This is a genomic window from Paludibacterium yongneupense DSM 18731 (assembly GCF_000422925.1).
GTDB classification, from domain to species: Bacteria; Pseudomonadota; Gammaproteobacteria; order Burkholderiales; family Chromobacteriaceae; genus Paludibacterium; species Paludibacterium yongneupense.
Window position 1 is genome coordinate 1 of sequence record NZ_KE383960.1, and the last position, 56,800, is coordinate 56,800.

Sequence of the window (56,800 nt, forward strand, 5' to 3'; positions counted from 1 at the left end):
GCTCCGGGTGCACCAGCAAGTCCCTATAGTTTAGCGGTTAGAACACTGCCCTTTCACGGCGGCGGCCGGGGTTCGATTCCCCGTGGGGACGCCAGAATACGAAAAAGCCCAAAGCTTGCTTTGGGCTTTTTTTCCTTCCGACGCGGTCATGTCAATGGCATTGCCGCGTGCGGCCCAGGCATGGCGCACTAGACCGCATTGAGCATCCTGACGTCGATCTTGATGACGATCTTGCGCAGGGCCTGCGGTGTGTCGACGGCGAGACAGGGGCGATGTAGTTCGCCCGGGAAGAATACCGCCGCCATTCCCGGCGTCAGCAGCAATGAGGTTTCTGCGGCATCGCTGTCATAGAAGGCGATGTCGTTCGCTTCCAGTTTGTCCTGCAGCAGGCGGGCGGGCGTGCCGCGCGGGAGAAAGCCGATTTTTTCGCTGCCGCTGACCAGGTACTGGACGTCGATATAGCGGCGGTGGGCTTCTGGATGGCCTTCGCTGTCGGGGCGGGTGTCCATCTCCTGCACCATGGCGTAGATGTTGTCGCCATCGATGGCGTGGCGGCCTACGGCGAGCTGACCGGCATCGATGCTGTGCAGCCAATCGAATGCGCGTTGCAAGGCGAGGGGCATGGGCGAGGCGCCCCTGCCGAAATGGGCGATATGGTCGAAAATCATGGGTCGGTTCCATCCGGGGATCGTTGGCGGCCCGAAACAGGTCGCCCGGGCCATAGTATACGCCTTGGCCTGACCAGCAGACCAGCCGCACTCCCGATGCGCCGCTACTGCATCAGCGGCGAAATCGGGATGTCCTCGGTAAAGAAGCAGATGACGTCCTCGCCGTAGAATTTGGCCCGGTACATGGCCTGGTCGGCATTTTGCATCAGCGTCTGCGCATCATCCCCGTGCTGCGGACTGATCGCGACGCCGATGCTGGCGGTGACGCGCAGCGAGCCGCCCGGGTAGGTCCATTCCTGGCGGACATGCTCGCGCAGGCGCGAGACGCGCTTGCGCGCATTGTCGGTCCCGCTGCAGTCGGGCAACAGCACGGCGAATTCGTCCCCTCCCCAGCGCGCAACCACGTCACTGTCGCGCAAGGCCGTTTTCAGCGATTGCCCGATTTTCTTGAGCAGACGGTCGCCTTCGGCATGGCCGAGTATATCGTTGACTTGCTTGAAGCCATTCAGGTCGATAAATGCGACCGCAAGCCCCGTGCGCTCGCCCCCGGCCCGTCCCAGCAGGCGGTTGAGCTGCTCGCCGAAGAAGGTCCGGTTGGCGAGCCCGGTCAGCGGGTCGTGGTAGGCCATATCGTGCAACTGCGCCTGATAGCGCAGCAGCAGGGTAATATCCGACAACACCCAGACATGTTGGCCGGTATCGTCGACCTGCACCAGCGATGCCAGCACCGGCAACATCCCGCCATCGCAGCGTGGCAGATTCAGTTCGCCCTGCCAGTGGCGGTCGTCGTCCAGCGTGCGCTGGAGCTGCTCCAGGTCCAGTGGCTGCTGATTGGCAGTATGAAATACCGGCGGCGACGCCAGCAGGGTCGCTGCGCTGCAGCCGGTCATGCGGCATAGCGCGGGGTTGACGAAGGTCCATTTGCCGTCCTTGTCGGCGATGATGATGCCTTCCGAGCAGTGTTCGACCACGATCTGCGACTGTCTGAGCTTCTGCTGCAACTGCTTGAGGCCGGTGATGTCGAGTATGGTGCCCCATACATGGTCGACCTTGCCGGCGAGTGTGAAGTGGGTATGGCAGCGTGCAAGGACGTGCCTTTGCTCGCCGCAGCTGCGCAGGATGCGGAAATCGAGATCGAAAGGCTGGCTGCTGCCCATGCCCAGCTCAAGTTGCGACAGCAGCATCTCGCGATCTTCGGAGTGGATGTGAGCCAGCAGCCTCTCATGCGTGGGGTGAAAGCTGCGCGGGTCTGTGGCAAAAATGGCGTGGACTTCGTCGCTCCACGACAAGCGGCGGCTGTTGCGATGCAGTATCCAGGTGCCGACACCGGTTTCGGTCGTCTCCGGCTCCAGCAGTTCCGCCGCCAGGTGCAGGGTAGGGTGGGCCGAATCCCAGGTGTTCGCGCGGCGCGGCAGCAGCATGACCAGTTGGTCGTCGGGGAAGGCGCAAGCGTTGACGATCAGGGAAAGGATGCTGCCATCGCGGTGCCTGCCCTTGCACAGTCCGAGGTTGCCCACGGTCCGGTTCACATCGCGATGAAAGAACAGGCGGGCCCAGACCCGGCCCTTGGTGTTGGCATTGTCGGGGAACAACTGCCACACGCCCTGACCGGCCAACTCGCCGCGGCCGTAGCCGAACAGCGCCTCGGCCTGCGGGTTGGCGTAGTGGAGATAACCCTTTTTGTCGGTCATCAGTACGGCATCGGGAAACCCCTCCAGCCATTTGGCGCGCTGCCGGGTGCTGCCGCTGTGTCTCCAGCGTTTCCAGAGCAGGGCCAAAGCGCTGCCCAGACCGATGATCGGTACTGCAAGTGTCTGCTGAATAACCATTGACGAATTATCCGGCTATGGCTGGCGGCATTCCCGTTTCCGCGGATTCGCTTCGCAGGCGTAAAGGAGTCAACCGGTTTCGATAGTATCTATATTGGTAATAGTATGTTATTCAAAATGCAAAAAGTATAGAACTATAGTGCAGTTTAAAGATATTGACAGAAAACGGAGGGTGCGCCCGGCCGGGAAGCCGCCGGGCGCGCAGGGATCAGCGGTGGATGGGTTTGTAGCGGATGCGCTTGGGCTTGGCTCCTTCTTCGCCCAGACGCTTCTTTTTGTCGGCCTCGTATTCCTGGTAGTTGCCGTCGAAGAACACCCACTTCGATTCGCCTTCGCATGCAAGAATATGCGTGGCGATGCGATCGAGGAACCAGCGGTCATGGCTGATGACCAGCACGCAGCCCGCGAATTCGAGCAGGGCGTCTTCCAGTGCGCGCAAGGTTTCCACGTCGAGGTCGTTTGACGGTTCGTCCAGCAGAAGGACGTTGCCGCCCGAAATCAGGGTCTTGGCCAGGTGCAGGCGGCCGCGTTCGCCGCCGGAGAGCTGGCCCACGATCTTCTGCTGGTCGGCGCCCTTGAAGTTGAAGCGTCCGATATAGGCGCGCGACGGCGTTTCGAAGCGGCCGACGGTCAGGATGTCATGGCCGCCCGAAATTTCCTGGAACACGGTCTTGCCGGAGTCGAGCGCGCCGCGATGCTGGTCGACGTAGGCGATATTGACGGTCTGGCCGATCTTGACTGTGCCCTGGTCCGGTTGTTCCTGTCCCGCGATCATCTTGAACAAGGTCGATTTGCCGGCCCCGTTCGGGCCGATGATGCCGACGATGGCACCCGGCGGAACCTTGAAGCTGAGGTCGTCGATCAGTAGACGGTCGCCAAAGGCCTTGGAGACATGGTCGAACTCGATCACTTCGTTGCCCAGGCGCTCGCCGGCGGGGATGAAGATTTCCTGCGTCTCGTTGCGCTTCTGGTATTCCTGGCTGGACAGCTCGTCGAAACGCGCGATACGGGCCTTGGACTTGGCCTGGCGCCCCTTCGGGTTCTGGCGCACCCATTCCAGTTCTTTGTGGATGGCTTTCTGCCGCGCCGACTCGCTGGATTCTTCCTGCTTGAGGCGGGCCTCCTTCTGGTCGAGCCAGCTGGAGTAGTTGCCTTTCCATGGGATGCCGTGACCACGGTCGAGCTCGAGAATCCACTCCGCGGCGTTGTCGAGGAAATAGCGATCGTGGGTGACGGCGACCACGGTCCCGGGGAAACGCAACAGGAACTGTTCCAGCCATTCCACCGACTCGGCGTCGAGGTGGTTGGTCGGTTCGTCCAGCAGCAGCATGTCGGGGCGGGACAGCAGCAATTTGCAGAGCGCGACGCGGCGTTTCTCGCCGCCGGACAGATTGCCTACGATGGCATCCCACGGCGGCAGGCGCAGGGCATCGGCCGCGATTTCCAGCTGCTGGTCGCTATTGCCGTCGCCCGTGGAGAGGATCGCTTCGTACTTCGCCTGTTCAGCGGCCAGCGCGTCGAAGTCGGCATCCGGCTCGGCATAGGCTGCGTAGATTTCATCCAGTTTCTTTTGTGCCTGCGCTATTTCGCCCAGACCTTCTTCCACTGCCTGGCGCACGCTGTGCTCGGGGTTCAGTTCGGGTTCCTGCGGCAGGTAACCGATGCTGATGCCGGGCATGGGGATGGCTTCGCCCTCGATATCCCGATCGAGGCCGGCCATGATGCGCAGCACGGTCGACTTGCCGGAGCCATTCTGGCCTAGCAGGCCGATCTTGGCGCCGGGAAAGAAGCTCAGCGAAATATCCTTGATGATCTGGCGCTTGGGCGGGACGACTTTGCTGACGCGTAGCATCGAAAACACAAATTGCGACATAGTTTTTACTCGAGGTAAGGCGGGATTGGATGAAGCTAGTGTAGCAAATCTCCCGCCGTCGCTCATCCGGAGGGAGGCGCGACGGCGGGAGAGGGCTGGGAGGTCAGCGTGCGTATTCGGCCAGCAACTGCTCTTGCGCGCAATGCGCACGGCCGCGTGCAACGCGGCGGCGGTAGCTGCCGTCCGGCTGCATTTCCCAACTGTTGACGTTGTCTTCCAGGTAGGCGCGCAGACCTTCCTTGATCAGGCGGCGCTTGATCTTGGCATCGAGAATGGGGACGCAGGTTTCGATGCGGCGGAAGAAGTTGCGTCCCATCCAGTCGGCGCTGGCGATGTACAGGTTTTCCTGGCGGTCGTTGTAGAAATAGAAAATGCGCGGGTGTTCGAGAAAACGGCCGACGACGGAGCGCACGGTGATGTTCTCCGACATGCCGGGCACCCCCGGCCGCAGCGCGCATACGCCGCGCACGATCAGTTGCACCTTGACCCCCGCCGAGCTCGCGCGGTAGAGCGCGTTGATGACCTGGGGTTCGAGCAGCGCGTTCATTTTCGCGATGATCTGCGCCGGACGGCCTGCACTCGCGTGCTCGATCTCGCGTTCTATCGACCGTATGATCATCGTGTGCAGCGAGAACGGGCTTTGATAGAGCAGATTCAGCTCGCTGGCGCGACCCAGTCCGGTCAGTTGCACAAAGATGTCGTTGACGTCGCTGGCGATTTCTTCCTTGCAAGTCAGCAGGCCGAAGTCGGTGTACAGGCGCGCGGTCCGCGGGTGGTAGTTGCCGGTGCCCAGGTGGACGTAACGCTTGAGGAGGCCATCCTCGCGTCGCACCACCATCAGCATCTTGGCGTGCACCTTGTAGCCGAACACGCCATAGACCACGTGCGCACCGGCGTCTTCCAGTCGCGAAGCCCAGCTGATATTGGCTTCTTCGTCGAAGCGTGCCATCAGCTCAAGCACGACGGTCACTTGCTTGCCCGCACGTGCGGCGGCGATCAGCGAATCCATCAGCACCGAGTCGGTGCCGGTGCGGTAGACGGTCATCTTGATCGCCACCACCTGCGGGTCGGAGCCGGCCAGGCCGAGCAGATCGATCACCGGCTGGAAACTCTGGTAGGGGTGGTGCAGCAGGATGTCGCCCTGACGGATCGCTTCGAACAGGCCGGACTTGTTTTCCAGTTCGGCCGGCAGCGAGGGAACGAAGGGGGCGAACTTGAGGTCCGGACGGTCGACCAGATCGGGCACCTGCATCAGTCGCACCAGATTGACCGGCCCGTCCACGCGGTACAGATCGCGTTTTTCCAGCCCGAACTGGGTCAGCAGGAACTCTTCCATGTGCGCGGGGCAGTTGTCGGCGACTTCGAGCCGGACCGCATCGCCGAACTGGCGCTGGCGCAACTCCCCTTGCAGGGCCGTGCGCAGGTTCTTCAGGTCTTCGTCTTCGACATTGAGTTCGCTGTCGCGCGTGACGCGGAACTGGTAGCAGCCCTTGATCGTCATGCCGGGGAACAGATTGTGCACATGCGCGTGCAGCATCGAGGACAGGAACACGAAAACATGGCGGTGGCCGTCGCAGATGGCCGCCGGCACGCGGATGACCCGCGGCAGTATGCGGGGCGCCTGCACGATGGCGATGCCGGACTGGCGGCCGAAGGCATCGCGCCCATCCAGTTCCACGGCGAAGTTGAGACTCTTGTTCAGGACTTTGGGAAAGGGGTGCGAAGGATCCAGGCCGATCGGAGTCAGGATGGGCATCAACTCGCGGAAAAAGAAATCATGAATCCACTGCTGCTGCTGCTCGGTCCACTCGCTGCGACGCAGAAAGAATATATTCGCTTTGTGCAGGGCCGGGAACAGGCTTTCGCGCATGATGCCATACTGTTCCAGCACCAGTTCGCGCGCGGCGTTCGCCACATGGTCGAGCGCTTCCAGAGGGGTCGTTCCATCCGGCAGGATCCGGTCCGGAGTATGGTCGACGACTTCTTTCAGCCAGGCGATCCGCACTTCGAAGAATTCGTCCAGATTGGATGAGACGATGCACAGGAATTTGAGCCGCTCCAGCAGGGGCAGGCGCTCATCCAGCGCTTGCGCCAGAACGCGGCGGTTAAACTCGATCAGTCCCAGCTCGCGATTGAGCATCAATTCTTGCGTGTTTGGCATGGCGGGTCGGGCTCGTAGGCTGTGGGTGGTCCGTAACGGGTTCTGTTTAGTAAAAAGCCCTCACACAGAGGGCTTGATCGGGGTCAGTGCGCGGCCGGGGGCGTGAAACCGGACGGCGAGTCGGCGCCCTGGCCCCAGAAGTAGGCTTCCAGTTGTTGCGTCAGGTACTGGCGCGCACGGGCATCGGCCAGGCTCAGGCGGTTTTCGTTGATCAGCATGGTCTGGTAGCGCAGCCAGCCTTGCCATGCTTCTTTCGATACATTCTCGAACACGCGCTTGCCGAGTTCGCCAGGCAGCGGCGGGAAATCGAGACCTTCGGCTTCGCGGCCGAGTTTGACGCAGTTGACGTTTCTTGCCATTGCCTATCCTTGTTCATTCATATGCGGAGACTATCTTGATATTGTGTCACAGAGATGTCATGGCTCCAACTCCATCGCAATTCATAGCGTTTTGATGAAAACCTTGCTGCCGCGTTCCGGGTTGACCTGACGGCGTCTGCCCTCGGGCAACGCTTCCGGCGATGCTTCCACGAAGCCGCGCTCGACGAACCAGTGCGCAGTGCGCGTGGTCAGCACGAACAAGGATTTCAGGCGTCGCGTTCGTGCCTGGTACTCGACGTGCTTGAGCAGCATCTCGCCGAAGCCGGCATCGCGTCGCTCGGGCGATACGGCCAGACAGGCGAGTTCGGCGCTGTCCGAATCCGGGTAGGCATGCATGGCAACGCAGCCGTAGATGCGCTTGTCGTGCTCGAGCACCGAGTAGTTGCCGACTTCCATCTCCAGCAGTTCGCGGCTGCGCTTGATCAGGATGCCCTGTTCTTCCAGTGGCCGGATCAGCCCGAGGATGGCGGCGATATCGTCGATGCTGGCCGTGCGCAGCTTGACCAGCGGATCGCGCGCCACCATGGTGCCGTTGCCGAAGTTGGTGAACAGTTCCATCAGCAGTGCGCCGTCTTCCTTGCTGCTGACCAGATGCGCGCGCGGCACGCCCTCGCGCGTCGCGCGGATCGCATACGGCAGGTAGGCGGCGACGTCCTGTTTCAGCGGGACGCTGGCCAGCAGCTCCTCCGCCTGTTGCGCGGTCAGGGTGCTGATCAGCTTGTCCTCGAGCGATATCACGCCGCGGCCATCGACCAGGAAAATCAGCTTCTCGGCTTTCAGAGCGATGGCGGTATGGGTCGCGACTTCCTCCATCGTCATGTTGAAGGCTTCGCCGGTCGGCGAGTAACCGATGGGCGACAGCAGTACCAGGTCGCCGGCTTCCAGCCGGGCGGTGATCGCCTGGACGTCTATGCGGCGGACGAGGCCGGTGAATTGCATATCGGTGCCGTCAAGGACGCCCAGCGGTTGTGCGGTCAGCATATTGCCGCCCGCGATGCGCAACTGGTTGCCGTGTATTACGGCATTGGGCGTGCCCATGGACAGCAAGGCTTCGATTTCGTAGCGCGCGAGCCCGACGGCCTGCTTGACGATATTCATCGTCGGCGGGTCGGTGACCCGGCGCTCGCGGTGAAAACGGCGCGTCAGACCATGTTGCTTGAGCAGACCTTCGATCTGTGGCCGGATGCCATGCACCACGACCAGGCGCAGGCCGAAACTGGCCAGCAGGTTGATGTCCTGTGCCAGGCTGGCGAAGTGGCCGTCGCGTACGGTTTCGCCGCTGACGGCGATGACAAAGGTCTTGCCGCGAAACGCATTGACATAGGGAGCGGCTTCGCGAAAGGAATTGACGAATTCGGGGGTCAGCATGTTCTGGCTACTCCACATGCGCGCATGCGAACCGGGTGCAGGCACCCGGTTCGCGGCGGAAGGTTCAATCAATCGGCCGACTTCAGCAGGATCTGCTGCACCTTGAGCGTGCTGAGGGCTTGCGACAACTGATAGTCCGTCTTCGGGTCGGCGATGACATTGCCTTCTGCATCACGCTGCGGCGCGCCGGTCTTGGGGGCCGGAGCCGCCTTCTTGACCGGAGCCGGGGCGGCGGTGTCGCCGTTCGGGTTGGCCAGGTGGTTTTCCAGATCCGACTCGCGGATGCGCAGCGCCTGCTCGGCGGCGGTGGTCAGCGTGCCGTCCTCCACCACGACGTCGGGGGTGATGCCCTTGGCCTGGATCGACCGCCCCTTGGGCGTGAAGTAACGCGCGGTGGTCAGCTTGATGCCGCCATCGTTGGACAGGCGCAGGATGGATTGCACCGAGCCCTTGCCAAAGGTCTGCGTGCCGAGCAGGACCGCGCGCTTGCTGTCCTGCAGTGCGCCGGCCACGATTTCCGACGCCGAAGCCGAACCGCCGTTGACCAGAACGACCAGCGGGACGGTATGCGCGGCCGCGGGCAGTGCCGACAGGGGATCGGTGACGCCGTCCATGGTGTAGTTGGCGCGGGTGGCGGTCAGGCGCATCTTGGAATCCGCGGTGCGGCCTTCGGTATAGACCACCAGCGCATCCTTCGGCAGGAAGGCCGCAGAGACCCCGACCGCGCCGGTCAGCAGTCCGCCCGGGTTATCGCGCAGATCGAGCACCACCCCCTTGAGCGGAGCCTTGTTCTGCTTGTAGAGCGCGGCCAGCGACTCGGCCAGATTCTGCGAAGTGTGTTCCTGGAACTGGGTGATGCGCACGTAGCCGTAGCCGGGCTCCAGCAGCCTGGACTTCACGCTTTGCGTCTTGATGATGGCACGGGTCAGCGTGATGATGATCGGCTTGCCCTCGTTCTTGCGTGCGATGGTCAGCGTGACGTGGGTGCCGGGTTTGCCGCGCATGCGTTTTACCGCATCGTTGAGGCTCAAGCCGCGCACCGGGGTGTCGTCGATCTTGACGATCAAGTCGCCGCTCTTGACGCCGCCTTTCTGGGCGGGCGTGTCTTCGATCGGGGCCACCACTTTCACCAGCCCGTCTTCGGCGCCGATCTCTATGCCGAGGCCGCCGAATTCGCCTTGCGTACCTTCGCGCAGTTCTTTGAATTCGTCGGGATTCAGGTAGTCCGAATGCGGATCGAGGCCGGTCAACATGCCCTTGATCGCATCGTTGATCAACTTCTTGTCTTCGACGGGTTCGACATAATCCTGCTTGATACGGCCGAACACTTCGGCGAAGGTTCGCAGTTCGTTCAGCGGCAGGGGCGCGTTTGCGTCCTTATCGGCCAGGGCCTGGATACTGACGGTCAGTACGCCGCCGGCCAGGGCTCCGGCGACAATCAGGGCCAGCTTCTTGAAGCGTTGACTGCTCATTCTTTCTAAATCTCCGTGTTCCGGCGCTTAATGTGTCCAGGTTTGTGGATTGATGGGTTTACCCAGATAACGGATTTCAAAGTACAGGCCAGCGTCGCCGCTGTCTAGCGCTCCGGTGTTGCCGAGTGTTTCTCCGGCGCGGACCTTGTCGCCGATTCCATGGCTCATGGTGCTCAGACCGGTATATACCGTCAGATAGTTCCCGCCATGATCAACTATGACAGCGTTGCCGAAACCGCGCAGCGCATCGGCATAGACAATATGGCCATCGGCCACGACATGCACGCCCTGACCGCGGGCCGTGCGGATGAACAAGCCTTTCCAGGTCGTTCCTTCGCTACGCATGGCGCCGAACTTGCCGGCGATCTCGCCTGCAACCGGCAGGCGCATATGCCCCTGCAGGCTGCGGAACGCGCGTCCGGCGGCGCTGGTGTCGGCGACGGTATCGACGGTCTCGGGGGCGGCGGCGGGCTCTGCCACCGGCTGCTGCGCTTCCGCCGGCACCGGCTTGCCCTGTTTCTTCGCCTCCGCGGCAATTTTTCTGCGTCTGGCATTCTCGGCTATGGCCGCCGCCCGTGCGGCTTTCGCGGCCTTGCTGGCGGCCAGCCGTGCCTGGGCCGCTTTGCGGGCCGCTATTTCCTGCTGTCGCGCGATCTCGCGGTTGATCTGGGCGATCACATCGGTCAGATGCTTTTCATCCTGTTTCAGCTGACTCAGCTTCTGCTGGCGGTCCTGAATCTGGGAAGCGATCTGCCCGAGTTTCTGTTCTGTGCTCGATTTGTCCTGCTGGAGCTGGGACTTTTCCTTCGACTTGCGGCTCGACAGGGTGTCCAGGCGTTCGATCTGCTGCTGCAGGGCATCGGACAGCTGGGCGAGCTGTTGCTGGCGCGTGTTCAGCTCGGTGATCAGCTGCTGCTGCGCGGCGACGATACGCTGGTAGTAGACCAGATCGCGCGACGTCTGGTTCGGGTCGGTCGCATTGAGCATCAGCCGCATGGCATCGTGATTGCCATTCTTGTACTGGCTGGCCAGCATGCGCGCCACTTGCTGGCGTGCGCTGGCAATTTTCTGCCGCATCGCCTCGAGTTCGGCGCGCAACTCGGACAACTGACGGGTCGACGCCGTCTGCTTTTGTCCGAGGGCGGCGATCATCTGGTCCGTTTTCGAGATGGCCTGCTGCGATTTGGCGATCGCCGTCTGGGCCTGCTTGCGCACGGCCTCCTTGGCGGCAATGTCCTTTTGCAGGGTGTCGATTTCCTGCCGCACCGACTGCAGGTTTTTCTGCTGCGGGGCCACGCTGAGCGAAGGCGCTGGCGCGGCCGAAGCCGCACCAGCCACCAGAGCTAACAAAAGTAGGAGTTTCACTTGAATTGGATCAGCGATTCACCAGTCATTTCAGCGGGTTGCCCCAGCCCCATCATGGCGAGCAAGGACGGCGCGATATCCTTCAGCGCTCCGCCTTCGCGGATCGTGGCCTTGCGGCCGATGTAGAGGAAGGGCACGAGGTTGGTCGTGTGCTGCGTGTGCGGCTGCCCGTTCTCTGCATCGTACATCTGCTCGCAGTTGCCGTGGTCGGCGGTGATCAGGACTTCGCCACCGGCGGCCAGCATGGCCGCAACGCACTTGCCGACGCATTCGTCCAGCGTTTCGACCGCCTTGATGGCGGCGTCGAGCATGCCGGTATGGCCGACCATGTCGCCGTTGGCGTAGTTGCAGATGATCGCGTTGTACTTGCGCGCGGCGATCGACTCGAGGATGTGCGCGGTCACGACCGGCGCATTCATCTCGGGTTGCAGATCGTAGGTCGCGACCTTGGGCGAGGGGACCAGGATGCGGTCTTCACCCGGGTAGACCTGTTCCTCGCCACCGTTGAAGAAATAGGTGACGTGCGGGTACTTCTCGGTTTCGGCGATGCGCAGTTGCGTGAGCTTGAGCGAGGCCAGGTATTCGCCAAAGCCATTGCTGATTTTTTGCGGTTCGTAGGCGACCGGCTGCGGGAAGGCTTCGCCATAGTTGGTCAGCGTGGCGAAGTAGCCGAGCTTGGGCTGGCGGGCCTTGAAGCCGTCAAAAGCCGGGTCGGCCAGCGCGCTGACGAACTGGCGGGCGCGATCGGCGCGGAAGTTCATGAACAGCACAACGTCGCCGTCGGCCATGGGGGCCGATTCGCCGATGATGGTGGCTTTGACGAATTCGTCGTTTTCATCGCGTGCGTAGCCGGCGGCCAGCGCGTCGAGCCCGGTCGCGGCATGGTGGTCGGCCGTACCGTCGACCACCGCGCGGTAGGCGGTTTCGACCCGTTCCCAGCGTTTGTCCCGATCCATCGCGTAGTAGCGACCGGTGACCGTGGCCAGGCGGGCGCCAGGGCAAGCGGCGAGGACGGCGTCAAGGTTCTTCAGGTAGCGCTCGGCGCTGCGCGGCGGCGTGTCGCGACCATCGAGAAACGCGTGCACCCGTATCTGGGACACGCCGCTGCGGTGGGCGGCGCGGACCAGGGCGAGAATGTGCGCTTCATGACTGTGCACCCCGCCGTCGGACAGCAGGCCCATGACGTGCAGCGTGTGGCCCTTGGCCTTGGCGAAGGCCGTGGCGAAGGTCGGGTTGCTGTCGAAGCGGTCTTCTTCGATATCGATATCGATGCGGCTGATGTCCTGCTGCACGATGCGGCCGGCACCGATGTTCAGGTGGCCGACCTCGGAATTGCCGAACTGGCCGGTCGGCAGACCGACCTGGCGCTCGGACGCGCTGATCTGGCCGAGGGCGTAATCGCGCGCGAGCCGGTCCCAGTTGGGGGTGCGGGCGTTACGCACCGCGTTGTTGTCGTCTTCGGAACGGCAACCGACACCGTCAAGAATCAGGAGCAGGACTGGAGTATTATTGGGCATATTATGTGCAATCAGAATATTAGAAATTCTTGATGGTTCGTAATCTTATGTATTAGTATTGTACCGTATTCCGAGCAATACAATGACTACCTTGGGAGCCCGCCTTGCTTTTCACCGACGATCAGATCGAGCAGACATCTAGGGCCATGAAAGCCATGTCGCACCCGCTTCGCCTCAAGATCATCTCCGTCTTGGCGGATCAGGAGGTCAGCGTGCAGGATATCGTTGAGCAGGTCGGCACTTCGCAAAGCAATATATCCCAGCATCTGGCCATCATGCGCGATAAAGGGGTGCTGCGCACCCGCAAGGATGCCAACCGGGTTTTCTACCGGGTCGGCGATATACGCACGCTGGCCGTTCTCAAGATGATGCGCGAAGTGTTCTGCGGTTTCGGCGAGTAGCCGCGCTGGTGCGCGCCGGTTAAGGCCGCGCTTCCTCTCAGAAGGGCAACTCGTCCTGCTTGCCAGGGCGGTGGTCGACGATGGCGTCGGTCTGTCCTTCCGCAAGATGCAATTGGACTCTTTCCCCCTGTCTCAGTTCTTGCGGCGATTTGGCCGCCTGTCCGTTCGCCTTGCGCACGATGGCGTAGCCGCGCGCGAGAACGGCGTTCGGGTTCATGGCTTCCAGCGAGGCGCCGAGGCGGTGAAGCTCATGCTGGCGCCGTTCTATCAGCCGCGCCATCGCCTGCTGCAGCCTGGCTTCGGCCTCTTCGATGCGGCGCTGGCCGGTCCCTGCGTGCGGGCGCTGTCCGCGCAGGCGGCTGGCGGCCAGCTGCAAGGCCCAGCGGCGCTGCGAAAACACGGCGCCGATACGCGCTTCGAGTTGCATGGCGGCCTGGCCGAGGCGTTGCGCCTGGAAGGTCAGCCTCTCTCCCGGATGTTTGAGCCGGCGCGATAGAAAATCCAGCCGCTGCGCCTTGTCGGTCAGCAAGCGCGACAGGGCTCGCTCCAGCCCGCGCCTGGCCTGATCGAGCTGACCTTGCAGGTGTTCGCGCTTGGGGGACACCATCTCGGCAGCCGCCGTGGGCGTCGGTGCGCGGCGGTCTGCGACGAAGTCGCAGATGGTGAAGTCGGTTTCATGCCCGACGCCGCTGACGACCGGGATGGGGCAGGCCACGATGGCCCGGGCGACGATTTCTTCGTTGAAGGACCACAGGTCTTCGATGCTGCCGCCGCCGCGGCAGACGATCAGGACGTCGGTCTCGCGGCGGCGCGCGGCCAGATCGATGGCTGCCGCGATTCGTTGCGCGGCGCCTTCGCCTTGAACCGGGGTGGGGTAGAGAATGACTTCGATACCGGGCATGCGCCTGCGCAAGGTCGTTGCCACATCGCGCAATGCGGCGGCGGCGGGCGAGGTGACGATGCCTACCCGTGCGGGATGGCCGGGGAGCTCCCGCTTGCGGGCTTCCTCGAAGAGTCCTTCGGACGCCAGCTTTGCCTTCAGCCGTTCGAACGCCTCGTACAAGCGGCCCAGCCCGGCGGAGCGCATCGATTCCACATTGATCTGATACTCGCCACGCGCCTCGTACAACGTGACGAGGCCCTTGAGTTCGACCTGCATTCCATCCTGCGGGCGGAAGGCCAGGTGAGAGACCCGTTGCCGGAACATGACGCAACGTATCTGGGCGCTGCCATCCTTGAGCGAGAAGTAGGCGTGGCCTGAAGCGGCAAGCGTCAGATTTGAAATCTCGCCTCCGATCCAGCGCGGCGGGAGGCCGTTTTCCAGCAGTTCGCGCGTCATTCTGTTCAGGGTGGAGACGCTGATTACGTCATCGGGCGAGGCATTAAAAAGCATGGCTGTCAAGTCATCCACAGCGCCGGACGGGCACGGCGCCGAATGTAAATTGTTGGACAATTTCCGTTTATGTTAGGACTTAAAACGAATATAAGCCTTACATATCAGCAAGTTAAAATAAATACCTAAAGCGGGGTCTTGTGATCAGACGCTCAAAATGCCGTTCGTTGTCAATGGTTTTTTAAATCTTATCAACAGTGTTATCCACAGCCCATGTCGATGGGGGGCAGCCGCACCGCCATTGTAACAGCGTGCCGCGCACGGGTTGCGGCCGGAGTGGGGGAGGATGGCATGGCAGGCGCAAAAAAACCGGAGGGACGTGTCCCTCCGGTTGTTGCAGCGTAACCGCGTGGCGGTCGAGGCTTAGTGCTTTTTACCCTTGGTTTCGGCCTTGGCGACAGCCTTGGCTTCGTCCTTGCGCAGGTGGGCCTCGATGTACGGACGGCCGTAGTAGCTGTCGAGCAGCAGCTGCTTCAGTTCCGAGATCAGCGGGTAGCGCGGGTTGGCGCCGGTGCACTGGTCATCGAACGCTTCCACGGCCAGTGCATCGACCTTGGCCAGGAAGTCGGCTTCGGATACGCCGGCATCGCGGATCGATGCCGGGATGTCCAGCTCCTTCTTCACCGCGTCGACCCAGGCGATCAGGTTTTCCAGCTTGTCGTTATCCGACTTGCCGCCGAGTTTCAGGTAATCGGCGACTTCGGCGTAACGGCACAGCGCTTGCGGACGCGAGTACTGACTGAACGCGGCCTGCTTGGTCGGGGTGTCAGTGCCGTTGAAGCGCATCACGTTGCTGATCAGCAGCGCATTGGCCAGACCGTGCGGAATGTGGAATTCCGCGCCCAGCTTGTGCGCCATCGAGTGGCAGATGCCGAGGAAGGCGTTGGCAAAGGCGATACCGGCGATGGTGGCGCCGTTGTGCACCTTCTCGCGTGCGACCGGGTCCTTGGCGCCGTTCTTGTACGACGACGGCAGGTAGTCCTTGAGCAGCTCCAGAGCCTTCAGTGCCTGGCCGTCGCTGTACTCGTTGGCGAGTACCGAAACGTAGGCTTCCAGCGCGTGGGTCACGGCGTCGACGCCGCCAAAGGCGGTCAGCGACTTCGGCATGTTCATCACCAGGTTGGCATCGATGATGGCCATGTTCGGCGTCAGCTCGTAGTCGGCGATCGGATACTTGGCGCCGGTCACCTCGTCGGTCACGACGGCGAACGGAGTCACTTCCGAGCCGGTGCCCGAGGTGGTCGGGATCGCGATCAGTTCGGCCTTGATACCCATCTTCGGGAACTTGTAGATACGCTTGCGGATGTCCATGAAACGCAGCGCCAAGTCTTCGAACGCGACTTCCGGGTGTTCGTACATGACCCAGATGATCTTGGCTGCATCCATCGGCGAACCGCCGCCAAGGGCAACGATGACGTCCGGTTTGAAGCGGTTGGCGACTTCCACGCCGCGGCGAACGATCGCCAGCGTCGGATCGGCTTCGACTTCGTAGAACACTTCGACTTCAATGTTCAGTTTTTTCAGCGTCGATACGACTTCATCGACGTAACCGTTCTTGAACAGGAAACCGTCGGTAACGACCAGAGCGCGCTTCTTGCCTTCGAGTTCTTCCAGGGCGATCGGCAGGCAGCCGCGACGGAAATAGATCGACTTCGGAAGTTTATGCCACAGCATGTTTTCAGCCCGCTTTGCTACCGTTTTCTTGTTGATCAGATGCTTCGGACCTACGTTCTCGGAGATCGAGTTGCCGCCCCAGGAACCGCAGCCCAGCGTCAGCGACGGTGCCAGCTTGAAGTTGTACAGGTCGCCGATGGCGCCTTGCGAAGCCGGCATATTGATCAGGATACGCGCGGTCTTCATCTTGTCGCCGAAGACGGCGATACGTTCTTTTTGCTGGTCCTGATCGGTGTAGAGCACCGAGGTATGGCCGATGCCGCCCAGCGCAACCAGTTTTTCGGCAGTCACCACGGCCGCCTCGAAGTTCGCCGCGCGGTACATGGCGAGCGTCGGGGACAGTTTTTCGTGTGCGAACGCTTCGGACTCGTCGGCATCCTTGACTTCGCCGATCAGAACGCGCGTGGTCGGCGGAACCGTAATCCCTGCCATTTCGGCGATGCGTACTGCGGATTGGCCGACGATGTCGGCGTTCAGGTTGCCATTGATCAGCAGCACCTTGCGTACGGCTTCGGCTTGCTTGGCATCGAGCACATAACCACCGTGCGAGTGGAAACGTTCCTTCACTTCATCGAAGATCGAATCGACGATGATGACGGATTGTTCCGAGGCGCAGACCACGCCGTTGTCGAAGGTCTTCGACATCAGGATGGAGGCGACTGCGCGCTTGATGTCGGCGGTTTCGTCGATAACGACCGGGGTGTTGCCGGCGCCAACGCCGATAGCCGGTTTACCGGAGGAGTAGGCGGCCTTGACCATGCCCGGACCGCCGGTAGCCAGAATCAGATTGATGTCGGGGTGACGCATCAGCGCGTTCGACAGTTCGACCGTCGGCTCGTCGATCCAGCCGACGATGTCTTTCGGCGCACCGGCGGCAACGGCCGCGTTCAGTACGACGCGTGCCGCCTGGCAGGTGGCGTTCTTTGCGCGCGGGTGCGGGCTGAAGATGATCGCGTTGCGGGTCTTCAGTGCGATCAGCGCCTTGAAGATCGCGGTCGAGGTCGGGTTGGTGGTCGGTACGATGCCGCACAGAATCCCGATCGGCTCGGCAACGGTCAGGGTGCCGAAGGTGACATCCTCTTCGATGATGCCGCAGGTCTTCTCATCTTTGTACTTGTTGTAGATGTACTCGGATGCGAAGTGGTTCTTGGTCACTTTGTCTTCGACGATACCCATGCGGGTTTCTTCGGCAGCCAATTGTGCCAGCGGAATACGTGCGTCGGCTGCGGCAAGGGCGGCGGCGCGGAAGATTGCGTCCACTTTTTCCTGGCTGAAACCGGCGTACACCTTCTGGGCCGCTTTGACGCGGGCGACCAGTTCGTTAAGTTGCTGACTATCCATTACTGCAATTCTCCAAGATGGGGGAAATTCTTTCTTCAACCGCGGCTCGGTCGGCCAACTTCGTTATCGCTCTTGCGCGGGGGTTTTACCAGCCAGTCGCGCCTGAGGTAAGCAAGTCCGAGTCTTCGCGGAATCGGTGATCCGTCCGGATGTCGCCCGTGTCATCGTGGCGGCATCTGCCTATTCGTGTTGCCAGCCATGCTGGCTTGGGGTGTCGCAAATTAACAGTGTGATACGGCTTGGACAGTGCTTTGTCCGGGATCCGGCGGGCTACGCGCAACCTGATGTCTTGTCCAGGTCGGGAACCTCGGCCGATCAGCCGCTTCGAGTCGTGCGCCGATTCGCTCACGATCATCGGGGGAAGCCATTTTTCGGTTTCGATACGTATCCTATATCGAATTCGAAAATTTTACTTTGCTAATTGTCAGAGATTTTTGTGCGACGATTTGCCGAAAAAGCCTGGCAGCGTCTGTTCCGGCCCGGCAGCCGTGCGTGCCGCGCACGACCCGGCCTGCCGAAACAAGGTCGGCAAGCCCGAAGGCTTGCCGACCCGTGCATCAGTTGATCAAGGTTGCCGGACTCAGCGACCCAGATACTTCTGCATATCCGTCTTCAGGTTTTCGGAACGCGGTCCGAAAATGGCTTGGACGTTATTGCCAACCACGACCACACCTGCAGCACCCAGGGCCTTCAGGCGATGCTGGTCAACCTTGGCTACATCGCCAACCGTGATGCGCAGACGGGTGATGCAAGCGTCGAGCGCGGTCAGGTTTTCGCGGCCACCAAAAGCGGCAACCAGGCTTTCGGACATGGAGTTGTTTGCAGCAGCCTTGGCGGCAGCCTTTTCGGCGGACGTCGGGGCAGCGGCAGCTGCGGCAGCCGGAGCGGCGGTCGCAACAGCCAGGCCTTCTTCTTCGTCGTCTTCACGACCCGGAGTTTTCAGGTTCAGGGCGGAAATCAGCACGCGGAACAGGCCGTAGTACACGATCGCATAGATCGGGCCGAGGATGAACACCAGCCAGGGCTTGACGTCCTTCACGTAGAAGACCGAGAAGTCAATGAAGCCTTGGGAGAAGGTGAAGCCCATGTGAGCGCCGAGGGTGTTCATCAGGTAGAACGCCAGACCAACCAGTACAGCGTGAACGCCGTACAGGATCGGAGCTACGAACAGGAAGGCAAATTCGATAGGCTCGGTAATACCGGTCAGGAAAGAGGTCAAGGCAGCCGAAGCCATCAGGGCCATGATGCGAGTGCGGTTTTCCGGCTTGGCCGAATGCGCGATGGCAATGGCGGCGGCAGGCAGACCCCACATTTTCGGCAGGAAGCCACCAGCCAGGATCCCGGCGGTCGGGTCACCCGCAAAGAAGCGGTTGATGTCGCCGTGGATAACCTTGCCGGCTGCGTCGGTGAAGTCGCCCATCACGAAGAAGAACGGAGCGTTCCAGATGTGATGCAGACCGAACGGCAGCAGCAGACGTTCTACGAAGCCGTACAGAGTAACGGCAACGGCCGGATTGCTAACAGCTGCCCAGTGCGAGAAGCTGTTGATGCCGGCTTGGATCGGGGTCCAGATGAAAGCCAGGATCACGCCCAGAACGATCGAGGCAATCGCGGTCACGATCGGCACGAAGCGCTTGCCCGCAAAGAAGCCGAGGTAGGACGGCAGCTCGATGCGATAGTAGCGGTTGAACATGAAGGCAGCGACCATACCGGACAGGATGCCGCCGAACACGCCAGTGTCCATCGTTTGCATGCCCATCACGGTAGCCGGGGTGTTGCCCAGGATCGGAGCCATGACGCCCATGGCGCCCAGCAGTACGACATAGCCTACGATGGCGGCGACCGAAGCCACGCCGTCGTTATCGGTCAAGCCAAGAGCCACACCGACGGCGAAGAGCAGGGGCAGGTTGCCGAATACGGCACCACCGCCCTGTTCCATCAGGTGACTGACGATTTCCGGAATCCAGCTGAAGTGAGCGGCACCCACCCCCAGCAAGATACCGGCTACCGGCAGGACTGCTACCGGCGTCATCAGAGATTTGCCGATTTTTTGTAGTAAACCAAAAGCATTTAGCGACATGTTCGCACCCCTTCGTTTCGTTAATCCTTGATTGCGTGTGTCAAACGTGCTCGTACTTCCGTGGTTGTGGAGAGCCGCAGCACATCGGCAGCTAACTCTTCACATTCCACTTTGGTGAATTTGCGGATCAGCGCCTTGATCTCGGGGATCGAAGGGACGCTGACCGACAGTTCGTCCACCCCCATGCCGACCAGAGCCGGTACGGCGAGGGGGTCGGACGCCAGTCCACCACATACACCTACCCACTTGCCATGCTCGTGGGCCGCACGCACAGTACTTGCGATCATTTGCAACACAGCCGGGTTGAGCGCGTCGGCTTGGGAGCCGAGACCCGGATGGTTGCGATCCATCGCAAGAATGTACTGTGTCAGGTCGTTGGTGCCGATGGAGAAAAAATCCACCTCGGCCGCAAAATGGGAAGCCATGATGGCTGCCGACGGCACCTCGACCATGATGCCCACCTGTACCGGAGGTACATTGAGCGCGTGTCTTTCTTCCTCGACCATCGCCTTGCACTGACGCATTTCGTCGAGTGTGGCAATCATCGGGAACATAATTGCGAGTTTTGCATAGGGTGCCGCGCGCAGGATCGCCCGCAGCTGGCTACGCATGATATCAGGTTGGGCCAGGCATAGCCTGACGCCGCGGACGCCCAGGAAGGGGTTTTCTTCATGCGGCATCGGCAGGTACTGCAAAGGCTTGTCGCCGCCGACATCAAGCGTGCGTATGACCAGAGTGCGGTGATGGCCGAGTGCGCGTGCGATGCTTACGTAGGCATTGGCCTGCTCGGCTTCGCCCGGAGCATCGGCACGCTGCAGGAACAGGAATTCCGAACGGAGCAGGCCCACGCCTTCGGCGCCGAGTTCCAGCCCTTTTTCCGCATCCTGCAGGCCGCCGATATTGGCGACGACTTCGACGTGATGTCCGTCCGACGTGGTGGCAGGCTGCGTGGCGACCAAACGGTCGCTGTTGCGTTGTTCGATCTGCTTCTGCTGCATCGCGCGGAAACTGGCCAGTTCGGCTTCGGACGGGCTGACGCGCAAAGTGCCCCGGCTGCCGTCGAGGACGACCGAGGTGCCGTCAGGCACTTTCAGCGCCTGGGCGTTGATGCCGACGACGGCCGGGATGTCGAGCGAGCGGGCCAGGATGGCGACGTGGCTGGTCGGGCTGCCTCCGGTGGTGCACATGCCCACCAGCTTGCTGCGATCCAGGCTCACTGTCAGCGACGGCGTCAGTTCTTCCGCGATCACGATGGCATTGCTAGGCAATTGCGGCGCAGTCATGCGGCCGCCGGTCAGCAATTCGAGCACGCGCATGCCGACGTCGCGCAAATCGTTGGCGCGAGCCGCCAGCAGGGCGTTCGGCAATTTGGACAGCAGGTCGGCGTGCGCGGTGTACGCCTGTTTCCAGGCGAAGGCTGCGCTCTTGCCTTCCTTTATCGTGTCGATGGCCAGCTCCATCAGGTCCGGGTCTTCGAGCAGTTCCTGATGGGCCGAGAAAATTTCCGCGCGGCCGCCATCGGCCTGGCTGCGGATCTGGTATTTCAATTGCTCGAGCTGGGCGTTGGCTTCGCCGATGGCAGTGTCCAGCTCGCTGCGTTCTATCGTTTCTCCGCGACCTTCTTCGGTCAGCGCGATGTTTTGCGGACCGAGGCGGTAGACCTGGCCGATCGCGATCCCGGCCGAAGCGGCGACGCCGCGCAGCAGGTCGGGGTCATCGCCGCCGTCGCCGCTGACGGCGACGGGCTCGGTCGCCGCGGCGACCGGGGCTTCTTCATGGGCATCGCCGGCGGCCAGCGCCGACAGCTGCAGAATCGCGGCTTCCGCATCCACGCCTTCGGCATGCAGGCGGACGATGTCGCCAAACTGGACGTTCAGGCCGAGCAGGGCCACGACGCTTTTGGCGTTGGCTTTACCGTTGGCCGTCACGAGGTAGATGCTGGCCTGGAACTGTTTGGCGGCATGGGCGATGACGGCGGACGGTCGTGCATGCAGACCGGCTTTGCCGACTACGGTGATGTCGTCGGACTCGGCGCGCGCATTGGCCGCTGCCGCAGCGGCAACCGATTCGGCGTCGCCCAGCGTCAGGGTCAATACCCGGTCGCGGCCAGCGACGACGTGGCCGGTGGCATTTTCCATGAAGGCAACTTTGTCGCCGCTCAGAATGACGATCGGCGTGACCAGGCTGCGGGCATGCGCGGCCAGGAAGGCCTCATCGAATTCTATCAAGGCATCGCCGCGGGCGACGCGGTCGCCCTGAGCGACCAGAGGCGTGAAGCCTTGCCCTTTCAGTTCAACCGTATCCAGCCCGATGTGCATCAGAATCTCGATGCCCTCATCGCTGGTCAGCGTCAGTGCATGATGCGCAGGATGCAGATGGGTCACGATGCCATTGCACGGTGCACGCAGGGTGTCACTGGCCGGGGAGATCGCCACGCCGTCGCCAATCATCTTTTCTGCGAATACCGGATCCGGAACGTCGGTCAACGGCAGCAGCATCCCCGACAAAGGGGCGTTAAGAATGAGTTCCTGACATTGAACTGACGTATTCATGAAAAACCTCTAGCCCTGTCCTGCGCTGCGCAAGCGTTTCTGCGCGGATACCTGCTGGACATGCAAAAAACTGAATTTATCGACGAATGGAGCCACTGCGACAGCGAGTTTATGCTTTCACGGTTTCAGAGCCATGAGAATATTCGTATTTGTAAGTGTGGTCCTTTGATGAAGATCAATTGATTCCAAACTTGCATGGGGAACATTCCATTCAATTGTCATGTAGTATCGCTACAACATCAAGCCTTGCCGCCGTCCTGCCCTGTTCGGGCGATGTTCTGGACTGATGCGACGTATAATAGACTATCCAGGGATAAAGTACAGATCCCTGGCGGGGCTTTAAGAGCGCCCCTATTGTAGTCATATCTGTAGTATTGCTACAACATTTGCACCGCCCAGCGAGAGTTCCCCGTTTCCGGGCGCTGCCGTGCGCCCGGAAACGGGGGCAGGTCGTGCCCAAGCTTGTTTGCATTCTGTTTAAAATGGTATGGGTTTCTCTTGCGCGATTGCTTTCTGCCGCTTCCGGTGCCGGCGGCGTCGTTTTCAGTCGTAATATTGCCGGGCCGTTCCTTAGAGGCTAAAGTTGGGCGTTTGGAATGCTCAGGAGTCTGCCCGTGTGGTCAATAATCGAAGCGGCTGGATGGCCCATCTGGACTATCGTCGTTGCCTCAGTCGTGTCGCTAGCCATTATTCTCGAGCGTTTTTTCAGCCTGCGCCAAGCCCTGGTCGCTCCTGGCGGCCTTCTGGAGCAAACGGTGCGCGAGTACCGTACCGAAGGCGTGTCCGCTTTGCTGCTGCAAAAGCTGGAACACCATTCTCCGCTTGGTCGTCTGTTCGCGGCAGGACTGCGCAACGCGGGCGGCAGTCGCGAAGTCATGAAAGATGCGATTGAAGACGAGGGGCGGGTGGTCGCCCACCAGTTGGAGCGTTTTATCACCACGCTGGGAACCATCGCCGCCATGGCCCCGCTATTGGGGCTGCTCGGGACAGTGGTCGGCATGATCGAGCTGTTCGGTTCCCAGTCGCCCGTGGGGACAAATCCCCATGTGCTTGCGCACGGCATATCGGTAGCTCTTTACAATACGGCGTTTGGTTTGATCGTAGCCATTCCCAGTATGATTTTCTACCGGCATTTTCGGTCGCGTGTCGACTCGCTGCTGGTTGACATGGAGTCGCAGGCGGTCAGACTGGTCGAAGTCCTGCACGGTGGCCGCCATAACGGCGAGGAGTGAGCGAGCATGAATTTCCGCCGCGGCAGGCAGCGTGAAGAACCCGAGATCAACCTGATTCCCCTGATCGATCTATTGCTGGTGATCCTTATCTTTCTGATGGTCACCACGACCTATTCCTCGTTTTCCGAGATGAAGATCAATCTTCCAACCGGCAAGGGCGATCCCGCGCAGGCGCAGGCGCATCTGATACATGTTGCCGTCGCCGCCGACGGCAACATGCAGGTCGACAGCCGGAAACTGGGGGCCGGCGACCGCGCCGGGCTGCTGGATGGGCTCGTCCGTGCGGCAGCGGGGCGATCGGATGCGATCGTCGTCGTCGACGCGGATGCGCGCTCGACGCATCAGTCGGTCATCCGCGTGATGGAGGCCGCGCGCGAAGCGGGACTCACGCAATTGACCTTCGCAACGCGCAACGAACCATGAACTGGGTAGAGCGGCACTGGTACCGTCCGCGCTTCGTGCTCACGCTGCTGCTGTGGCCGCTCGAAGCCCTGTTCGCCATGGTCGCCACGCTGCGCCGCGCGGCCTATCGCTGGGGCGTGTTGCGCAGCGAGGGCTTGCCGCGTCCGTTGGTGGTCATCGGCAATATCAATGTCGGCGGCGTCGGCAAGACGCCGCTGACGCAAGAACTGATCGAAGGCTTCTTGCTGCGCGGTGTCCGTGTCGGCATTGTCAGCCGCGGCTATGGCGGCGCCGGCGGCGTGCCTCGGCTGGTGACGTCGACGAGCCTGCCCGCCGAAGTCGGCGATGAACCGTTGATGCTGGCGGCTTGCGGCGTGCCGGTGGCCGTCGGTCGCGACCGTGTCGCGGCCGGGCGCCTGCTGCTGTCCGCCCACCCTGAGCTCGATCTGATATTGAGCGACGATGGCCTGCAGCATTATCGCTTGCGGAGGGATGTCGAAATCGCGGTCGTCGATAGCGGCCGGGGTTTCGGCAACGGCCGATTGCTGCCCAACGGCCCCCTGCGCGAGGGGGTGCGGCGTCTTGAGACTGTCGACGCGGTGGTGCTCAACGGGAGCGCCGACCTCGATTTGCCTTTGCCGCCGTCCGTTCCCCGTTTCCGCATGCGCCTGGTCCCGGGCTTGCCCTATGCGCTGGGGCGGCCCGATCTGACCCGGCACGCGCGCGATTTCAAGGGCGAACGGGTTGTGGCGCTGGCCGGGATCGGTCATCCGGAGCGTTTTTTTGCGACCCTCGCGGCCTTTGGCATACAGGCCGAGCGGCGGCTGTCCTTTCCCGATCACCATGCATTCGTTGCCTCCGATATCCCGGAAGACGCAGATGCCGTGCTGGTGACGAGCAAGGATGCGGTCAAGTTGCAAGGGGGCAATCATGCTAGACTATGGGTTCTTCCGGTCCGTGCGGCGCTGTCGCCCGATCTGGCCGGGTGGATTCTGGCTCGACTGAAGATACGATATGGACGCTAAATTTTTGGAAATCCTGGTCTGCCCGTTGTGCAAGGGGCCGCTGGTTTACGCGCGCGATAACCAGGAGTTGATCTGCAAACCCGACCGGCTCGCCTTTCCGATCCGCGATGGCATCCCCATGATGCTTGAGCAGGAAGCCCGTCCGCTACCGCCGGACGAAGAAGTGGCATGAGCGCGTTTACCGTCGTGATTCCCGCGCGAATGGCTTCGAGCCGTCTGCCGGGCAAGCCGCTGGCAGATATCGCCGGCGTGCCCATGGTGGTGCGTGTGGCGCAGCAGGCGCAGAAAAGCGCCGCCGGGGGTGTGATTGTCGCCACGGATCACGACGCTGTTCTGGCCGCGTGCCGCGAACATGGGGTCGAGGCGGTGGCCACCCGGGCCGATCACGCCTGCGGTACTGACCGCCTGGCCGAAGTCGTCGATATTCTGGCCCTGGCCGTGAGCGACATCGTGGTCAACGTGCAGGGCGACGAGCCCTTGATCGAACCGGAGCTGATCGATCGGCTCGCCGGGCTGCTCGCCGCCGGCGACGCGCCGATGGCTACGCTCGCGCACCCGCTGGCCAGCATAGACGAGATGTTCAATCCTAACGTGGTCAAGGTCGTGCTCGATCATGCCGGTCGCGCGCTCTATTTCAGCCGCGCCCCCATCCCCTATGCGCGCGACGACTTTGCCCTGCAAGCGACCGCCCTGCCATCCGGGCTTCCCGCGCTGCGGCATATCGGCATGTACGCCTACCAGGCGGGTTTTCTCAAAACATATACCGCCCTTGCGCCGGCCGCGCTGGAGCGCTTCGAGGCGCTCGAACAACTGCGTGTGCTGTGGCACGGGTATGCAATCAAGGTGGCGGTTGTCGATCAGGCTCCTCATGCCGGGGTCGATACCGCCGATGACCTGGCTCGTGTCCGGGCGCTGTTCGCCTGATGCGAGAACTGCCATTACGGCGTGTGAACTTTTGGAGCAAATGAATGAAACTGATTCTGTTGGGCGCGCCGGGCGCCGGCAAGGGCACCCAGGCCAATTTCATCAAGGACAAATTCGGTATTCCCCAGATCTCGACCGGCGACATGCTGCGCGCTGCGGTCAAGGCCGGAACGCCGCTGGGCCTTGAAGCCAAGAAGATCATGGACGAAGGCGGACTGGTCCGCGACGACATCATCATCGGCCTGGTCAAGGAACGGATCGCCGAGTCCGATTGCGCCAACGGTTTCCTGTTCGACGGTTTTCCGCGCACCATCCCCCAGGCCGAAGCCATGAAGCAGGCTGGTGTCGATATCGACTATGTGGTCGAGATCGATGTGCCCGATGCGCAGATTATCGACCGCATGTCGGGCCGCCGCGTGCATGTGGCCTCCGGCCGCACCTATCACGTTCGCTTCAATCCTCCGGCCGTTGCCGGTCGCGACGACGTGACCGGTGAAGAACTGGTGCAGCGCGACGATGACCGCGAAGAGACCGTCAAAAAACGTCTGGCCGTGTATCACGAACAGACCGAAGTGCTGGTCGGCTTTTACTCCGCGCTGGCCAAGGCGGGCGACGCGCGCGCTCCGGCGTATATTCGCGTTGACGGGACGCAGGCCGTGGATGCTGTCCGCGATGCCCTGCTCGCTCAACTGGCCTGATCGCCGATGTCGGCTGGCGGCGCCCTTGCGGGCGCCCGTCGGCCTGCCGCCCGTCTTCCTTTCCATCGCCCTCCCTCCGCCGCGACGCAACCTTTCCGCTTTTACCCTGTCTTGATAAATGCGGCGAAAGCGCCCATCTTCGTTAACTGTCTGTGTCCGTGTGGAGAATCAAGGATGTATCTCGGCGAGCGCTTCAACGGTATCTCACATCTGATCGGCACGGTACTGGCCATCGCCGGACTCGCTGTCCTCGTCACGATCGCGGGCCTGCAGCACGACCCGTGGAAAGTGGTCAGCTTCAGCCTGTACGGTACGACGCTGGTCATTCTTTACCTGGTTTCGACGCTGTATCACAGCGTCAAGGGTCGCGCCAAGGCCATTTTGCAAAAGTGCGACCATTCGGCCATCTATCTGCTTATCGCCGGCAGCTATACGCCCTTCGCATTGGTGACCTTGCGCGGCGCCTGGGGCTGGACCCTGTTCGGGCTGAGCTGGGGGCTCGCCCTGTTCGGTATCGTGCAGGAGCTGACGCTCGGACGGCGTACCCGCATACTGTCCATGATCCTGTACGTGCTGATGGGATGGCTGGTGCTGGTGGCGATCGTGCCGCTGGTGCGGGCATTGTCCGCCGGAGGGCTGTTCTGGCTCGCGCTCGGCGGTGTGTTATACAGCGTTGGCATTTACTGGTTCATCAACGACGAAAAAATCCGTCATGGCCACGGCATATGGCATATGTTCGTGCTCGGCGGCAGTCTGTGCCAGTTCGTCAGCGTGCTGCTCTACGTGGCGTGAAAAAGGCGAGGGCAGCGCGCGAGCGTTGCCGTCTGGTCTTCAGTCCCGCAGTTTGAACGGCAAGCGGTCCTCCGCGATCAGGGTCATCAGGGCTTCGACCACATGCGGGTCGAATTGCTTGCCCGCGCGCGTACGCAGATAGTCCAGTGTCGTCTCCAGTGGCCACGGCTCCTTGTACGGCCGGCGGTTCAGCAAGGCATCGAATACATCGACCACGGCGACAATGCGCGCCGACAAGGGGATGGCGTCACCCGCGCATCGCTGCGGGTAGCCGTTGCCATCGTAATGTTCATGGTGAGCGCCGGCGATTTCGGCGCCCAGGGACAGATAGCTGGTGCCGTCGACTTTCTGGCTCGCCTTGAGCAGAATGTTGGCGCCTATCGTCGCATGCTGCTCCATGATCTGCCGCTCTTCGGGGTCGAGTCGACCCGGCTTGAACAGGATGTGGTCGGGTGTCGCGACTTTACCGACATCATGCAGGATGCTGGCCATGCCCACCGTTTCCATGAATTCGGCCGTCAGTAGTTCGGGGTAGCGATGGCGGCGGCGTAATTCGCCGGCGATGGCATCGACCAGCAACTGTACCCGCCGTACATGCTCGCCCGTGTCCGAGTCGCGGAATTCGGCCAGATCGGCCAGTGCCATGACGGTCGCTTCCTGGGCATTGCGGAACTGGCTGTAAAGATAGAGGTTGTCGTAGGCTGCCGAAATGCGCTGGCAGAATACTTCCAGCAGTTTGCGTTCGATGTCGTCCAGCGGCCAGGGCGGGCTGAAGTGGACGACGAATTCGCGCCCGTTCTGGGACTGGATATACAGAACGTCATACGGGTGCTGGTAGACGCTGCGCTTGTCGCGCAAGGCGTCGCAAATGGCCTGGAATAGCAGCTGGAACTCGCTGAAGTCGTTGTCGTTGCTCAGCCCTTCGTAGGCCCCGGTCGCCGCGATGACTTCGAGCGAAGGGCGCCCGTTATTGTTGGTGCCGCTGTTTTCCAGGCACAGGATGCCATCCATGCCGACGTCGAGAATCGCGCTGATCTGCTTGAGCACGCCCGAGGCGAATTCTTTCAGCGAATGCAGTTTGTAGAGGTCGGCTGCACCCTCCAGTATCTTGGCCAGACCCTGCCGGTTCTTTTCGATGCTGAGGATGTTTTCGTATGCTCGCAGCGACGCGATCAGCGTCGTGAACAACTTCTGGACGGTCAGCTCGGTCTTGGTCTTGTAGTCGTTGATATCGTATTCGAGGATGACCTGTTGTTCCGGCGCCTGTCCGGGTTGTCCGGTGCGCAGCACGATGCGGGTCGTCTGGTTGCGAAGTTCGTTGCGGATGCGATGTACCAGCTTCAAGCCCGCATCGTCGGCTTCCATGACGACGTCGAGCAGGATCAGCGCGACGTCGGGCTGTGCCGCCATGATGTCGAAACCTTGCTGAGCCGAATACGCATTCAGCAATTCCAGCGATTTATCCTTGAAGTGCACGTCCTTGATCGCCAGCCGGGTAGCGGTATGGACATCAGGCTCGTCGTCGACGATGAGGATTTTCCACGGTCGCCGCGTCGGTCCGAGACTGGTTGCGGCTTGCGCCTCGCTATCGTCGACCAGCCAGTCGAGGTCGTGTTGGTCCTTGTCCGCGCTATTCATTGAACCCCCTCTTTGGCAGCTGCCGGTGCTGCGCTAGGCATGTCTATCTGAAAGGTCGTGCCCTCTCCCGGGCGGCTCGATACCAAGATACTCCCCCCCAGGCGCTGGCGGACAATGTTGTACACGATGTGCAGGCCGAGACCGCTGCCGCCGCTGCCGCGTTTGGTGGTGAAGAACGGCTGGAAAATTTTGGGCAGATTCTCGGCCGGGATCCCATTGCCGTCGTCATGGACGGTGAGCCGTATTCCGTTAGGTTCGCAGCGGTGAGCTTCGATGCGTATCTCGCCCGCCTGCCCCTCGGAGTAGGCGTGCATCAAGGCGTTGACCAGCAAATTGGTCACGACCTGCGATAGCGCGCCGGGGTAGCTGTCCATCAATAGGTCGGACTCGCATTCCACCACCACTTTGACTGGCGAACGCTTGAATTTGGGACGCAGGCTGGTGATGATTTCCTGCAAATAATCCTGCAGCTGGAAATCGCGCCGGGCTTCGCTCGTCTGGTCGACAGCCACCTGCTTGAAACTGTGGATCAGATTGGCGGCACGTTCGGAGTTCGACAGTATCAGCTCGCAGCATTCACGCGCCGTCTGCAGATAGCTCTGGAAGTCGCTTTTCTTGATGGAACCCATCTCGAGGTCGCGGCTCAGGTGCTGGGTTTCCGCAGCCAGATGCGAGGCGGTCGTCAGTGTGACTCCGACCGGGGTGTTGATTTCGTGGGCGACGCCAGCGACCAGGCCGCCGAGCGACGCAAATTTCTCCGATTCGACCAGGCTCTTCTGTGTCAGCAGCAGGCGGCTGTACGCTTCCTCTGCTTTTTCCTGTTCCAGACGCGCCGAGGTTTCTGCGGCCGTGCGCATGGCCAGGTCGGCCGTGATGCGGCCCAGAATACGGTTGAAACTTTTCAGTACGCTGCCGAATTCATTGTCGTACTCGGTGACGAAGTCTGCGGTGCTGACATCCTTGCTGCTCGCCGCCCAGTCCAGAGCCTGCTGCAATTTGGCCAGCGGCTTGAATACGAAACGGCGCAGGGCCTGGCTTAGCAGAATCAGCAGCAAGGAGTCGAGCGCCACGATCAGCCCGATGATTTCGAACAGGCGCCGCCGCAGCTTGGACTCGAGTTCCTGGCGCGACAGATAGACCGTGACCTTGCCCAGTTTTTCGCGGCCCTGATAAACGATGGGCAGAGTCAGGATGTCGTCGCTCGGCGGCTCTTCGGATGGAGTCATGTCGCGCAAGCCGTGCTCGTCGCGGATGCGGCCGGTATTGAGGCCGGCGTCGCCGCGGATGCGAATGGCGTTGATCGAACTCCAGCCGAGTTCGGCATCCAGCGTCAGGCGGATGTACTGGTCGTCGAGTTGCCAGACCCCGTTGGGCAGCGACAGCGACAGGCGCTCGCTGAGCGCGTTGCGCAAGGCGAGATAGTCGGCTTCTTCCTGAGCTTTGCTGTTATTGAACGAGAACAGGCCGGTGAGGCCTACGATGAAGGTCACACCCACGATCAACCAGACGGTCAGTTTCGCTTTAATGCTTTTCATCGGGTTGGAAGGCTCCCTGGGCTTCCTTCTAATGGTAAGAAAGTGCGCACTAAAAAGCAAAACAGGTATTACGTTCCATACGATCTGCGTCAAGCGATGCCCGGGAAAGACTCATGCCCGATTGCCCGCACGCGGCCATGGCAATTTTTGCAGAACGAGTCCGCCCAGTATCAGGGTCAGCCCGGCCAGCGTCGACATACGCAATGCTTCGCCCACCACCAGATGGATCAGTACCAGTGAGAGCAGCGGTGACAGATAGATCAGGCTGGCGATGCGGGCAGTGCTGCTGCTGAGCTTCATCGCCGTCAACCATAGCACGAAAGTGTACCCCATCTCGACTGCGCCGACGTAGCCGGCTCCCAGCAGCCCCTGCCAGGCGACCGGGCGCAACATTCCGCCCATTGCGCAGTAGGCGATGATCAAGGGTAGCGAAAACAGGAAATTAAGGGTGAGGCCGATGACGGGTTCGCGCGTGTCGCGGGTATTGAAGATCCAGTAACCGGCCCAGAGCAGAGTGGAGCACAGCGCATAGGCCACGCCGCCGGGGCTGGAAAACTCGAGCGATAGCGGTGCGCCGTGGGTGCCGATCACGAGCACGCCGAAGTAGCAGATGAGGGCGGCCAGCGCATCGCGCGGGCTGAGCCGCTGGCGCAGCAGCGGCACCGACAAAAAAGTCATTGTCAGCGCCCAAGTGTAATTGATCGCCTGGGCTTCCTGTGCGGGCAGCAGCGTATACGCCTGAAACAGGATCAGGTAGTAGAGAAAAGGGTTGATGGCGCCATAGAGCAGCGAGCGCAGCCAGTAGCGCCGTGCGGTAGCGATAAGGAGTGGCAGGCGGCGCTGGGCCGCGAGGATGGAAAGCAGAGCCAGCGACGAGGCGAGGCTCGCATACAGAACCAATTGCGCCGGCGCCATGTGCGACAGGCTGATCTTGAAGGCGGTGGCGACGGTGGACCAGGCCAGCACGGCGGCCAGGCCGCAGGCATAGGCTCGCGTTTGTGACTTCATGGGGATTGTGGCGTGCGGGCGGTGAGGCCGACAAGTTTATCGAAGAGGGTTTGTCCGACCAGCCGGTTGAGCTGGTGGCGTGCGCGTTGCGCGGTTTCCGACGCGGTCAAGCCGATAGCGCCGCCTTGCTCGCGCTGGAAGTCGTCTCCGGCCAGACCGTGGACGAAAACGGACAGGCAGGCGGCAGACCAAGCGTCCATGCCCTGTGCGAGCAGGGCGGCGGCAATGCCGCACAGCACGTCGCCCTGGCCCGCCGCCGCCAGGGCAGGGCCGCCGGTCGGATTGATGCGATAGCGGCCATCGGGGGCGGCGATAAGGCTGCCCGCGCCTTTCAGTACGACGATGCAGGCGAAGCGCTCGGCAAGCGTCGTCGCCGCCGCGATGCGGTCAGCCTGCACGGCGCTGGAGGGACAGGCCAAAAGGCGGGCGGCTTCGGCCGGGTGCGGCGTCAGAATGCTGGGCCCGCTGCGCCTGCTCAGCGCATCGGCCAGCGCATGGTCGGCGGCGACCAGATTGAGAGCATCTGCGTCGAGTACCAGCGGGCGTGAGTCGGCCAGCGCCTCGCCCAGCAGCGCCGACGCTTGCGGGCTGGTGCCGAGACCGGGGCCTACCGCCAGAATATCCGCTGCGGGAAGGTGTGCGCGCGGCAGCAGCATCAGCTCGGGTGCACGGGTATCCACGGCTAACGCGGGGTCGAGCGCGGCGATCCAGACCTTGCCTGCGCCGCAGGCCAGTGCCGCGCGTCCGGCCAGCAGCGCGGCGCCCAGCATGCCGCACGCCCCGCCGACGATACCGATACTGCCGTTGCTGCCTTTGTGGCTGTCGCGCCGCCGGCGCAAGGGGCTGGCGTCGGGACGGTTGACTTCCCCGCGTCCGGCTTCGAGCCAGTCCGGCGGGCAGTCGAGAGCCGCCAGCTCGATCTCGCCCGCCAGATCGGCGCCGCTCGCGCCGAACAGACCGGGCTTGTGGCACAGGAATGTCAGCGTGTATCGCGCCTCGATGCAGGCGCCACCGGCATTGCCGGTCCAGGCGTCGAGGCCGGAAGGCACATCCAGCGCGAGGATGGGGGCGGCGCTCGCGTTGAGCGCCGCGATCAGCTCCGACCAGGGAGCGTCCGGGGGGCGGCTCAGCCCGATGCCGAACAGGCCGTCGACGATCAGGTCGTACTGCGCCGCGCCAAGCCCGTGAACGGGCTCTACGCCAGCCGCGCGCAGCGCCGTCAGCGCTCGCTGCGTGGCTGGGCTGGCGGGTGTCGCCGGCACCAGGATATCCGGCCGGTAGCCGCGCTCGTGCAGCAGCAGGGCGGCCATCAGTGCGTCGCCTCCATTATTGCCGACCCCGGCCGCGATCAGGAGGCGGGCCGGGCGCGGATAGCGCGATGTTATCCAGTCGGCGGCGGCGCATGCGGCACGCGCCATCAGGTCGACCCCCGCTTCTTCGGCGCGGCTCTCCAGCCTGCGCAGAGCTTCGATGTCCAGAATGCGGTCAAGCGATGCCATGCGTTCCATCCTGCTCTCCCCAGCGCGGGATCAGCGTATTGGCGATGCCAAGTTGATCGAGTACGCGCGAAACGACAAAATCGACCATGTCATCGATGCTGGTCGGATGCGTGTAAAAAGCGGGCACCGGGGGCAGTATCACGACGCCCAGCCGCGCGAGGCGCAGCATGTTTTCGAGGTGGATCACCGACAGGGGGGTCTCGCGCGGCACCAGCACCAGATTACGCCTTTCTTTCAACATGACGTCGGCGGCACGTTCGATCAGATTGTCCGACATGCCTTGCGCTATCGCCGCCAGCGTTCCCATCGAACACGGACAAACCACCATGGCATCGGCGGGATTCGAGCCCGATGCCACCGGGGCGAACCACTCGTCGCGCCCGAAGACGTCGAGGCGGTCGGCCGCGGCCGGGTTGCGTTGCAGCAACCAGGCCTTGAACTCGGCGGGACGCGAAGGCAGGGTCAGCTGCATTTCCTGGCGGGCGACGATCTGCGCCGCCTGGGAATAGAGCACCCAGACCCGGACGCCCGCGCCGAGCAGACATTCTATCAGACGCAGGCCATAGGGCATGCCGGAGGCGCCGGTCAGGGCGACGGTAACGGTAGAGGGGTGCATGGCAGGGTCCGGTATCGGCCGCGGTGGCGGCCGGAGGCAATTCAGTCGTGCGACAGCTGGCGGTGCCGAATCAGTACCTGCTGTCCGCGGAAAGCGGCCGCCAGTTGCTCGGAAATGTACACCGAGCGATGTTGGCCGCCGGTGCAGCCGATCGCGATCGTGAGGTAGCTGCGGTTCTCGCGCGAGAAATGCGGCAACCAGCGTGCGATCAGCTGGCCGATGTCGGCGACCATCTCGCCGACCAGCGCTTCACCCTTGAAAAAATCGATCACGGGCTGGTCGAGTCCGGTCAGCGGCCGCAGGGCGGCTTCGTAGAACGGGTTGGGCAGGCAGCGCACGTCAAACACGAAATCCGCGTCCAGCGGCACGCCGTTCTTGAAACCGAAAGACTGCAGTACCAGCGTCAGGCGGCTGCCATCGGCATCGACCAGCTCGCGGATCGCAGTGCGCAGCGCATTGGCGGAAAGGTCGCTGGTGTCGATGCGGGTGCCGAGCTCCTGGATGAGCCCGAGCATTTCTCTTTCGATGCGTATGCATTCCTGCACCGTCAGCCCCGGGTTGGAGAGCGGGTGGCGGCGACGCGTTTCGGAAAAGCGCTTGACCAGCGTTTCATCCTTGGATTCGAGGAATAACAGGCGGACATCGACCCCCTTCGCGCGCAGGCGGGCCATTTCTTCGGGCAGCGCGCCGAGCGAGGGGCTGGAGCGGACGTCGACACTGATGCCGATGCGATCATAGCCATAATCGGTGTACAGCGACGCCGCTTCGCACAGCATGGTGGCGGGAAGGTTGTCGACGCAGTAGAAACCGCCGTCTTCCAGCGCCTTCAAGGCGACCGATTTGCCCGACCCGGACAGGCCGCTAATCAGTATCAGCTGCATGTTCCTGCTCTCTGAGGAAATTGGTGTGTCTCTCGATAAATTCGCGCGTACTGTCTATGCCGCGCAGTTGCAGGATGTAGTTGCGTACTGCCGCCTCGACAAGGACTGCCAGGTTGCGCCCGGCCGCGACCGGCAGCACCACCTTGCGCACGGTCACGCCCAGAATGTCCTGGGTCTCGGACTGGATGTTGAGGCGATCGAGTGCCTGCATCGCCTGGTCGTTGGCCTTGACCAGATGGATGATCAGCTTCAGTACCTTGCGCGGCCGCACCGCGGTTTCGCCAAAAATGGTACGGATGTTCAGGATGCCTAGGCCGCGCACCTCTAGGAAGTCGCGCAGCAGCGGCGGGCAGCGCCCTTCCAGCATTTCCGGTCCGATGCGGTAGAGTTCGACCGCGTCGTCGGCGACCATGCCGTGGCCGCGGGAAATCAGGTCGAGCGCGAGCTCGCTTTTGCCCATCGCCGAGTCGCCCATGATCAGGACGCCGATTTCGAGTACGTCGAGGAAAACCCCGTGCAGCACCGTCGACACCGCCAGCGCGCGCGCCAGGTAGATGCGCAGCACATCCATCAGGTAGGGGCTTTCCAGCGGCGTGGTCATCAGCGGGACGTTGCGCGTATGGCAATAATCGCGCAGCAGCTTGGACACCGGCTGCCCGTTCGCAACCACGACCACCGACATGCTCTTGTGGAACAACTGGTCGAGCGCCGTTCTGGCGGCCGACTGCTCCAGCCGTTCCAGATAGTCGACTTCAGCCAGGCCTAGCACTTGCACCCGGTTCGGGTGGATGAAGTTGAGGTGGCCGACCAGGGCGAGCGTGGGGCGTTGTTCGTCGATTCCGATGACGTTGTCGGCGCCGGCGGTGCCGGTGACCCAGGACAGGTTCAGCTTCTGGTGGTTTTCCTGGTAGAGCTTGCGGACGGTTATGCTAGGCATCGGTGGACCATTGAGTCAGCAGGCGGTAGATGGCGTCGGCGTCGGGGGCGGAGATCAGGTCTTCGCGCAGCTGGCGGCTGGAGAACAGCTGCGCAAGCTCGGACAGGACTTGCAGGTGCAGGTCGGTCGCTTGTTCGGGGACCAGCAGCACGAACAGGCTTTGCACGGGCTTGTTGTCCGGCGCGTCGAATGGAATCGGTTGTTTGAGACGGATATAGACCGCCGCCGCTTCTTTCAGGCCCCGGGCCCGTCCGTGCGGAATCGCGACGCCTTGACCCAGGCCGGTCGACCCGAGTTTCTCTCGCGCGAACAGGCAGTCGAAGACTTCGCTGCGGGCGATGCCGCGCGTATTTTCAATCAGCAGGCCCACCTGTTCGAAGACGCGCTTTTTGCTGGCGACGTCCAGATCGATCAGGATCAGGTCACGGGTGAGTATTTTGCCGATCAGGCTCATAGGATTCGGGTAAGGCCTTGAAAGTGTAACCGGCCAATTCTACGTTGCCTTGCCGGTCCGGAAAAAGGGGGAAGCGCAAAGAAAAACGGGAACCCTCGGGTTCCCGTGATTATATACAACGTGTCAGAGCGTCGCTTCAGGCTGTGCACCACGATGGGTGGACTGTTTCTCCTTGAATTTGAGAACTTGCCGGTCGAGTTTGTCCATCAGCAGATCGATCGCGGCATACATGTCGGATTCTGTCGCCTCGACGTGGATATCCTTGCCTGAAAGATGAACATTCGCCTCTGCTTTCTGTATCAGTTTGTCGACCGACAGCGTGACCGAGACGTCGATCACTTCGTCGACATGGCGACTGATGCGTTCCAGTTTGCTTGCGATGTATTCCCGCAGCGAAGAAGTGATTTCAAGATGGAGACCAGTCACTTTGATGTTCATAACCCTAACTCCTTCTTTCGTTATTGCCCGGTCGGGCCGGCCGGACAAGCTTGCTATTCCTGCTCCGCACTACAGTGTTTTTCTCATGTTCACGGGCGGTATCTGCATAGCTTCACGATACTTCGCCACCGTGCGTCTGGCAACTTGAATGCCCTGGCGGCCGAGCTCGTCGGCCAGGGCGCTATCCGACAGGGGTTTGCCGCGATCTTCCGACTCGATCAGGCGTCTGAGGTGGGCCTTGATGGCGGTGGCCGAGCATTCGGCGCCGCTGTCGGTTTCCAGCGAGCTGCCGAAGAAGTACTTCAGCTCATAGAGGCCGCTGGGGCACAGAAGATATTTTTGAGTGGTGACTCGAGAGACCGTGGACTCGTGCAGGCCGAGTTCGTCGGCGATGTCCCGCAGGATCATCGGTCGCATGGCGACGTCACCGGATTCAAAGAACGATTGCTGCCTTTCAACAATAGCTTCTGATACTTTGAGTATGGTGTCAAATCGCTGCTGGATATTCTTGACCAACCAGCGCGCTTCTTGCAGTCGGCCCGACAATTCACCGCCCTGTCCCCGGTTTTCGGACAGCATCCGCGCGTACATCTGATTGACTCTCAACCGTGGGATCGCTCCCTGGTTGAGTTCGGCGACCCAGCGCCCTTTGCGTTTCCTGACGACGACGTCGGGGACGATATAGTGGGTGTCGTCCGCGCCGAAGCCGTTCGCCGGGCGCGGGTTGAGCGTGGCGATCAGCAGCTGGGCCTGGCGCAACGTTTCGTCGTCCACCCCGAGCTGACGCTTGAGGCGGGTATAGTCGCGGTTGCCGAGCAAGGCCAGGTGGTGCTCGATGATGATGTCTGCCAGACGGCGCGTCTCAGAGTCGGGCAGCCGTTCCAGCTGCAGGCGCAAGGATTCCGACAGCGAACGGGCCCCGACGCCGACCGGTTCGAACTGCTGCAGCATGCGCAGCCCGATCGCCAGCTCGTCCTGCTCTATTTCTAGCTCGGGCGGCAGGCTGGCGCCGATTTCTTCCAGCGATAGCGGCAGGTAGCCGTCTTCGTCCAGCTCCTCGATCAGCAGGTGCACGATGGCTTCGTCACGGTCACAGATCGCAACCTCTCCCAACTGGGCGAGCAGGTGTTCGCGAAGCGTGCGCGGAGCCGGCACGTTGAACATGGGATCGTACTCGTCGTCGTCGCTGCCGCGACTGCGCCCGCTGCCCCAATCGGTCAGTTCGCCTTCCGAAGACGAGCTGTCCTTGCCGTCCTCGCTCGTACCGGCAGTTTCCTCCTGCGGCGTCGCGTCCGGGGAGGAGGCGCCTTCTTCGTCGCCCTTTTCCAGTAGCGGATTTTCCAGCAGAAACCGTTCGACTTCGGTTTGGAGGTCGATGGTGGACAATTGCAGCAGTTTTATCGACTGCTGCAACTGGGGTGTCAGCGTAAGATGCTGAGAGATCCGGAGCTGTAACGACTGCTTCATGGGTTCCTACAAGTGGAAATGTTCGCCGAGGTAGACCTGACGGACTTTTTCGTTGCTCACCAGCTCGGTCGGCTGGCCCGATGCCAGCACCGAGCCGTCGCTGATGATATAGGCCCGGTCGCATATGCGCAGGGTTTCTCTGACGTTATGGTCCGTGATCAGGACCCCGATCCCGCGTTCTTTCAGGAAGGAAATGATTTTCTGGATGTCGATGACGGCGATCGGGTCTACGCCGGCGAACGGCTCGTCCAGCAGAATGAAGCGCGGGTGCGTCGCCAGCACGCGCGCGATTTCCACGCGCCGGCGTTCGCCGCCCGAGAGCGACAGGGCGTTGTTTTCGCGTAGATGCGCGATATTGAGGTCGTCGAGCAGGAGCGACAGTTCGTCTTCGAGCGCGTCTCCCTTGTAGCCGCCGATCTCGAGAATCGCACGAATGTTTTCATCTACCGTCATCTTGCGGAAGATCGATGCTTCCTGCGGAAGATAGCCTAGCCCCAGCCGCGCACGCTTGTGGATCGGAAAGTGGGTGATGTTTTGGCGGTCGAGCTGAATCTCGCCGCCGTCCACGCCGATCAATCCTACGATCATGTAGAAGCTGGTGGTCTTGCCCGCTCCGTTGGGACCGAGCAGACCCACGACTTCGCCACTGTTGATCGACAGCGAGACGTCCTTGACCACGGTTCGTTTCTTGAAGCGTTTTTTCAGTCGCGAGACCGACAGTACACTCGCCGTCATGGTTTGGTTCCGCTGCTATCCGATGCACTCTTCTGCGGCTGCAGGATCGCCGTGACGCGACCCTTGTTGGCGGTGTTGGGCGCGCCGCCGCGGCTTTGGTAAATCTGGGTTTCGGTGTTGTAGATGATCACGTCGCCAATGACCAGGTCCTCGCCCTTCTTGACGCGGGCATTGCCGGTCAGGATGGCCGTGTGGTTGATGCTGGTGTAATCGACACGGTTGGCCTGGCCGTCTATCCACTGCTCCTTGCCGTCCGAGCTCTTGCCGTCGGCGCGCTGGCGGAAGGTGACAACGCGGCCGGTGGAGATCAGGGTCTGGTTGCCTTGCGCATCCTTGGTTACGGTGACTTTGTCGGCATGGACGATCAAGGTGCCTTGCACGACGACGACATCGCCCTCCCACACGGTGATGCCCCGCAACTGGTCCATCGAACCCGTGTTGGCGGTGATCTGAATCGGTTTCTCGCGGTCGGCCTTATCGGCGTGAGCCAGGCTGGAAATCAGGCCTAGCGCGATGGCCAGGCAGAACAGGCGCTCATTTTTCATAAGTAACCCTTGCTTTGGACAACAGGTGCAATAGTCCTGCACGGTTGTCGTAATTGAAACCCACCGCGTCTGCGGTCGAGTTTCCGTAATGGACGGTCACCGGCGTCTGCGAGCTGGCGTAGCGTTTGTCGGTGTCCAGCGTCATCGCGGTCGTGACCATGGTCGTCAGCGGTTGCCCGGCGAGCGGTTCCTTGATCATGTTGACCCGCTTGTCGAAGAAGGCCAACCGGGTGCGCGTGTTATAGCGTCCGGTTTCGGCCTGTACCGTATATAACAGGGCGCCATCCTGGAAGCTTTGCAGATAGCCGGTATCGTAAAACAGGTCGTGCTGGTTCGGGTACTGCCACATCCTGTCTGCCGTCATGCGTTCCAGCACCTTGCCGTTGAGGTCGAAGCGGGTGGCGACGACCGCGTCGGCGACGAATTCAGGCTTGCTCGGGCTCAGGTCGCGCGAGGAGTCGCCCAGGCGCGATACCTGATCGAGCCAGACGGTCAGGATAGCCATCAGTAGCACGAGTACGATGGGAAACCAACGGTTGCCGCGAATCATGACAGATACCGGGCCATCACCGCATCGTAGCTACCCTGCCATTGCATGATCAGCTCGCACAGCTCGCGCACCGCCCCCATGCCGCCGGCGCAGCCGGTTACGTAGTGTGCATGCTGACGCACCAGGCTGGGGGCATCCGGAACGGCGGCGGCCAGTCCGACCTTGAGCATGACCGGCAGGTCGATGACGTCATCGCCGATGTAGGCGCATTGCTCGGGGTCGAGCCCGGTCTTGGCCAGCAGCTCGGCAAAGGCTTCGCGCTTGTCGTGAATGCCTGCGAAATAGTAGTCGATTCCCAGACCACGCGCGCGGTGTTCGACGCAGGGGGCGTCGCGGCCGGTGATGATGGCCAGTTTGACTCCGGTCGACTGCAGCATTTTCAGTCCCTGGCCGTCCAGGGTGTTGAAACTTTTCATTTCTTCGCCCGCGGCGTTGAAATAGATGCGACCGTCGGTCAGGACACCGTCTACATCCATGATCAGCAGTTTGACCTGGCGGGCCGTCTCGTTTATTGCTTGCATGCCGTTCCTTAAACCACACCCGCCTTGAGCAGGTCGTGCATATTGAGTGCCCCGATCAGTTTGCGATCGCCGTCCAGAACCAGGAGGCCGTTGATCTTGAGGGTTTCCATCCGCTGCACCGCTTCGGCCGCCATGCGGTCGGAGGCGATGGTGCGCGGTTTGCGCGTCATGACCTGGTCGATGACGATGTTGCTGAGATCGAGCGTCTTATCCAGCGTACGGCGTAAATCGCCATCGGTATACACCCCGAGGAGCTCGCCTGCGGAATCGGTCACCGCCGTCATGCCCAGCCCTTTTTGCGTCATCTCCAGCAAGGCGTCCTTTAATGACGTGCCGCTGGGCACGCACGGCACGTCGTCGCCGGAATGCATGACATCGCCGACCTGAATCAGCAGGCGACGGCCGAGGCTGCCGCCCGGGTGGGACAATGCGAAATCCTGCTCGCCGAAATGACGCGCGTCCATCAGTGTCATCGCCAGTGCATCGCCCAGGGCCATCTGCGCCGTGGTACTGGTGGTCGGCGCGAGCCCGAGCGGGCAGGCTTCCTTGTCGACGTGGGCGTCGAGGTGGATGTCGGACAGGCGGGCCATGGTCGATTCGGCGCGCCCGGTCATCGCAATCAGCGTGACCCCCTTGCGCTTGAGAGCCGGCCACAGGGCCAGGACTTCATCGGTTTCGCCCGAATTGGACAGCGCCAGCAGAATGTCGCCCGGCATGATCATGCCGAGGTCTCCGTGCGCGGCTTCCGCCGGATGCATGAAAAAAGACGGAGTGCCGGTGCTGGCGAGCGTGGCCGCGATTTTGCTGCCGACGTGCCCGGATTTGCCCATGCCGGTGACGACCAGGCGCCCGGGGCTGGCCAGAATGGCGCTCACGGCGGAGGTGAATGCGCTGTTGAGGCGGCGGGCCAGATCAACCAGGGCCGATGCTTCAACGTTCAGAACTTCGCGCGCCCGCTCCAGGCGGGTCGAGTCAAGTTGTGTTTCCATAGGGGTGAAGTATATCAAGGTTATAATCGGTTTACTTGGCGGCTGGTGCAACTTTTGCTTGTGCGCACCCCTCTTTAAAGATAATAGCCTCGTAGGGAAAAGCCCGGACCCATGCATTCTCTTGCTCCGATCGTCGTTGTTTTGCTGGCCGCCGTGCTGGCTGTAACCTTGTGCCGCAGCCTGCGCGTGCCCGCCATTCTCGGTTATCTGGTTGTCGGCTTCGCCGCCGGACCCGGTGCCCTGAACTTGATTGCCCAGGGAGAGGAAACCCAGTTTCTGGGTGAAATCGGCATTGTCTTCATGATGTTTTCGATCGGGCTGGAGTTTTCGCTGCCGCGTCTGCGCGCGATGCGTACCCTGGTGTTCGGCGTCGGTCTGGGGCAGGTGTTGTTATGCCTGTTGCCGGTCGTGCTGATCGCCCATTTCGCCAGTGGCAGCGCCCTGACCGGTTTTGCGGTCGGCGGCGCGCTGGCGATGTCCTCGACCGCGATCGTCAGCCGTTTGCTGACCGAACGTCTGGAGCTTGCGCAAGCGCATGGGCAATTGGCGATCGGGGTGTTGTTGTTTCAGGATATCGCCGTCGTGCCCTTGCTGATCTTGCTGCCGGCCTTCGCCGGTTCCAGCGACCGACTGGCCTTCGATCTGGCGCTGGCCGTGGTCAAAGTGATCGGCGTGCTCGCCTTGCTGCTGATCGTGGGGCAGCGCCTGGTCCGTCCCTGGTTCGGCATCGTGGCGCGGCAGCGCTCGGGCGAGCTGTTCATGATCAATGTGCTGTTGGTGACGCTGGGCGTGGCCTATCTGACAGAATTGTCGGGCCTGTCGCTGGCCCTTGGCGCCTTTGTCGCCGGCATGCTGATCTCGGAGACCGAATACCGCTACCAGGTCGAGGACGATATCAAGCCCTTTCGCGACATTCTGCTCGGCTTCTTCTTCGTAACCGTCGGCATGCGCTTGCAGTTGTCGGTGCTGTACGACGGACTGGGCGAAGTGATGCTGCTGCTGTCGTTTCTTGTCGCCGGCAAGGCGCTGGTGGTGTTCTGTCTGGCCCGCCTGGTCGGACAGCGGCCGGCCGATGCCCTGCGCGGCGGTTTGGCGTTGGCGCAAGGCGGTGAATTCGGCTTTGTGCTGCTGGCGCTGGCCGGCAGTCTGAATTTGATTCCCGAGCATCTGGTGCAAGCCGCCATCGCCGCCATTCTGCTATCCATGCTGCTTGCTCCCTTCCTGATCATGCACGGCGAGGCGATCGCGCGGCGGGTAATACGGCAGGACTGGATGCTGCAGGCGCTCGACCTGCACTCGATGCTGATTGAAACGATGGGCAAGAGCGATCACGTCCTGATCTGCGGTTATGGCCGCAGCGGGCAGGCGCTGGCACGGCTGCTGGAAACCGAGGGCATCGCCTTCTTTGCTCTGGATATCGATCCGGAACGCGTGCATGAGGCGGCGGAGGCCGGCGATCCAGTGGTTTTCGGCGATGCAGGCAAAAAAGAAGTCCTGATGGCGGCGGGGGTGATGCGGGCCCGGGTCATGGTCATCGCCTTTGCCGACACGCATGCCGCATGCCGCATCATGCATACCGTGCGCGCGATGCGCGCAGACCTGCCGGTGATCGTGCGTACGCTCGACGATAGCGATATCGACGAATTGAGGCGGGCCGGAGCCGACGAGGTGGTGCCGGAAATGATGGAAGGCAGTCTGATGCTGGCCACCCAGGCATTGATGGAAATGGGCTTGCCGCTCAACCGGGTGCTGCGACGTATCCGCACCGTGCGCGAGGAACGCTACAATTTGTTCCGCGGTTTTTTCCGCGGTGCCAGCGACGATGTCGAAGGGCAGGACGATGCGGCTCTGCCGCGCCTGTTCAGTCTGGGGCTGTGCGAAGGTGCGCATGCGATAGGGCTGACCGTGGCTGCACTGGAGTTACCCGCACTGGGGGTGGAGCTGAAGGCCGTTCGGCGCCAGCACAGCCGTCGTCACAAGCCGGACAACGACTTTGAATTGCAGCGCGACGATGTACTGGTCTTGCTTGGCAGTCCCGAGCAGCTGGCACGCGCCGAAGAGCGCGTGCTCAACGGACTCTGAGTCTGCGCGAGCACCGGCCCCCTCCGGGGCCGGTTCAGGGCAGGATGGTGGTGATCTGTTTCTTGAGTTCCTGCTTCAGGGCTTGCTGTTTCTCGCCCTCGGTCTTTTTGCCTTTGACCATGGCATTGAAATCCAGTGCGTAGACCGGGGCATTGATCGGGCCGGTGATTTTGAGAGGGACGTTGATGCCCTTCAGACTGGTGAATTCACGCGGATTGGCCTGCACATCGAGCGTGTAGTCGATGATGCTTTGCCGTAGATCGACCTTGCCGCCGCCGCTGAAGTTGATCAACTGCGACGCCAGCTTGAGGTCCTGATTGCGGCCAACGCCGTTCTCGAGTTTGAAACTGGCCTGCAAGGTCGAGAACGTGGTTTTCTGGTTCGGCTGGGCCGGCGCGTTCCACTCTTTCAACTCCGCCGGCAGGTTTTTCAGCGCGGCCACCATGTCGATCCCGGTCAGCGCGCCGTTGTTCAGACTCATCTGGACGTCACCGGAAAGCGTATTGCGCAGATCGGCGAAGGATTTGCCTTCTGCGGTGACGGCGACCTGGCCGTTGCCCTTGCCGTCGAGCCGGCTGAAGCTGAGCAGGTCAAGCAGCAGCGGGCGGATGTTCATGCCACGCAAGGTCTGTTTGACTTCGATGTGCGCCTTTTCTCCACGGCGCAGGCGGATCATGCCTTGCAAGCGTCCGGAGTAGATATTGGCCGACATCGGATCGAGATCCAGTTCGCGCGGCGTCGCCAGAACGTTGGTGGCGATGTCCTTGACCCGGAAGCGGCCGACATTGAGCTCGCCTATTGTCAATTTTCCGCTGACATCGAAGAAGTCCAGCCATTCCAGCGGGATCGGGTCGGGATTCTGGAAAATGGCGACCGGATCGCCTTTGGCTTCCGGCAGATAGCGGTTCAGATCGAGCCGGCCGACGGCGATCGTGGCTTCGTGGCGCGGTTTGATAAAGCCGAACTGGCTGACGTTGACCGCGATATCGGAGCCGTCCAGCGTGCCGACCGCGTGGAGGTTGAGGCGGGCGGCATCGAGATTGCCGTCCAGCGATCCACGCATCGTGGATATCAGCTGACCGCGTGGCAGCAAGGGGGTGATTGCCTGCGCGGACAGAGTCAACGGTGCCAAGCGCAGGTCGCGCATGCCGACCAGCGAGAACGGCGCCGACAGCGTCAGCCTGACGCGATGCTTGCCGACCAGCCAGTTGAGTTCGCCATCGAGATGAGTCGCATCGATGCGGCCGCGCAGTATCTTGACGTCGACCAGGTTGGCCGCGACCCGATATACGCTGCGGCCGTAACTGGCGTTGCCGGCGAGGTGCGCGCGCGGGGCGGCCAGCCCGTCTAGCCCGGCGCTGACGGTCGGCACCGTCAGCTTGATCTGGCTGGCGGGCTTTTCGCTGCTGAAGGTGAGGGCGGCATTCGTGCCGCCGGCTTTGAACGTGGCGAAATTGAGCTGGTACTGCCCTTCCAGCAGCAGCCTGCTCTGCCCGAGCCCCTCTACATCGCTCATGGCGACGGCTTCCAGGTGGCTGAACGTCAGTTGGTCATCCTGCAGCGTGAGCGGTGTATTGATCGCCAGCCGCAAAGGCTGCTTGTCGTCGGCCAGTACCGCGCCGGCCGAGACCTTGCCCTGGCTTTGCAGACCGTCGGCATCCAGGTTGACCGAGTCCAGCCGGGCTTTCTGGCCGTTGCTGCGATCCAGCCAGGACAGCGATCCGTCGCGCAGGCGCAGCGTATCCAGCCGCACGCCGTACTCGTGCTGCGGCCGGCGTGCGAACAGGTCGGCGATAGAAAGCGCGCCGTCCTGCGAGCGCTGTATCGTGGCATCGAAACTGTATAAGGACAGCGATTTGACCTGACGGTTGCCCCATAGCAGGGCCATCCAGCCGAGGCGGGCTTCGAGGCGGCCGATGTGGGCGAACGGCGTCTTGCCGTCGGGTTCGGTGATGGTGACGCGATCGACATCCAGTCCCGGCGAGGGGAAGATACGAGGCGTGATCGAGCCGTCTATGATGACTTTGCGGCCGGTATCCTTGAGGGAGTCGGTCAACGCATGGCGTACCGCCGGTTCGTCGAATTGCCAGAAGATCAGCGTCTGGCTCACGGCAAGTATCGCGAGCAGAGTCCCGAGTCCATAGACGAAAATGCGAAGCCACAGCCGTCCTGAGTTCCAGTTTATATTCATTAGCTAGTGGGGAGAATGAGATCGCGGTTGTCGGCGAGGCGCAGGGGTTGTCGGGGCGGATGCGTAAACAATCCGGTCGAGCTGGTATTTTAAGCGGCTTTCCCGGCTATTGAAAGCCCCGCTGCGGCGAGGACGCCGCGATGGGCAGGCGCGCTCATACAAGGTAGTCTGCATCCTTTGCGAAATCGACGAGAAATGAGTATGAGTTCCCGCATTGTGCGCTTGTTCCCCTTATGGGCCGTTTTCTTGTCCGGCATTGCCTATCTCTGCCCGGCCCCGTTCACGTCGCTGGCGGCGGGAATGCCCTTGCTGCTGGCTCTGGTCATGTTCGGTATGGGAATCACCCTGACGCTGGACGACTTCCGCCGGGTGCTTGGCCGGCCGGCGCCGATTCTGGCCGGCGTCGGCCTGCACTATCTGGTGATGCCGCTCGCCGCCTCGGCCATCGCGCGGTTGTTGTCCATGCCGCCGGACCTGGCCGCGGGCATGGTGCTGGTCGGCAGCGTCGCCAGCGGTACCGCTTCCAATGTCATCATTTACCTGGCCGGCGGCGATGTTGCGCTGTCGGTGACGATCTGTGCATTTTCGACTCTGGTCGGCATCGTGGCCACGCCGTTGCTGACACGGCTGCTGGTCGATGCTTCCATCGTGGTCAATGCCGGCGGCATGCTGCTGAGCATCGTCGAAATCGTGGGCCTGCCGGTCGCGCTCGGGCTGTTGGTCAATCATTTCTGTCATCGCCAGGTGCGGAGGCTGCAGCGGGTGCTGCCGCTGTTTTCAATGAGCGCGGTGGTCGTGTTGATCGCGATGGTGGTCGCCGGCAGCCAGCGTCATATCGCCAGCGCGGGCTTGCTGGTCATCGTCGGGGTGATTCTGCATAACGGCACCGGTCTGCTGGGAGGCTACTGGGGCGGACGCCTGCTCGGTTTTGACGAGTCGGTGTGCCGTACTCTCGCCATCGAAGTCGGCATGCAAAATTCCGGACTGGCCGCCACGCTGGGAAAAACCTACTTCACGCCATTGGCGGCACTGCCCGGCGCAATGTTTTCCATCTGGCACAATCTGTCCGGGTCGTTGCTGGCTTCATACTGGCGCCGGCGCGGACCGATGCGCTGAAGCCCGCGCGTGGGTGGGGGGGCGGCCCCCCACCCACGGCCTTACTTCAGACTGACACCGTTGAATACCATGTCGCCGAGCGGACTGATCTTGAAGCCCTGGACATGGGTGTTCATCGGGACATAGGCCACCGAGTGCGCGATCGTGATCCAAGGGACTTCGCGCTTGAATATCTGTTGCGCATCCTGATACAACTTGGTGCGCAGGGCGGTATTCGTGGTCTGGCGTGCGCGGGTCACGTCGCTGTTGAAGGCTTTGTTGCACCAGAACGCGAGATTGCTGCCGCCTTCTTGCGCTTCACACGACAGCAGTGTGTAGAGGAAGTTGTCCGGGTCGGCAAAGTCGGCGATCCAGCCATAGCTCACCGCATCGCCTTCGCCGTTGCGGCTGCGTTTTTTATACTCGCCCCACTCGTAGCTCACGATCTTGGCTCTGACCCCGATGCGGGCCCAGTCGGCCTGGATCAGTTCAGCCATTTTCTTGCCGTCGGGATTGTACGGGCGCTGGACCGGCAGGGCCCACAAGGTCGTCTCGAAGCCGTTCGGGTAACCGGCCCGGGCCAGCAGGGCGCGCGCGGCAGCAGGATTGTAACCGGCATCGCGCACCTGTTTGTTGTACGACCACATCGCGGGGGGAATCGGGTTGACCGCCGGCGTGCCTCCCCCCTGATACACCGCTTTCAGTATCGTCTGCTTGTCGACGGCCATATCCAGCGCACGGCGCACATCGCGGTTGTCGAGCGGTTTGTGGCGGGTATTGAGCGCGATATAGCCGATGTTGAGCCCGTTCTGCGAAGCAATCTTGATATTGGCTGCGTGGCGCAGGGTGTCGAGCTCCTCCGGTTTCGGCTGTCCGGCGATCTGGCATTCGTTGGCCTTGAGCTTTTGCGTGCGCACCGCCGAATCGACCGTGATCGAAAAAATCAGGTTGTCGATTGCCGGTTTACCGCCCCAGTACTGGTCGAATGCGGCGTAGCGGATCTGGGAGTCCTTGTCGTAGCGCTTGAACAGAAAGGGCCCTGTGCCGACCGGCGCATTGTTGAAATCGTTGGCGTGGCCGCTCTTGATCAACTGGTCAGCATATTCGGCCGACTGAATCGCGGCGAAGGACATGGCAATGGTCGGCAAAAAGGTGGCGACCGGATGGGCGAGGACGAAACGGACGGTATGGGCGTCTATTTTCTCTACCGCCTTGAGGTCGGTGTCGAGTCCGGTGTCTGACGCGTAGGGATAGGTCGGCTCCGGTTTGAGCGCCTTGTTGAACGGATTGTCCTTGTGGATCATGCGATCGAAAGTGAATACCACGTCGTCGGCGTTGAAGTCGCGCCCGGGCTTGAAATATGCCGTGGTATGGAACTTGACGCCTTTGCGAAGGGTAAAGGTATAGCTGAGTCCGTCGGGCGATACCGTCCATTTTTCGGCCAGTCCGGGGACGAGTCTGGTCGATCCGCGTTCGAATTCGACCAGCCGGTTGTGCGTCGAGTTGGCGGCGGCGTTGAAGGTGATGCCGGTGGTGTAGCGTGCGGCGTCGAAGCCTTCCGGGCTGCCTTCCGAGCAGTAGATCAGGGTCTTGGCGGCCTCGGCCTGCATGGCGCCAAGCGCCAGCAGGGTTCCGAGCGAAGCGTGCAGCAAGCGGATTTTCTTCATTTCATGTCCTTAGGCTTGAATGGCCTGTACATGATATGCAAATGCGCTAACCTAGGCACGCCCTTTGTCGTGCCGCCGCTCTCAGTTGATGGCGGCGTGGCCGAGCGCGAAGTCGACCGCGGCGAGCGCGTGCAACTCGGTGGTGTCGAATACCGGTAGCGAGGTGTCGCCCGCACCGATCAACAGCGGAATTTCGGTGCAGCCGAGCACCACTCCGGCGGCGCCTTGCGCCGCCAGCTCATCGATGATTTGCAGAAAGGTGCGGCGCGAGCTGTCGAGGATCTCGCCGCGGCACAGCTCCTCGAAAATGACGCGGTGGATTTCCTTGCGCTGCGATTCGTCCGGGATCAGGCATTCGATACCGCGTGCGGCGAGACGCTCGCGATAGAACGGTTGCTCCATGGTAAAACAGGTGCCAAGCAGGGCGACCCGGTCGATGCCGCTTCGCACGATGGCTTCGGCAGTGACATCGGCGATATGCAGCAGCGGAACATTGACCGCGGCGGCGACTTCGGGCGCCACTTTGTGCATGGTGTTGGTGCCGATCAGGATGCAGTCTGCCCCGTTGGCCTCGAGTCCGCGTGCGGCAGTGGCGAGAATGCCGGTCATGCCGTCCCAGTCGCCGGCGCGTTGCATGGCGGCGATGTTGGCGAAGTCGAGGCTATTCATGATGAAGCGGGCGGAGTGCAGTCCGCCGAGACGGCGCGCAACTTCGCGGTTGATGATCTGGTAGTAAAGTGTGCTGGATTCCCAGCTCATGCCGCCGATCAGGCCGATGCTTTTCATTTGCCGCTTCCTTTGCCGTAGATGTCTTGACTGAGTATGCGGCGTGATTTCGGCAAATGGTTTGCAAAATTTGCACGAATTGGCCCAATATTAGAAAAAAATACTCTGGTGCTCGCTATGTCCCGAAAAATAGACGCGATAGACCGGCAATTGCTCGCCATTCTGCAGGACAATGCGGAAGTGCCGCTGGCCGAACTGGCGGCGCGCGTGCATTTGTCGGCCACGCCGTGCTGGCGCCGGGTACAACGGCTTGAGGAAGAGGGTTTCATCACCCGCCGCGTCGCCTTGCTCGACCCTGCCATGCTGAACGTCGCCGTGACTGTCTTCGTTTCGATCAAGACCTCGCGCCACAGCCAGGGATGGTTTGAACAGTTCTCTGCGACAGTGGCGGCGATACCCGAGGTGGTCGAGTTTTATCGTATGAGCGGGGATATCGACTATCTGTTGCGCGTGGTCGTGCCGGACATCGCCGCCTACGATCGCGTGTACAAGAAATTGATCGCAGAGGCGGACTTGTCCGATATCAGTTCCAGCTTCGCGATGGAACTGATCAAATGCACGACGGCGTTGCCGCTGGACTACGTCTGAACGGGCGCGGGGCGGCACTTGCCGCCCGTCCGCTTGTCTGTGTATAATCCGCACTCTTGCAAGGCGGGCGTCGTATAGTGGTATTACCCGAGCTTCCCAAGCTCGTGAGGAGGGTTCGATTCCCTTCGCCCGCTCCACTGCCTGCATCGGCCCTGAGTTCCCCCCTTTTTTTAAGCCTATCGCTGTCCTGTCGTGACAATTCGCGACGGCATGTTCCGTCGAAGCCGGGTGGCGTTACCGGAACATGACTTGCTGCCGCGGTTGAAGACTCTGCGCGACTTTGCCTGTCCCCGCCATGAAGGGGAGGGGCCAGTCATAACGGTCACCTTCCGGATCGGCACTTCCGCGACGGCGAAGCCGGATTGCGTCCTACACCCCGGGAGCTTGCTGTCCCCTCTCGCCGTACTCGCATCCCGATTCGTGAAGTTGACATTCAGAAACGCCTGTTCCGGCCAATCCCCCTGTACGGAGACAATCGTCGATCTGGCATGACGGGTGGCCGCACTTCCGTTCGTGGATGCCCCCGGCGTGCGGACCTGGCTGCTCAGAGAACGAAGCGCGCGACCAGCCCGCGCTGCTGCTCGGCCATGCTGCGCATCGCTTGCACCGAGTGGGCGACTTCGCCCGAAGAGCCTGCGTTGAGCGCGCTGCTGTGTGCGATGACTTCGACCTGCTGGGCGATATCCTGGCTTGCCTGCGCCTGTTCGTTCAGAGCCACCGAGATATCAGAAACGACCGCGATGACGCGGTCGTTGCTGTCGCGGATGCGCACGATGGCCTCACTGCCTTGTCCCGCCAGCGCCAGTCCGGTGCGAACGCGTTGCACGGCCTCGTCCATCCGGCTTTGCGACGCGTTTGAACTGCCGTGTATCTCCTCTATCATGCCCGCGATTTCGTCGGTGGCGCGCGCGGTCCTTTCCGACAGTTTTCGGACTTCATCGGCCACGACGGCAAAGCCGCGGCCGGCTTCGCCGGCACGCGCCGCCTCGATGGCGGCATTGAGTGCGAGCAGATTGGTCTGGTCGGCGATTTCCTTGATGACCTGCATGATGGTGGCGATGGACTGGGTCTTGCCGGTCAGGGCGCCTATCGCCTCCGCCGCCTGTTCCACCACGGCATGAATGCGCTCGAGCTCCCCCATGGCCTGGGTGATGACCCGTCCGCCGTCTGCGGATAATTGCCCGGACTCCTGCGACAGCGTGCGCGCCTGCTGCGCATTGCCGGCGATTTGATTGACGCTTGCGGTCAGTTGCTCCGCGGCAGCGGCCATTGCGCCCGCGCCCTGGCTTTGCTGCTCCGAACGAGTGGCGACGTCGGCGGCGCTATGGGCGAGCTGCCCGTTCATGCGCGTCAGTGTATCGGTCCCGTCGACGATTTCCTGAACCAGCGCCCGCAGCTGGGTGTGCATCGCCGCCACGGCCGCCAGTACACTGTGACTATCGCCGCGCGCGAGTTCGATAGGGCGGTCGAGACGGTTATCCGCGATCCGCCGCACCACTTCGACCAGCCGTTCCGGTTCGGCGCCGAGCAGGTGGCGCACAGAGCCCAGCAGCAGCAGTCCGCCACCGCCGAGCACCAGCAGCGCCAGCAGACAGACGATACCCAGCCTGAGCATCTTGGTATGGAAGGTTGCCTCGAGATCGTCGACATAGATGCCGGTCACGACCACCCAGTGCCAGTTCTTGCTGCTCATCAGATAAGCGAGTTTGGGCTGCGGGGAGGCTGAGCCGGGCTTGTCCCAGACGAAGGAGGCGAAGCCCTTGCCGCCACCCGCGCGCAGGGCCTGTTCGTACAGATCCCCCATATTGATTCCGGTCGCATCCTTGAGGGTGTGCAGATCCTTGCCGATCAGGGCAGCCTTGGCTCCGTGCGCAAGGTAGCGGAGGTCGGAATCAAGAACAAAGAAATATTCTTTGCCGTCGTAGCGCATGCGCGTGAGCGCTTGCAGCGCCAGATGCTGCGCTTCCGCTTCGGGCAAGGCGCCGCTTGCGGCCTGGTTTTCGAACGTTTCGACCAGACTGACAGCGCTTTCCACCTGATTGCGCACTTTGTCGTGACGCTCCTGCAGCAGCGTGCTGTGTTCTTCCTGCAGGCTGAGCACACCCAGGATGCAAATCAGTAATGCCATGACGCCCATCATGGCGATGAGACGGGCGCGTAGCGTCCAATGCCGAATTCTGTTCATGCTGCCGTTCCCCGAAGCCTATTAAATGCCGTGGCCATTTAAAACGATTGGTCGTGCTCAGTGCGAATGTAACGGCAGCACGGTATCCGCTATAGTGAAAATCCGGCGAGTGGTCGTATGCCATGGTCAGCGGTTCCCGTGCCCCTGCCAGCGGTATGGATGAGGGGCGGCGAGCTGGGGCCGGGTCTGACGGGTGGCGCTCGGCGGCGTATAATGGCCGCTTTGATTGTGGGAAAGCGCGCAGTGAACTCTCGTCATCCCTGCCTGGCCTTGGTCGTCCTTCTTTTGACCGCCTGTGCCACCACGCCACCTTCGTCTGTCCGCCCGCCCGAAGCTCCGGCATCGGCACCGGTGGTCGAGCCTGCTCCCGCCGTGACGATTCCGGTCAAACCGGCGGTGCCCGCCATCCCGGTGCCTGTGCCTGTGCCTGTGCGTCCGCCTGTGCCTAGCGGTCCCGACTACAGCAACCCGCGTGATGGGCGGTTGTTGCTGGATCGATTGCTGCCCAAGAACATCCCTGACCGCAAAGGCTGGAGCAACGATATTTTCGAGGCGTTCACCAATCTCAAGATTCCGTATGCACCGCAATATTTCTGCGCGGTTCTGGCCGTCGCCGAGCAGGAGTCGGGTTTCCAGCCGGACCCTGTGGTGCCTAATCTGTCTGCCATCGTGTGGGGCGAGATAGAGAAAAAGCGCAAGAAATACCTGATTCCCGCTGTCGTCGTCGATGCGGCATTGTTGAAGACCTCGCCTGACGGGCGCAGTTTCAAGCAGCGTATCGATTCCTTGCGCACCAAGCGCGAGATGAATGCCTTGTATGAGGATATGGCGCGCGCACTACCTTTCGGCCAGTCGCTGGCGGCCAGCAAGAATCCGATTCGCGACGGCGGGCCGATGCAGGTCAGCGTTGCTTTCGCCGAGACGCAGATCCGCGCCTGGCCCTATCCCTACCATTATCAGTCCCTGCGCGACGAAGTCTTTACCCGGCGTGGCAGTGTCTATTTCGGGACGGCCATCCTGTTGCAGTATGCTGCGCCATATAACGATATGGTTTATCGCTTTGCCGACTATAATGCCGGGCGCTATAGCAGCCGCAATGCCGCATTCCAGCAGGCCGTGGCGCGGCTGTCAGGACACAAGCTGGCGCTGGACGGCGACCTGATGCTGTATTCGAACAAGATGGACCGCGTGTTTTCCGGAGCGGCGAGCGACACGCAGCGGCAATTGGCGGGAATGACCGGGCGTTTGAAGATGAGCATGGACGAGGTCCTGCGCGATCTGCGTACGGAAAAATTATCCGGCTTTGGACAGAGCGTGTTGTATCAGCGCGTTTTTGCCCTGGCGGACGCCGCGGCCGGCCGGCATCTGCCGCGCGAGATCATTCCCCAGATTGTGCTGGTCAGCCCCAAATTTACCCACCGGCTGACCACCGAGTGGTTCGCGCGGCGCGTCGATGGACGCTATAACGCGTGTATGCTGCGGCGTTAAGCCGGAAGGATGCCCGGCCTGTGGCCGGGCGTGAGTAGAATGGAGTGCCGGGGGACGCTGCGGCGCAGGAAGGGGCTGCTGCGTTTCGTATCGTTGCCTTTGCTACACAGGATCGCCGACCTTGAAGACTTTGATCATCGCCATTCTTGCGACCATCCCGCTCAGCGGCTGCTATATCCTCGCACCATCGCCTGCCGTCGAGGCGGCCCAGATTGCCGCTGCCGCCGCCAATGGCTTTGCCGCCATGGCTCCGAGCGAGGCGAAACAGCCTGTCGTGCACGAACATACCGGCGTGCAGAATGTGTGTATCGAATTTAATAACCGGGTGCAGATTGCGGACATCGTGCCCGCCATCCAGAACGAGTTGCAAAAACACGGTGTCGATAGCCGCGTGTACGAGCCGGGCACGGTTCCCAGCGGTTGCGTCATCCTGAACTATGTCGCCTATGTGCGACTCGACCGCCATGTCCTGAGCGATCTCTACGATTCGTATATGGATCACGCTATGCTGAGCTTGAGCCAGAACGGCAAGGTCCTGGCGACGTCGAGCTACGACGTCGGCAGTTGGGACAAATGGGGTACGACGCAGAAAAAACTGGCGCCGGTCGTGACTTCGCTGCTGCCGGACCAGAAGTGCGCGAACTGGAAGACGGGCGGCTGCTGAGCCGCCGTCCGGTTTACCAGAACGTCAGCAGATCCTTGAAGTACTGCTGGTAGCTTGTGCGGGAGTTGGCTTCGGCCACCGTGCCTTTGCCGACTTGCTCGAGCCGCGCATTGGCGATGTCGCTGGAGGCGACCACGTTGCCGGCCTTGATGCTGCGCCGGTTGACGATGCCGGAGAAGCGCAGCACGCTGACGTTGCCGTTCAGCGCGATGGCCTTGTCGCCGGCGACGATCAGATCGTTGTTGGGCAGGACTTCGACGACCATGACCGTCATCGTGCCGGTGACCGTGGACGAGTTGTCGGTATTGCCCGTGCCTTTGAAGGTATCCTTGCCCGACGCCTGCTTGTTCTCGTCGAAGATAGAACGCAGCAGACCGCCCATGGAGGAGCCGGCGCCCGGACCTTTCTGGTCCAGCGTCGTTTCATGGTCGTTGCTGGTATTCGACTTGGTGGAACCGGTCAGGCTTTCCGAAATCGAAATTTTGAGCGTATCGCCTACCGCGCGCGCCGTCTGTTCTTCGAATAGCAGCTGCGAGGTGCTCGGCTGGTAGATCGATCCCTGGTTTTCCACTGTCCGCATCGGATAAATCGGACGCGCGGTCAGGGGGCCGCTGACGATAGGCTGCTCGCCGCCGCAGGCGCTCAATAATCCTGCCATAGCCAGAGCGCTCACCAGGCTCGGTTTCATATTCATACTCCTTGCAGTGCCAAACAGATGTGCCGACATACGAAGCGCATTTATTATAGTGAATACAAAGGAAAAAGTATCGTCGACAGCTGATGGGCGTCGTCTCCATCGAGGTCGACGCCGCCTGTCCCTTCCCTTACCATCCGCAAACGGAACTACGAAAAGATACTCTTTGTGACTCGACTATTGATTATTTATACCGGTGGCACGATAGGCATGACTGAGGGGGAGGGCGGATTGCAACCCCGACCGGGTTGGCTGCCGCAGCAGATGGAAAGGCTGCGCCGTCCTGGGCTGGATTTTGACGTCATCGAATACCCGAACCTGATCGACTCGTCGGCTATCCGTCTTGCGCACTGGAACATGATTATTCGCGATATAGCGGCTGGCTACGATGCTTACGATGGCTTCGTGGTGATCCACGGTACCGATACCATGGCCTATACCGCGTCCGCACTGGCGTTTTCCTTGCCTGGGCTGGGCAAGCCCGTGATCCTGACCGGATCGCAATTGCCGCTTTCCCATCCGCGCAGCGATGGTTGGGGCAATCTGGCGGATGCGCTGGAGGCGGCGTGCCAGAGCGATCTGCACGAGGTGGCGCTGGCCTTCGATCGCCTGCTGCTGCGTGGCTGCCGCGCACGCAAACTCGATGTCGAAGCGTTTCGTGGTTTCGGCAGCCCCAACTATCCTCCGCTGGCCGAGTTTGCCATCTCTCCGCGCTGGCACCGGCAGCGCTGGTTGAAGGCCGGCGTGCCCTGGGCGCCGCGGCTGCTGGATGAGTCGGTGCGCGTGGCCGCGTTTTTTCTGACGCCCGGCATCTCCGCCGCGTTGATCGGTGAAATGCTGGCCGACGCCAGACTGGACGGCGCCTTGCTGCTCGGCTATGGCTGCGGCAATGCCCCGGACGATCCCGCTTTGCTGGCCGGGGTAGCGGCGGCTTCGGCGGCGGGCTGTCCGGTGCTGACGCTGACACAGGCTACGCATGGGGCGGTCGCCGTCGGCGCTTACGCCGCCAGCGCGGCCCTGGCGCGGGCAGGAGCGATCGCTGCCGGCGACATGACGCCCGAGGCGGCGTTGGCCAAGCTGAGCGTGCTGTGCGGACAAGAACCCGGCGTGTGGCAAAGCGGGCTGAAGACCTCGCTGGCGGGGGAGATGAGTCTGTCGTGGTTGCCTAAAAAATAAGCAGCGGCGATTTTGATCTAGGATTCAGTGGCTTGCCGCATCTATCCACAACTGGCCCACATGACTCTTCACCGAAGCCGTGTACAAAACCGCCGCCGCTGATTAAAAAATAAGCAGTGGCGCAAATGGCCATAGTGATCATGGACTTGACCGCGTTGTCCACAGCTCGCTAACAAGGCTGTCCCCGCTGGGTGTGAGAAGTTTTATAAAGCGTGCGCCCGGGACGTATAATTGTAGCTTTAGGGCGCTTTCACAGTGAGTCAGACCGTCCTTTCGCCACCGCGCGTCGCGGTGCTGGGCCCCGAGTCCTGCGGCAAGACGACGCTGGTGGAGGCTTTGGCCGCGCGCTGTCTGCAGCATGGCGTCGCCGCCGTGGCCGTGCCCGAATACGCGCGTGAATATTATCGCGAGCGGGCCTACCGGCCGGAGTATGCGGACGTGGTTGCCATTGCGCGCGGGCAACTGGCTGCCGAGGACGGGGCTTGCATCGGTGCCGAGGTGCTCATCTGCGATACCACGGTATCGACCTGCAAGATCTGGTCGGATGTTGCCTTCGGCCGCTGTGGAGCCGATCTGCTGGCCTTGCATCGTCCCGACAGCTACGCGCTGACCCTGCTGACCAGCCCCGATATTCCCTGGCAGCCCGATCCCCTGCGCAGTCATCCGCACGAGCGCGAGTCGCTGTGGCAGCGTTATTGCGACGAACTGGCGCGAGCCCGGGTCGTGCCCGTTCATGTCCGTGGCACGCATGAAGAGCGGGTGGCAACGGCATGGCGTGCCATGCGGCAGTGCCTGCCCGGCCTGCCTATTATTTAAGCGTATGGCAATAAATCCAGGTACATCAACCGCTTGCCGTGGTTGTCAACAGGTGCTCCACAGACCTTTCCCGCTGCGGGGTGGATAGAGTCGTATAACTGCCTGTTTTTTGGGCAATCGGGAAATGATGTTATTTTGTAACGGGTTGTGGCTGTTTTCCACAGGTGGCTAACAGCTCTGTCCCTGACAGGTGTGCAAAAATGAACGAGACGTTCGAACTGAGAAGCGAATACATTGCTTTATGCGATTTGCTCAAGATCTGCGGTATTGCCGATTCCGGCGGCGCAGCCAAACACCGTGTTGCCGAAGGGGGGATCCGGGTCGACGGGCAAGTCGAGCTGCGCAAGACGTGTAAAATCCGCGCGGGTCAGAAGGTCAGCGGCGAAGGATTCATCATCGACGTGGTTG

Annotated in this window: 49 protein-coding genes and 2 tRNA genes (1 of these 51 cut by a window edge); 18 read left to right on the top strand and 33 right to left on the bottom strand. The window is 61.7% G+C overall.

Annotation, left to right across the window (positions count from 1 at the left end):
- Positions 1 to 19 precede the first annotated feature (19 nt).
- Positions 20 to 94 (top strand) — tRNA-Glu (locus tag G520_RS0118745).
- 94 nt (positions 95 to 188) lie between these two features.
- On the opposite strand, the gene G520_RS0118750 is transcribed toward G520_RS0118745, so the two are convergent.
- From G520_RS0118750 to gpmI, 9 genes are all read right to left on the bottom strand, one after another.
- Positions 189 to 668 carry a NanQ anomerase/TabA/YiaL family protein gene (locus tag G520_RS0118750; protein WP_028536993.1) on the bottom strand — a complete coding sequence of 160 codons (480 nt, stop codon included), beginning with the start codon at positions 666 to 668 and terminating at the stop codon, positions 189 to 191.
- A 104-nt stretch (positions 669 to 772) separates the two neighbouring features.
- Positions 773 to 2,497 (bottom strand): diguanylate cyclase domain-containing protein, encoded by a 1,725-nt coding sequence (locus G520_RS0118755; RefSeq protein WP_028536994.1) that lies wholly within the window; start codon positions 2,495 to 2,497, stop codon positions 773 to 775.
- A 208-nt stretch (positions 2,498 to 2,705) separates the two neighbouring features.
- Positions 2,706 to 4,370: an energy-dependent translational throttle protein EttA gene (ettA, locus tag G520_RS0118760; RefSeq protein ID WP_028536995.1), complete on the bottom strand. Its 1,665-nt coding sequence runs from the start codon at positions 4,368 to 4,370 to the stop codon at positions 2,706 to 2,708.
- Between the two features lie 103 nt (positions 4,371 to 4,473).
- Entirely contained in the window at positions 4,474 to 6,531 is a 2,058-nt protein-coding gene (gene ppk1, locus G520_RS0118765; RefSeq protein WP_028536996.1) for a polyphosphate kinase 1, read from the bottom strand.
- Positions 6,532 to 6,614: 83 nt separating this feature from the next.
- Positions 6,615 to 6,890, bottom strand: a complete 276-nt coding sequence (locus G520_RS0118770; protein ID WP_028536997.1) for an oxidative damage protection protein — start codon at positions 6,888 to 6,890, stop codon at positions 6,615 to 6,617.
- An 81-nt stretch (positions 6,891 to 6,971) separates the two neighbouring features.
- A complete protein-coding gene (gene argA / locus G520_RS0118775) occupies positions 6,972 to 8,279 on the bottom strand; it encodes an amino-acid N-acetyltransferase (protein WP_028536998.1) in 1,308 nt (435 codons plus the stop codon).
- Positions 8,280 to 8,347: 68 nt separating this feature from the next.
- Complete coding sequence (locus G520_RS0118780; RefSeq protein WP_028536999.1) at positions 8,348 to 9,751, bottom strand: S41 family peptidase; 1,404 nt, start codon at positions 9,749 to 9,751, stop codon at positions 8,348 to 8,350.
- Between the two features lie 27 nt (positions 9,752 to 9,778).
- On the bottom strand, positions 9,779 to 11,116 hold the full coding sequence (locus G520_RS0118785) for a murein hydrolase activator EnvC family protein (protein WP_028537000.1): 1,338 nt from the start codon (positions 11,114 to 11,116) through the stop codon (positions 9,779 to 9,781).
- A complete protein-coding gene (gpmI, locus tag G520_RS0118790) occupies positions 11,113 to 12,633 on the bottom strand; it encodes a 2,3-bisphosphoglycerate-independent phosphoglycerate mutase (RefSeq protein ID WP_028537001.1) in 1,521 nt (506 codons plus the stop codon). Before gpmI ends, G520_RS0118785 begins: the two co-directional genes overlap by 4 nt.
- A 104-nt stretch (positions 12,634 to 12,737) precedes the next feature.
- Between gpmI and G520_RS0118795 the strand changes: the two genes are divergently transcribed.
- Positions 12,738 to 13,034: an ArsR/SmtB family transcription factor gene (locus tag G520_RS0118795; protein ID WP_028537002.1), complete on the top strand. Its 297-nt coding sequence runs from the start codon at positions 12,738 to 12,740 to the stop codon at positions 13,032 to 13,034.
- Between the two features lie 37 nt (positions 13,035 to 13,071).
- On the opposite strand, the gene xseA is transcribed toward G520_RS0118795, so the two are convergent.
- From xseA to ptsP, 4 genes are all read right to left on the bottom strand, one after another.
- Entirely contained in the window at positions 13,072 to 14,427 is a 1,356-nt protein-coding gene (gene xseA / locus G520_RS0118800) for an exodeoxyribonuclease VII large subunit (protein ID WP_028537003.1), read from the bottom strand.
- 363 nt (positions 14,428 to 14,790) lie between these two features.
- Positions 14,791 to 17,442, bottom strand: coding sequence for a bifunctional acetaldehyde-CoA/alcohol dehydrogenase (gene adhE / locus G520_RS0118805; protein WP_246542683.1), 2,652 nt, complete (start codon positions 17,440 to 17,442; stop codon positions 14,791 to 14,793).
- Between the two features lie 580 nt (positions 17,443 to 18,022).
- Positions 18,023 to 19,522 (bottom strand): glucose-specific PTS transporter subunit IIBC, encoded by a 1,500-nt coding sequence (gene ptsG / locus G520_RS0118810; RefSeq protein ID WP_028537005.1) that lies wholly within the window; start codon positions 19,520 to 19,522, stop codon positions 18,023 to 18,025.
- 20 nt (positions 19,523 to 19,542) lie between these two features.
- The gene (gene ptsP, locus G520_RS0118815; RefSeq protein ID WP_028537006.1) at positions 19,543 to 22,074 is read right to left on the bottom strand and encodes a phosphoenolpyruvate--protein phosphotransferase; all 2,532 of its coding nucleotides are present in this window, start codon (positions 22,072 to 22,074) and stop codon (positions 19,543 to 19,545) included.
- 614 nt (positions 22,075 to 22,688) lie between these two features.
- Here ptsP and G520_RS0118820 point away from each other — a divergent pair.
- The 7 genes from G520_RS0118820 (at position 22,689) to trhA (ending at position 27,147) form a co-directional block, all read left to right on the top strand.
- Positions 22,689 to 23,306, top strand: a complete 618-nt coding sequence (locus G520_RS0118820) for a MotA/TolQ/ExbB proton channel family protein (protein ID WP_028537007.1) — start codon at positions 22,689 to 22,691, stop codon at positions 23,304 to 23,306.
- Positions 23,307 to 23,312: 6 nt separating this feature from the next.
- Entirely contained in the window at positions 23,313 to 23,729 is a 417-nt protein-coding gene (locus G520_RS0118825) for an ExbD/TolR family protein (protein ID WP_028537008.1), read from the top strand.
- Entirely contained in the window at positions 23,726 to 24,733 is a 1,008-nt protein-coding gene (lpxK, locus tag G520_RS0118830; protein WP_028537009.1) for a tetraacyldisaccharide 4'-kinase, read from the top strand. The genes G520_RS0118825 and lpxK overlap by 4 nt, the downstream gene beginning before the upstream one ends.
- On the top strand, positions 24,723 to 24,905 hold the full coding sequence (locus G520_RS0118835) for a Trm112 family protein (protein WP_028537010.1): 183 nt from the start codon (positions 24,723 to 24,725) through the stop codon (positions 24,903 to 24,905). The genes lpxK and G520_RS0118835 overlap by 11 nt, the downstream gene beginning before the upstream one ends.
- Complete coding sequence (kdsB, locus tag G520_RS0118840) at positions 24,902 to 25,657, top strand: 3-deoxy-manno-octulosonate cytidylyltransferase (protein WP_028537011.1); 756 nt, start codon at positions 24,902 to 24,904, stop codon at positions 25,655 to 25,657. Before G520_RS0118835 ends, kdsB begins: the two co-directional genes overlap by 4 nt.
- Before the next feature lie 44 nt (positions 25,658 to 25,701).
- Complete coding sequence (adk, locus tag G520_RS0118845; protein ID WP_028537012.1) at positions 25,702 to 26,355, top strand: adenylate kinase; 654 nt, start codon at positions 25,702 to 25,704, stop codon at positions 26,353 to 26,355.
- Positions 26,356 to 26,529: 174 nt separating this feature from the next.
- A complete protein-coding gene (gene trhA, locus G520_RS0118850) occupies positions 26,530 to 27,147 on the top strand; it encodes a PAQR family membrane homeostasis protein TrhA (protein ID WP_028537013.1) in 618 nt (205 codons plus the stop codon).
- Positions 27,148 to 27,186: 39 nt separating this feature from the next.
- Here the strand turns inward: trhA and G520_RS0118855 are convergent, their stop codons facing one another.
- From G520_RS0118855 to G520_RS0118925, 15 genes are all read right to left on the bottom strand, one after another.
- A complete protein-coding gene (locus G520_RS0118855; protein ID WP_028537014.1) occupies positions 27,187 to 28,785 on the bottom strand; it encodes a DUF3369 domain-containing protein in 1,599 nt (532 codons plus the stop codon).
- Complete coding sequence (locus tag G520_RS0118860; RefSeq protein WP_028537015.1) at positions 28,782 to 30,320, bottom strand: sensor histidine kinase; 1,539 nt, start codon at positions 30,318 to 30,320, stop codon at positions 28,782 to 28,784. The genes G520_RS0118855 and G520_RS0118860 overlap by 4 nt, the downstream gene beginning before the upstream one ends.
- Before the next feature lie 111 nt (positions 30,321 to 30,431).
- Positions 30,432 to 31,328 (bottom strand): DMT family transporter, encoded by an 897-nt coding sequence (locus tag G520_RS0118865; RefSeq protein ID WP_028537016.1) that lies wholly within the window; start codon positions 31,326 to 31,328, stop codon positions 30,432 to 30,434.
- A complete protein-coding gene (locus G520_RS23460) occupies positions 31,325 to 32,827 on the bottom strand; it encodes an NAD(P)H-hydrate dehydratase (RefSeq protein WP_084637710.1) in 1,503 nt (500 codons plus the stop codon). The genes G520_RS0118865 and G520_RS23460 overlap by 4 nt, the downstream gene beginning before the upstream one ends.
- A complete protein-coding gene (locus tag G520_RS0118875; protein WP_028537017.1) occupies positions 32,814 to 33,443 on the bottom strand; it encodes a flavin prenyltransferase UbiX in 630 nt (209 codons plus the stop codon). Before G520_RS0118875 ends, G520_RS23460 begins: the two co-directional genes overlap by 14 nt.
- Positions 33,444 to 33,484: 41 nt before the next feature.
- Entirely contained in the window at positions 33,485 to 34,324 is an 840-nt protein-coding gene (gene rapZ, locus G520_RS0118880; RefSeq protein WP_028537018.1) for an RNase adapter RapZ, read from the bottom strand.
- Positions 34,305 to 35,261 (bottom strand): HPr(Ser) kinase/phosphatase, encoded by a 957-nt coding sequence (gene hprK / locus G520_RS0118885; RefSeq protein WP_028537019.1) that lies wholly within the window; start codon positions 35,259 to 35,261, stop codon positions 34,305 to 34,307. The genes rapZ and hprK overlap by 20 nt, the downstream gene beginning before the upstream one ends.
- The gene (gene ptsN, locus G520_RS0118890; RefSeq protein WP_028537020.1) at positions 35,254 to 35,715 is read right to left on the bottom strand and encodes a PTS IIA-like nitrogen regulatory protein PtsN; all 462 of its coding nucleotides are present in this window, start codon (positions 35,713 to 35,715) and stop codon (positions 35,254 to 35,256) included. The genes hprK and ptsN overlap by 8 nt, the downstream gene beginning before the upstream one ends.
- Before the next feature lie 123 nt (positions 35,716 to 35,838).
- Entirely contained in the window at positions 35,839 to 36,153 is a 315-nt protein-coding gene (gene hpf, locus G520_RS0118895; protein WP_028537021.1) for a ribosome hibernation-promoting factor, HPF/YfiA family, read from the bottom strand.
- Positions 36,154 to 36,222: 69 nt separating this feature from the next.
- Positions 36,223 to 37,620, bottom strand: coding sequence for an RNA polymerase factor sigma-54 (locus G520_RS0118900; RefSeq protein ID WP_028537022.1), 1,398 nt, complete (start codon positions 37,618 to 37,620; stop codon positions 36,223 to 36,225).
- A gap of 6 nt (positions 37,621 to 37,626) precedes the next feature.
- Positions 37,627 to 38,355, bottom strand: a complete 729-nt coding sequence (gene lptB / locus G520_RS0118905) for an LPS export ABC transporter ATP-binding protein (RefSeq protein WP_028537023.1) — start codon at positions 38,353 to 38,355, stop codon at positions 37,627 to 37,629.
- Positions 38,352 to 38,900: a lipopolysaccharide transport periplasmic protein LptA gene (gene lptA, locus G520_RS0118910; protein ID WP_028537024.1), complete on the bottom strand. Its 549-nt coding sequence runs from the start codon at positions 38,898 to 38,900 to the stop codon at positions 38,352 to 38,354. The genes lptB and lptA overlap by 4 nt, the downstream gene beginning before the upstream one ends.
- Positions 38,890 to 39,450 (bottom strand): LPS export ABC transporter periplasmic protein LptC, encoded by a 561-nt coding sequence (lptC, locus tag G520_RS0118915; RefSeq protein WP_028537025.1) that lies wholly within the window; start codon positions 39,448 to 39,450, stop codon positions 38,890 to 38,892. The genes lptA and lptC overlap by 11 nt, the downstream gene beginning before the upstream one ends.
- Positions 39,447 to 39,971, bottom strand: coding sequence for a KdsC family phosphatase (locus G520_RS0118920; protein ID WP_028537026.1), 525 nt, complete (start codon positions 39,969 to 39,971; stop codon positions 39,447 to 39,449). Before G520_RS0118920 ends, lptC begins: the two co-directional genes overlap by 4 nt.
- Before the next feature lie 8 nt (positions 39,972 to 39,979).
- Entirely contained in the window at positions 39,980 to 40,960 is a 981-nt protein-coding gene (locus tag G520_RS0118925) for a KpsF/GutQ family sugar-phosphate isomerase (protein WP_028537027.1), read from the bottom strand.
- A gap of 111 nt (positions 40,961 to 41,071) precedes the next feature.
- Between G520_RS0118925 and G520_RS0118930 the strand changes: the two genes are divergently transcribed.
- Entirely contained in the window at positions 41,072 to 43,042 is a 1,971-nt protein-coding gene (locus G520_RS0118930; protein WP_028537028.1) for a monovalent cation:proton antiporter family protein, read from the top strand.
- A 34-nt stretch (positions 43,043 to 43,076) separates the two neighbouring features.
- On the opposite strand, the gene G520_RS0118935 is transcribed toward G520_RS0118930, so the two are convergent.
- A complete protein-coding gene (locus tag G520_RS0118935; RefSeq protein ID WP_281424470.1) occupies positions 43,077 to 45,233 on the bottom strand; it encodes an AsmA family protein in 2,157 nt (718 codons plus the stop codon).
- 201 nt (positions 45,234 to 45,434) lie between these two features.
- Here G520_RS0118935 and panS point away from each other — a divergent pair, with 201 nt between their 5' ends.
- On the top strand, positions 45,435 to 46,349 hold the full coding sequence (panS, locus tag G520_RS0118940) for a ketopantoate/pantoate/pantothenate transporter PanS (protein WP_028537030.1): 915 nt from the start codon (positions 45,435 to 45,437) through the stop codon (positions 46,347 to 46,349).
- 41 nt (positions 46,350 to 46,390) lie between these two features.
- Here panS and G520_RS0118945 read toward each other — a convergent pair whose 3' ends face one another.
- Both G520_RS0118945 and G520_RS0118950 read right to left on the bottom strand, forming a co-directional pair.
- The gene (locus G520_RS0118945; RefSeq protein ID WP_028537031.1) at positions 46,391 to 47,995 is read right to left on the bottom strand and encodes an ABC transporter substrate-binding protein; all 1,605 of its coding nucleotides are present in this window, start codon (positions 47,993 to 47,995) and stop codon (positions 46,391 to 46,393) included.
- Positions 47,996 to 48,076: 81 nt separating this feature from the next.
- A complete protein-coding gene (locus tag G520_RS0118950; RefSeq protein WP_028537032.1) occupies positions 48,077 to 48,781 on the bottom strand; it encodes an aspartate/glutamate racemase family protein in 705 nt (234 codons plus the stop codon).
- A 117-nt stretch (positions 48,782 to 48,898) separates the two neighbouring features.
- Here G520_RS0118950 and G520_RS0118955 point away from each other — a divergent pair, with 117 nt between their 5' ends.
- Both G520_RS0118955 and G520_RS0118960 read left to right on the top strand, forming a co-directional pair.
- Entirely contained in the window at positions 48,899 to 49,369 is a 471-nt protein-coding gene (locus tag G520_RS0118955) for an Lrp/AsnC family transcriptional regulator (protein WP_211222881.1), read from the top strand.
- 63 nt (positions 49,370 to 49,432) lie between these two features.
- Positions 49,433 to 49,506: transfer RNA gene (locus G520_RS0118960), tRNA-Gly, on the top strand.
- Positions 49,507 to 49,913: 407 nt separating this feature from the next.
- Here the strand turns inward: G520_RS0118960 and G520_RS0118965 are convergent.
- On the bottom strand, positions 49,914 to 51,554 hold the full coding sequence (locus G520_RS0118965) for a methyl-accepting chemotaxis protein (protein ID WP_028537034.1): 1,641 nt from the start codon (positions 51,552 to 51,554) through the stop codon (positions 49,914 to 49,916).
- A gap of 243 nt (positions 51,555 to 51,797) precedes the next feature.
- Here G520_RS0118965 and G520_RS0118970 point away from each other — a divergent pair, with 243 nt between their 5' ends.
- A complete protein-coding gene (locus tag G520_RS0118970; RefSeq protein ID WP_246542681.1) occupies positions 51,798 to 53,042 on the top strand; it encodes a DUF1615 domain-containing protein in 1,245 nt (414 codons plus the stop codon).
- A 121-nt stretch (positions 53,043 to 53,163) separates the two neighbouring features.
- Entirely contained in the window at positions 53,164 to 53,706 is a 543-nt protein-coding gene (locus tag G520_RS23465) for a hypothetical protein (RefSeq protein ID WP_051229524.1), read from the top strand.
- A gap of 13 nt (positions 53,707 to 53,719) precedes the next feature.
- Here G520_RS23465 and G520_RS0118980 read toward each other — a convergent pair whose 3' ends face one another.
- Positions 53,720 to 54,394, bottom strand: coding sequence for a flagellar basal body L-ring protein FlgH (locus tag G520_RS0118980; RefSeq protein ID WP_036666589.1), 675 nt, complete (start codon positions 54,392 to 54,394; stop codon positions 53,720 to 53,722).
- A 174-nt stretch (positions 54,395 to 54,568) separates the two neighbouring features.
- Here G520_RS0118980 and G520_RS0118985 point away from each other — a divergent pair, with 174 nt between their 5' ends.
- The 3 genes from G520_RS0118985 to G520_RS0118995 all read left to right on the top strand — a co-directional run.
- Positions 54,569 to 55,576: an asparaginase gene (locus G520_RS0118985; RefSeq protein WP_028537037.1), complete on the top strand. Its 1,008-nt coding sequence runs from the start codon at positions 54,569 to 54,571 to the stop codon at positions 55,574 to 55,576.
- Between the two features lie 255 nt (positions 55,577 to 55,831).
- The gene (locus G520_RS0118990; RefSeq protein WP_028537038.1) at positions 55,832 to 56,392 is read left to right on the top strand and encodes an AAA family ATPase; all 561 of its coding nucleotides are present in this window, start codon (positions 55,832 to 55,834) and stop codon (positions 56,390 to 56,392) included.
- A 200-nt stretch (positions 56,393 to 56,592) separates the two neighbouring features.
- Positions 56,593 to 56,800, top strand: the 5' portion of a protein-coding gene (locus G520_RS0118995; RefSeq protein ID WP_028537039.1) for an RNA-binding S4 domain-containing protein. Its footprint extends 17 nt past the window's final position; 208 of the gene's 225 nt are visible here — the first part of the coding sequence; the start codon lies at positions 56,593 to 56,595; the stop codon falls past the right edge of the window.

What these genes read in the sequence shown, in the direction of transcription:
- G520_RS0118750 (WP_028536993.1), bottom strand. Translation starts at nt 668, where the DNA reads ATGATTTTCGACCATATCGCCCATTTCGGCAGGGGCGCCTCGCCCATG.
- G520_RS0118755 (WP_028536994.1), bottom strand. Translation starts at nt 2,497, where the DNA reads ATGGTTATTCAGCAGACACTTGCAGTACCGATCATCGGTCTGGGCAGC.
- ettA (WP_028536995.1), bottom strand. Translation starts at nt 4,370, where the DNA reads ATGTCGCAATTTGTGTTTTCGATGCTACGCGTCAGCAAAGTCGTCCCG.
- ppk1 (WP_028536996.1), bottom strand. Translation starts at nt 6,531, where the DNA reads ATGCCAAACACGCAAGAATTGATGCTCAATCGCGAGCTGGGACTGATC.
- G520_RS0118770 (WP_028536997.1), bottom strand. Translation starts at nt 6,890, where the DNA reads ATGGCAAGAAACGTCAACTGCGTCAAACTCGGCCGCGAAGCCGAAGGT.
- argA (WP_028536998.1), bottom strand. Translation starts at nt 8,279, where the DNA reads ATGCTGACCCCCGAATTCGTCAATTCCTTTCGCGAAGCCGCTCCCTAT.
- G520_RS0118780 (WP_028536999.1), bottom strand. Translation starts at nt 9,751, where the DNA reads ATGAGCAGTCAACGCTTCAAGAAGCTGGCCCTGATTGTCGCCGGAGCC.
- gpmI (WP_028537001.1), bottom strand. Translation starts at nt 12,633, where the DNA reads ATGCCCAATAATACTCCAGTCCTGCTCCTGATTCTTGACGGTGTCGGT.
- xseA (WP_028537003.1), bottom strand. Translation starts at nt 14,427, where the DNA reads ATGCTTTTTAATGCCTCGCCCGATGACGTAATCAGCGTCTCCACCCTG.
- adhE (WP_246542683.1), bottom strand. Translation starts at nt 17,442, where the DNA reads ATGGATAGTCAGCAACTTAACGAACTGGTCGCCCGCGTCAAAGCGGCC.
- ptsG (WP_028537005.1), bottom strand. Translation starts at nt 19,522, where the DNA reads ATGTCGCTAAATGCTTTTGGTTTACTACAAAAAATCGGCAAATCTCTG.
- ptsP (WP_028537006.1), bottom strand. Translation starts at nt 22,074, where the DNA reads ATGAATACGTCAGTTCAATGTCAGGAACTCATTCTTAACGCCCCTTTG.
- G520_RS0118825 (WP_028537008.1), top strand. Translation starts at nt 23,313, where the DNA reads ATGAATTTCCGCCGCGGCAGGCAGCGTGAAGAACCCGAGATCAACCTG.
- lpxK (WP_028537009.1), top strand. Translation starts at nt 23,726, where the DNA reads ATGAACTGGGTAGAGCGGCACTGGTACCGTCCGCGCTTCGTGCTCACG.
- G520_RS0118835 (WP_028537010.1), top strand. Translation starts at nt 24,723, where the DNA reads ATGGACGCTAAATTTTTGGAAATCCTGGTCTGCCCGTTGTGCAAGGGG.
- kdsB (WP_028537011.1), top strand. Translation starts at nt 24,902, where the DNA reads ATGAGCGCGTTTACCGTCGTGATTCCCGCGCGAATGGCTTCGAGCCGT.
- adk (WP_028537012.1), top strand. Translation starts at nt 25,702, where the DNA reads ATGAAACTGATTCTGTTGGGCGCGCCGGGCGCCGGCAAGGGCACCCAG.
- trhA (WP_028537013.1), top strand. Translation starts at nt 26,530, where the DNA reads ATGTATCTCGGCGAGCGCTTCAACGGTATCTCACATCTGATCGGCACG.
- G520_RS0118855 (WP_028537014.1), bottom strand. Translation starts at nt 28,785, where the DNA reads ATGAATAGCGCGGACAAGGACCAACACGACCTCGACTGGCTGGTCGAC.
- G520_RS0118860 (WP_028537015.1), bottom strand. Translation starts at nt 30,320, where the DNA reads ATGAAAAGCATTAAAGCGAAACTGACCGTCTGGTTGATCGTGGGTGTG.
- G520_RS0118865 (WP_028537016.1), bottom strand. Translation starts at nt 31,328, where the DNA reads ATGAAGTCACAAACGCGAGCCTATGCCTGCGGCCTGGCCGCCGTGCTG.
- G520_RS23460 (WP_084637710.1), bottom strand. Translation starts at nt 32,827, where the DNA reads ATGGCATCGCTTGACCGCATTCTGGACATCGAAGCTCTGCGCAGGCTG.
- G520_RS0118875 (WP_028537017.1), bottom strand. Translation starts at nt 33,443, where the DNA reads ATGCACCCCTCTACCGTTACCGTCGCCCTGACCGGCGCCTCCGGCATG.
- rapZ (WP_028537018.1), bottom strand. Translation starts at nt 34,324, where the DNA reads ATGCAGCTGATACTGATTAGCGGCCTGTCCGGGTCGGGCAAATCGGTC.
- hprK (WP_028537019.1), bottom strand. Translation starts at nt 35,261, where the DNA reads ATGCCTAGCATAACCGTCCGCAAGCTCTACCAGGAAAACCACCAGAAG.
- ptsN (WP_028537020.1), bottom strand. Translation starts at nt 35,715, where the DNA reads ATGAGCCTGATCGGCAAAATACTCACCCGTGACCTGATCCTGATCGAT.
- hpf (WP_028537021.1), bottom strand. Translation starts at nt 36,153, where the DNA reads ATGAACATCAAAGTGACTGGTCTCCATCTTGAAATCACTTCTTCGCTG.
- G520_RS0118900 (WP_028537022.1), bottom strand. Translation starts at nt 37,620, where the DNA reads ATGAAGCAGTCGTTACAGCTCCGGATCTCTCAGCATCTTACGCTGACA.
- lptB (WP_028537023.1), bottom strand. Translation starts at nt 38,355, where the DNA reads ATGACGGCGAGTGTACTGTCGGTCTCGCGACTGAAAAAACGCTTCAAG.
- lptA (WP_028537024.1), bottom strand. Translation starts at nt 38,900, where the DNA reads ATGAAAAATGAGCGCCTGTTCTGCCTGGCCATCGCGCTAGGCCTGATT.
- lptC (WP_028537025.1), bottom strand. Translation starts at nt 39,450, where the DNA reads ATGATTCGCGGCAACCGTTGGTTTCCCATCGTACTCGTGCTACTGATG.
- G520_RS0118920 (WP_028537026.1), bottom strand. Translation starts at nt 39,971, where the DNA reads ATGCAAGCAATAAACGAGACGGCCCGCCAGGTCAAACTGCTGATCATG.
- G520_RS0118925 (WP_028537027.1), bottom strand. Translation starts at nt 40,960, where the DNA reads ATGGAAACACAACTTGACTCGACCCGCCTGGAGCGGGCGCGCGAAGTT.
- G520_RS0118930 (WP_028537028.1), top strand. Translation starts at nt 41,072, where the DNA reads ATGCATTCTCTTGCTCCGATCGTCGTTGTTTTGCTGGCCGCCGTGCTG.
- G520_RS0118935 (WP_281424470.1), bottom strand. Translation starts at nt 45,233, where the DNA reads ATGAATATAAACTGGAACTCAGGACGGCTGTGGCTTCGCATTTTCGTC.
- panS (WP_028537030.1), top strand. Translation starts at nt 45,435, where the DNA reads ATGAGTTCCCGCATTGTGCGCTTGTTCCCCTTATGGGCCGTTTTCTTG.
- G520_RS0118945 (WP_028537031.1), bottom strand. Translation starts at nt 47,995, where the DNA reads ATGAAGAAAATCCGCTTGCTGCACGCTTCGCTCGGAACCCTGCTGGCG.
- G520_RS0118950 (WP_028537032.1), bottom strand. Translation starts at nt 48,781, where the DNA reads ATGAAAAGCATCGGCCTGATCGGCGGCATGAGCTGGGAATCCAGCACA.
- G520_RS0118955 (WP_211222881.1), top strand. Translation starts at nt 48,899, where the DNA reads ATGTCCCGAAAAATAGACGCGATAGACCGGCAATTGCTCGCCATTCTG.
- G520_RS0118965 (WP_028537034.1), bottom strand. Translation starts at nt 51,554, where the DNA reads ATGAACAGAATTCGGCATTGGACGCTACGCGCCCGTCTCATCGCCATG.
- G520_RS0118980 (WP_036666589.1), bottom strand. Translation starts at nt 54,394, where the DNA reads ATGAAACCGAGCCTGGTGAGCGCTCTGGCTATGGCAGGATTATTGAGC.